At 70.1% G+C, this 44,037-nt stretch carries 42 protein-coding genes and 1 pseudogene; 25 read left to right on the top strand and 18 right to left on the bottom strand.

Going from position 1 to position 44,037, the window contains the following annotated elements; all coding sequences use genetic code 11:
• The first annotated feature begins 160 nt into the window (after positions 1–160).
• Together ACWDR4_RS42385 and ACWDR4_RS42380 are read left to right on the top strand one after the other, a co-directional pair.
• On the top strand, positions 161–1,432 hold the full coding sequence (locus ACWDR4_RS42385) for a GNAT family N-acetyltransferase (protein ID WP_450416550.1): 1,272 nt from the start codon (positions 161–163) through the stop codon (positions 1,430–1,432).
• 294 nt (positions 1,433–1,726) lie between these two features.
• A complete protein-coding gene (locus ACWDR4_RS42380) occupies positions 1,727–2,584 on the top strand; it encodes a winged helix-turn-helix domain-containing protein (RefSeq protein WP_450416549.1) in 858 nt (285 codons plus the stop codon).
• An 18-nt stretch (positions 2,585–2,602) separates the two neighbouring features.
• On the opposite strand, the gene ACWDR4_RS42375 is transcribed toward ACWDR4_RS42380, so the two are convergent.
• A complete protein-coding gene (locus ACWDR4_RS42375; RefSeq protein ID WP_450416547.1) occupies positions 2,603–2,791 on the bottom strand; it encodes a hypothetical protein in 189 nt (62 codons plus the stop codon).
• Between the two features lie 167 nt (positions 2,792–2,958).
• Here ACWDR4_RS42375 and ACWDR4_RS42370 point away from each other — a divergent pair, with 167 nt between their 5' ends.
• The 6 genes from ACWDR4_RS42370 to ACWDR4_RS42345 all read left to right on the top strand — a co-directional run bounded on the left by ACWDR4_RS42370 (position 2,959) and on the right by ACWDR4_RS42345 (position 10,900).
• Positions 2,959–3,843, top strand: coding sequence for a GntR family transcriptional regulator (locus ACWDR4_RS42370; RefSeq protein ID WP_450416545.1), 885 nt, complete (start codon positions 2,959–2,961; stop codon positions 3,841–3,843).
• Complete coding sequence (locus tag ACWDR4_RS42365) at positions 3,792–4,625, top strand: HAD family hydrolase (protein WP_450416543.1); 834 nt, start codon at positions 3,792–3,794, stop codon at positions 4,623–4,625. The genes ACWDR4_RS42370 and ACWDR4_RS42365 overlap by 52 nt, the downstream gene beginning before the upstream one ends.
• A gap of 110 nt (positions 4,626–4,735) precedes the next feature.
• The gene (locus ACWDR4_RS42360) at positions 4,736–5,626 is read left to right on the top strand and encodes a GntR family transcriptional regulator (RefSeq protein WP_450416542.1); all 891 of its coding nucleotides are present in this window, start codon (positions 4,736–4,738) and stop codon (positions 5,624–5,626) included.
• Between the two features lie 215 nt (positions 5,627–5,841).
• Positions 5,842–8,025, top strand: coding sequence for a phosphotransferase (locus tag ACWDR4_RS42355; protein ID WP_450416540.1), 2,184 nt, complete (start codon positions 5,842–5,844; stop codon positions 8,023–8,025).
• A 74-nt stretch (positions 8,026–8,099) separates the two neighbouring features.
• Positions 8,100–8,759, top strand: coding sequence for a TetR family transcriptional regulator (locus tag ACWDR4_RS42350; protein ID WP_450416538.1), 660 nt, complete (start codon positions 8,100–8,102; stop codon positions 8,757–8,759).
• A gap of 41 nt (positions 8,760–8,800) precedes the next feature.
• Positions 8,801–10,900 carry a HelD family protein gene (locus tag ACWDR4_RS42345; protein WP_450416536.1) on the top strand — a complete coding sequence of 700 codons (2,100 nt, stop codon included), beginning with the start codon at positions 8,801–8,803 and terminating at the stop codon, positions 10,898–10,900.
• Positions 10,901–10,973: 73 nt separating this feature from the next.
• On the opposite strand, the gene ACWDR4_RS42340 is transcribed toward ACWDR4_RS42345, so the two are convergent.
• A complete protein-coding gene (locus tag ACWDR4_RS42340; protein ID WP_450416535.1) occupies positions 10,974–11,813 on the bottom strand; it encodes a nitroreductase/quinone reductase family protein in 840 nt (279 codons plus the stop codon).
• Between the two features lie 164 nt (positions 11,814–11,977).
• On the opposite strand from ACWDR4_RS42340, the gene ACWDR4_RS42335 reads away from it, so the two are divergent.
• Positions 11,978–12,550: an HAD domain-containing protein gene (locus tag ACWDR4_RS42335; RefSeq protein ID WP_450416534.1), complete on the top strand. Its 573-nt coding sequence runs from the start codon at positions 11,978–11,980 to the stop codon at positions 12,548–12,550.
• Positions 12,551–12,768: 218 nt separating this feature from the next.
• Here ACWDR4_RS42335 and ACWDR4_RS42330 read toward each other — a convergent pair whose 3' ends face one another.
• The 3 genes from ACWDR4_RS42330 to ACWDR4_RS42320 form a co-directional block, all read right to left on the bottom strand.
• Positions 12,769–15,207, bottom strand: a complete 2,439-nt coding sequence (locus ACWDR4_RS42330) for an ATP-binding cassette domain-containing protein (RefSeq protein ID WP_450416533.1) — start codon at positions 15,205–15,207, stop codon at positions 12,769–12,771.
• A gap of 77 nt (positions 15,208–15,284) precedes the next feature.
• Complete coding sequence (locus ACWDR4_RS42325) at positions 15,285–15,695, bottom strand: VOC family protein (protein ID WP_450416531.1); 411 nt, start codon at positions 15,693–15,695, stop codon at positions 15,285–15,287.
• Positions 15,696–15,705: 10 nt separating this feature from the next.
• Positions 15,706–16,227, bottom strand: a complete 522-nt coding sequence (locus tag ACWDR4_RS42320) for a helix-turn-helix transcriptional regulator (RefSeq protein WP_450416530.1) — start codon at positions 16,225–16,227, stop codon at positions 15,706–15,708.
• A 138-nt stretch (positions 16,228–16,365) separates the two neighbouring features.
• Here ACWDR4_RS42320 and ACWDR4_RS42315 point away from each other — a divergent pair, with 138 nt between their 5' ends.
• The 6 genes and pseudogenes from ACWDR4_RS42315 to ACWDR4_RS42290 all read left to right on the top strand — a co-directional run.
• On the top strand, positions 16,366–17,322 hold the full coding sequence (locus ACWDR4_RS42315; protein WP_450416528.1) for a sigma-70 family RNA polymerase sigma factor: 957 nt from the start codon (positions 16,366–16,368) through the stop codon (positions 17,320–17,322).
• Between the two features lie 27 nt (positions 17,323–17,349).
• Positions 17,350–18,828 carry a rifampin monooxygenase gene (rox, locus tag ACWDR4_RS42310; protein ID WP_450416527.1) on the top strand — a complete coding sequence of 493 codons (1,479 nt, stop codon included), beginning with the start codon at positions 17,350–17,352 and terminating at the stop codon, positions 18,826–18,828.
• A gap of 20 nt (positions 18,829–18,848) precedes the next feature.
• A complete protein-coding gene (locus ACWDR4_RS42305; RefSeq protein WP_450416551.1) occupies positions 18,849–19,223 on the top strand; it encodes a VOC family protein in 375 nt (124 codons plus the stop codon).
• Between the two features lie 29 nt (positions 19,224–19,252).
• Positions 19,253–20,209 carry a GlxA family transcriptional regulator gene (locus ACWDR4_RS42300; protein ID WP_450416525.1) on the top strand — a complete coding sequence of 319 codons (957 nt, stop codon included), beginning with the start codon at positions 19,253–19,255 and terminating at the stop codon, positions 20,207–20,209.
• Positions 20,210–20,326: 117 nt separating this feature from the next.
• A complete protein-coding gene (gap, locus tag ACWDR4_RS42295; RefSeq protein ID WP_450416524.1) occupies positions 20,327–21,325 on the top strand; it encodes a type I glyceraldehyde-3-phosphate dehydrogenase in 999 nt (332 codons plus the stop codon).
• Positions 21,326–21,603: 278 nt separating this feature from the next.
• Positions 21,604–21,870: pseudogene (locus tag ACWDR4_RS42290) on the top strand (DsbA family oxidoreductase); the annotation flags it as partial.
• 23 nt (positions 21,871–21,893) lie between these two features.
• On the opposite strand, the gene ACWDR4_RS42285 reads toward ACWDR4_RS42290, so the two are convergent.
• The 4 genes from ACWDR4_RS42285 to ACWDR4_RS42270 form a co-directional block, all read right to left on the bottom strand.
• Positions 21,894–22,988 (bottom strand): Gfo/Idh/MocA family protein, encoded by a 1,095-nt coding sequence (locus ACWDR4_RS42285; RefSeq protein WP_450416523.1) that lies wholly within the window; start codon positions 22,986–22,988, stop codon positions 21,894–21,896.
• A gap of 564 nt (positions 22,989–23,552) precedes the next feature.
• Positions 23,553–24,383: an enoyl-CoA hydratase/isomerase family protein gene (locus ACWDR4_RS42280; protein WP_450416521.1), complete on the bottom strand. Its 831-nt coding sequence runs from the start codon at positions 24,381–24,383 to the stop codon at positions 23,553–23,555.
• A 466-nt stretch (positions 24,384–24,849) separates the two neighbouring features.
• A complete protein-coding gene (locus ACWDR4_RS42275) occupies positions 24,850–25,215 on the bottom strand; it encodes a MerR family transcriptional regulator (RefSeq protein WP_450416519.1) in 366 nt (121 codons plus the stop codon).
• Entirely contained in the window at positions 25,188–25,781 is a 594-nt protein-coding gene (locus ACWDR4_RS42270; protein ID WP_450416518.1) for a hypothetical protein, read from the bottom strand. Before ACWDR4_RS42270 ends, ACWDR4_RS42275 begins: the two co-directional genes overlap by 28 nt.
• Before the next feature lie 191 nt (positions 25,782–25,972).
• Between ACWDR4_RS42270 and ACWDR4_RS42265 the strand changes: the two genes are divergently transcribed.
• From ACWDR4_RS42265 to ACWDR4_RS42255, 3 genes are all read left to right on the top strand, one after another.
• Positions 25,973–26,506 (top strand): helix-turn-helix domain-containing protein, encoded by a 534-nt coding sequence (locus tag ACWDR4_RS42265; protein ID WP_450416516.1) that lies wholly within the window; start codon positions 25,973–25,975, stop codon positions 26,504–26,506.
• Between the two features lie 97 nt (positions 26,507–26,603).
• On the top strand, positions 26,604–27,293 hold the full coding sequence (locus tag ACWDR4_RS42260; RefSeq protein ID WP_450416514.1) for a hypothetical protein: 690 nt from the start codon (positions 26,604–26,606) through the stop codon (positions 27,291–27,293).
• Positions 27,294–27,461: 168 nt separating this feature from the next.
• Positions 27,462–27,800 carry a DUF2516 family protein gene (locus ACWDR4_RS42255; RefSeq protein WP_450416512.1) on the top strand — a complete coding sequence of 113 codons (339 nt, stop codon included), beginning with the start codon at positions 27,462–27,464 and terminating at the stop codon, positions 27,798–27,800.
• Positions 27,801–27,848: 48 nt separating this feature from the next.
• Here ACWDR4_RS42255 and ACWDR4_RS42250 read toward each other — a convergent pair whose 3' ends face one another.
• From ACWDR4_RS42250 to ACWDR4_RS42240, 3 genes are all read right to left on the bottom strand, one after another.
• Complete coding sequence (locus ACWDR4_RS42250; RefSeq protein ID WP_450416511.1) at positions 27,849–29,315, bottom strand: SpoIIE family protein phosphatase; 1,467 nt, start codon at positions 29,313–29,315, stop codon at positions 27,849–27,851.
• 342 nt (positions 29,316–29,657) lie between these two features.
• On the bottom strand, positions 29,658–30,734 hold the full coding sequence (locus ACWDR4_RS42245; RefSeq protein WP_450416509.1) for an NlpC/P60 family protein: 1,077 nt from the start codon (positions 30,732–30,734) through the stop codon (positions 29,658–29,660).
• Between the two features lie 222 nt (positions 30,735–30,956).
• On the bottom strand, positions 30,957–31,781 hold the full coding sequence (locus ACWDR4_RS42240) for a class I SAM-dependent methyltransferase (RefSeq protein WP_450416508.1): 825 nt from the start codon (positions 31,779–31,781) through the stop codon (positions 30,957–30,959).
• Positions 31,782–31,968: 187 nt separating this feature from the next.
• On the opposite strand from ACWDR4_RS42240, the gene mshA reads away from it, so the two are divergent.
• Together mshA and ACWDR4_RS42230 are read left to right on the top strand one after the other, a co-directional pair.
• A complete protein-coding gene (gene mshA, locus ACWDR4_RS42235; protein WP_450416506.1) occupies positions 31,969–33,273 on the top strand; it encodes a D-inositol-3-phosphate glycosyltransferase in 1,305 nt (434 codons plus the stop codon).
• Complete coding sequence (locus tag ACWDR4_RS42230) at positions 33,266–33,811, top strand: YbjN domain-containing protein (RefSeq protein ID WP_450416505.1); 546 nt, start codon at positions 33,266–33,268, stop codon at positions 33,809–33,811. The genes mshA and ACWDR4_RS42230 overlap by 8 nt, the downstream gene beginning before the upstream one ends.
• On the opposite strand, the gene ACWDR4_RS42225 is transcribed toward ACWDR4_RS42230, so the two are convergent.
• The gene (locus tag ACWDR4_RS42225) at positions 33,747–34,610 is read right to left on the bottom strand and encodes an AraC family transcriptional regulator (protein ID WP_450416504.1); all 864 of its coding nucleotides are present in this window, start codon (positions 34,608–34,610) and stop codon (positions 33,747–33,749) included. The two genes, ACWDR4_RS42230 and ACWDR4_RS42225, sit on opposite strands and share 65 nt — an antisense overlap.
• Between ACWDR4_RS42225 and ACWDR4_RS42220 the strand changes: the two genes are divergently transcribed.
• Positions 34,609–35,064, top strand: a complete 456-nt coding sequence (locus ACWDR4_RS42220; RefSeq protein ID WP_450416503.1) for a DUF2000 family protein — start codon at positions 34,609–34,611, stop codon at positions 35,062–35,064. The two genes, ACWDR4_RS42225 and ACWDR4_RS42220, sit on opposite strands and share 2 nt — an antisense overlap.
• On the opposite strand, the gene ACWDR4_RS42215 is transcribed toward ACWDR4_RS42220, so the two are convergent.
• On the bottom strand, positions 35,039–36,412 hold the full coding sequence (locus tag ACWDR4_RS42215) for an MDR family MFS transporter (protein WP_450416501.1): 1,374 nt from the start codon (positions 36,410–36,412) through the stop codon (positions 35,039–35,041). The two genes, ACWDR4_RS42220 and ACWDR4_RS42215, sit on opposite strands and share 26 nt — an antisense overlap.
• A gap of 161 nt (positions 36,413–36,573) precedes the next feature.
• On the opposite strand from ACWDR4_RS42215, the gene ACWDR4_RS42210 reads away from it, so the two are divergent.
• Positions 36,574–37,335, top strand: a complete 762-nt coding sequence (locus ACWDR4_RS42210; protein ID WP_450416499.1) for a phosphoglyceromutase — start codon at positions 36,574–36,576, stop codon at positions 37,333–37,335.
• 162 nt (positions 37,336–37,497) lie between these two features.
• Entirely contained in the window at positions 37,498–38,301 is an 804-nt protein-coding gene (locus ACWDR4_RS42205) for a hypothetical protein (protein WP_450416497.1), read from the top strand.
• Positions 38,302–38,921: 620 nt separating this feature from the next.
• On the opposite strand, the gene ACWDR4_RS42200 is transcribed toward ACWDR4_RS42205, so the two are convergent.
• The 4 genes from ACWDR4_RS42200 to phoU form a co-directional block, all read right to left on the bottom strand.
• The gene (locus ACWDR4_RS42200; RefSeq protein WP_450416495.1) at positions 38,922–39,170 is read right to left on the bottom strand and encodes an SCO4226 family nickel-binding protein; all 249 of its coding nucleotides are present in this window, start codon (positions 39,168–39,170) and stop codon (positions 38,922–38,924) included.
• Between the two features lie 127 nt (positions 39,171–39,297).
• Complete coding sequence (locus ACWDR4_RS42195) at positions 39,298–40,434, bottom strand: sugar ABC transporter substrate-binding protein (protein WP_450416493.1); 1,137 nt, start codon at positions 40,432–40,434, stop codon at positions 39,298–39,300.
• Between the two features lie 320 nt (positions 40,435–40,754).
• Positions 40,755–40,907 carry a hypothetical protein gene (locus tag ACWDR4_RS42190; protein WP_235477183.1) on the bottom strand — a complete coding sequence of 51 codons (153 nt, stop codon included), beginning with the start codon at positions 40,905–40,907 and terminating at the stop codon, positions 40,755–40,757.
• Positions 40,908–41,057: 150 nt separating this feature from the next.
• Entirely contained in the window at positions 41,058–41,747 is a 690-nt protein-coding gene (gene phoU, locus ACWDR4_RS42185) for a phosphate signaling complex protein PhoU (protein WP_450416491.1), read from the bottom strand.
• A 202-nt stretch (positions 41,748–41,949) separates the two neighbouring features.
• On the opposite strand from phoU, the gene ACWDR4_RS42180 reads away from it, so the two are divergent.
• Positions 41,950–43,275 carry a sensor histidine kinase gene (locus ACWDR4_RS42180; RefSeq protein WP_450416489.1) on the top strand — a complete coding sequence of 442 codons (1,326 nt, stop codon included), beginning with the start codon at positions 41,950–41,952 and terminating at the stop codon, positions 43,273–43,275.
• Entirely contained in the window at positions 43,272–43,952 is a 681-nt protein-coding gene (locus ACWDR4_RS42175) for a response regulator transcription factor (protein WP_105974768.1), read from the top strand. The genes ACWDR4_RS42180 and ACWDR4_RS42175 overlap by 4 nt, the downstream gene beginning before the upstream one ends.
• Positions 43,953–44,037 lie beyond the last annotated feature (85 nt).

Genomic DNA, 44,037 nt, shown 5'->3' with positions numbered 1-44,037 from the left:
GGGCTGAGATACCCAGGCCGTCCGGCGTTTGAGGACGAGGCCGTTCAGGCCGATAGCGGGGGTCTGGGGGCGCAGCCCCCAGAAGGATGGGACGGGTAGGGGCGGCGGGGGCGAGGAAAAAACGCGCGACACCCCGCCACGCTCCCCCTAGCCTGGCCCCATGACCCCCCGTGACGCCATCGACGTCCGCCCCGTCAGCGAAGACGGACTCCGGGAGTGGACCCGGGCCCTGAGTACCGGGTTTCTTCGGTCGCCCGAGGTCAGCGACGTGGAGCTGGAGGCCCGCCGCGGGGGCTTCCAGCAGGGGCGGACGCTCGGCGCCTTCGACGGCGGGCGATGTGTCGCGACCTTCCGTTCGTTTCCGCAGGAGCTGAGCGTCGGCGGCGGCGCCACCGTCCCCGCCGACGCGATCTCGAACGTCACCGTCTCCCCCACCCACCGCCGCCGAGGCATCCTCACCCGCATGATGGCCCAGGACCTCACCGCCGCGAAGGAACGCGGAGACGTCGTCGCGACCCTGATCGCCGCCGAGTACCCGATCTACGGACGGTACGGCTTCGGGCCCGCCACCTGGACCTCCGAGTGGATCATCGACGTACCGCGCACCGGCCTCGACCCCCGCTGGGCGGGCCCGACGGACGGCGGCCGTATCGACCTCGTGGACGGCGAGGACGTACGCAAGCTGGGACCCGAACTGCACGCGCGGCTCGCGCGGCAGCAGCCGGGTGCCGTCAACCGTGACGAGCGCTGGTGGCAGGTCAACACGGGCGTGGTGCGGTTCGGGGGCTCCTGGGACGAGCCCTTCTACGCCGTCTATCGTTCGGCGGAGGGTGAGGTCGAGGGGCTCGTCTCCTACGAGGCCGACGACAAGTGGGACGCCAAGCAGCCGCAGGACACCGCCGACGTGAACTGGCTGATCGCCGCGACCCCGGCCGCCGAGCGCGCCCTGTGGCAGTACCTCTGCTCGATCGACTGGATCACCAAGGTCAAGACCGGCTGGCGCGCCCCGGACGACCTGCTCCCCTTCTTCCTGCCGGACCCGCGCGCCGCCAAGCTCACCGCACACGCGGACTGGCTGTGGGTGCGGCTCCTGGATGTCGTACGGGCTCTGGAAGCTCGTCCCTACGACAGCGGTAGCAGTACAGGTGGTCGCGGTCTCGTCCTCGAAGTCGTCGACGCGGACGGGTTCGCCGGCGGGCGGTACCGGCTGGACGTGTCCGCCGAGGGGGTCGGGTCCTGTACGCCCGGAACGCGCGACGCCGCCGAACTCACCCTCGACGTGCGGGAGTTGGCGGCGCTCTGGCTCGGTGACGAGTCGGCGGTGCGGCTCGCGACGCTGGGGCGGGTGCGGGAAGAACGAGCGGGCGCCGCCCGAGTGGCCGACGCCCTGCTGCGTACGTCCAGGCGCCCTTGGTGCCCGGACATCTTCTGAGCTGATTGAACCGATTGATCCGATTGAGCTGGTTGAGCTGATTCTGATGCGGCCCCCTTTCCGGGTTTCCCGGTCGTGGTGGCTGCCGAGCTCCAGGCTCCCCTCCGGAGAAGAGTTCGGCAGCCAACCTGTGGAAGGTCTGGCCATGTTGCCGAAGTTGGTAGTCATTGGTAGCCAACTTCACAGTACTTATCTCCACTTGGAGGCGTCTCATAACCACCTTCACTTGAACTGCCCAAAGATGGCGGGAAGTTGTAGTGTTTGGTTGTGGAGCCCCAGAGGTCACACCGCGAGGTGGCAGACGCCCTGCGCACCCGGATCAGGACCGGTGCGCTGCGGCCCGGCCAGCGCATGCCCACCCAGGCGAGGCTGGCCGAGGAGTTCGGCGTCGAGCGGGGTGCCGTACGCGAGGCGTTGCGCATCCTGCATTCCGAGCGGCTGCTGACCGACGTCACCAAGGGCAGCCCGGCGAGGGTCGCCCCCGCTCCCGGACCGGCGCTGACCGGCCCCGCCGCCCCGCCGCTGCCCACCACCGTCGCTCTCGCGCCCCGTATCGAGGCGGCCTTCGCGGCGCCGCACGTCGCCGTCGACGCCCTGTGTCTGACGGCCGTGTCGCTCACCCTCGCCATCGGTGAGCCGCTGCGGCAGATCCACACCGGGCGACTGAATCCGGCCAGAATCGACGTCCGGGTGCTGCTGCCGAGCCGGGACATCGACCTCGCGTGGCCGGCGCCCGTGGCCCTGGCGGACGGCTCCCCGGCCGGGTCCGAGGCCACCGGCCTGCTACAGCGCCGCTGGCTGGCGCAGCGCAACGCCCAGGGGCAGGTGCTCCGGCACAATCTGCTGGCCCTGCGTGCCACGCACGGTATCGACGTGCGGGTCTCCTTCCGGGCCCTCCCGTTCACGCCACCGGTGAAGCTGTATCTGCTCAACGAGTCGGAGGCGCTCTTCGCGTACTACACGCTGAAGAGGCGCGCGACGGAGATCGACCACGAGCAGGTGGAGATGTACGACGCCGAGGGCGTCCGGTCGATGCTGTTCGCCTTCGAGCAGGGCGCCGGACTCCGGGACACGACGTTCGTGGAGCAGTCGCACCTGTGGTTCAACGCGCTGTGGGAGACGATCAGTTCGGAGCTGACGCTCACCGGCTGACCTTCGCCGACCGACGCGTCACAGGGTGGGGCCCGTGACCAACAGGGCGAGTATGACGGCTCCGATGGAGCTGATGGTCGCGTTCCGGGCCTTGATGCCTATGGTGAGCAGGAGCAGACCGACGACACCGGAGGTGCCGTACTGCCAGCTGACGAACTGCTGGAAGCCGCTGATGAAGACGGCGGCGAGGAGGGCGATGGCGGGCATGGTGGTTCCTCCTTCAGGGCGGTGTCGCGGGGATGGCAGGAAGGAGGCAAAACTTCCGCCAACTTGGGTAAGTTGGTGACCAACTCTGAGTATGTTGTCCCCACTTGGCCACTACTCATAAACAACTTTCAAACAACTCCCCATAGATGGATCGAAGTTGTAGCGTTTTGGTCGTGACCCAGGAGAACGTGGCAGTGAACGGCAGCAGAAGACAGTCGCCCCAGGAGATCGCCGCCGCCCTGCGTGACCGCATCCGCAGCGGCGACCTGCGGCCGGGCGACCGGCTGCCCACCCAGGCCGAGCTGGCCGAGGAGTTCGGCGTCGAGCGGGGTGCCGTACGCGAGGCGCTGCGCATCCTGCACTCCGAGCAGCTGCTCACCAACGTCAGCAAGGGCAGCCCGCCGCGCGTCGCCGAGATGACCCTGCCCCGGGAAGGGCCCCAGCCGACGATGGTGGGGCTCGCGCCCCGGCTGACGGAGGCGTTCTCGGCGCCGCACGTGCGCATCGACGCGGCCTGTCTCACCGCGGAGACCCTGATGCTGGCCGTCGGTGAACCGGTCCGGCTGATCCACGAGGGCCGCCTGCGCCCCGAGTCGATCGACGTACGCATCCTGCTGCCGTCCCGGGACATCACGCTGGCCTTCCCGGTCCCCGTCGAGGACACCGGCGACGCCGCCGAGGCCCCGGTCCACCAGCGCTGGCTGGCCCAGCGCAACGCCCAGGGACATGTGCTCCGGCACAACCTGCTGGCCCTGCGCTCCTCGCACGGCATCGACGTACGGGTGACGTTCCGGGCGCTGCCGTTCACCCCGCCGGTGAAGCTGTACCTGCTCAACGACGCCGAGGCGCTGATCGCGTACTACATGATCGCCCGCCGGGAGGAGGCGGTGGAGAGCGGGACGCTCGACATGTACGACACCCTGGGCACCGAGTCGCTGCTCTTCTCGTTCGGCAAGGGTGCCGGTGAACGGGACACGGCGTTCGTCGAGCAATCCCAGAAGTGGTTCGACGCCCTCTGGGAAACCATCACTTCGGACCTGACACTCTCCTAGTGACCTCTGATACGACACAGACCGAAGGGGCGACCTCCGCGCCCGCGTCCGAGCCCGTGACCGCGCCCATGCCCGAGGACCTGAGGAAGCTGATCGCCAGTGCGCGCGTCGTGCTCTGGGACTTCGACGGGCCGATCTGCCGGCTGTTCGCGGGGCATGCGGCGGACAAGGTGGCGGTCGAGCTGGTGCACTGGCTCGAAGGGCGGGGACTGCACGGCCTGTTGACGGATCGGGAACTGGAATCCCTGGACCCGCAGGTGCTGCTACGAGCCGTCGACCGCCGGCACCCGGGCAGCGATCTGGTGGCGGAGCTGGAGGAACGCCTCACCCAGGAGGAGCTTCGGGCGGTGGTCAAGGCAATGCCCACTCCCTACGCCGACATCCTGATACAGACCTGGCACGCGGTCGGCGCCCGCCTTGCCATCACCACGAACAACTCCCCCAGAACAGTGCGCACTTACGTCGAGGCTCGCAACCTGATGAGGTGCTTCACACCGCACATCTACGGCCGCACGCAGGACCTCCATCTCCTCAAGCCGCATCCGCACTGCCTCAACCGCGCCCTCAGCGCGGTGGGCGCGGCCCCGTCCGCGGCCCTGATGATCGGCGACAGCCCTGCGGACTACTACGCCGCACATGAGGCCGGGGTGCCGTTCCTGGGCTACGCGCGTAACGAGGAGAAGGAGAAGACGCTCAAGGAAGCCGGTGCAGAAATGGTTGTGGATTCGTTGGCGCCGGTACTGCGGGCGGTCCGCAGCCGGACCGGCGCGGGTCAGGCCTGAGTCATCATCAGCACGAACGCCACGGCCGCTCCGACGGCCAGGGCGGTACGGCGTGTTCGTACACCCGCGACGACCATGCCCAGGAGCAGCGCGCCCAGGACGCCGAGCCTGTGACCGGGGAGCGGACGGCTGACGGCCGGGGCAGGGAGTTCCGGCGCCTCGCGGGGGCGCTGCGCGCCCGCCTGGCCGACGGGACCTACCCGCTGGGGTCGCGGTTGCCGACACAGCGTGATCTCGCGACGGAGTTCCAGGTCTCCCGGGACACCGTGCAGCGGGTCCTCAGGGAGCTGAACAGCGAGGGCTGGATCGAATCCAGACAGGGCAGCGGCTCCAGGGTCGTCAAGGTGCCGGGAATCCAGCCGGCGACGAGATCCCGCCAGGGCGTGGGCGTGACGCTGGGGGCGCTGATCGGTGAGGCGTTCGAACGGCCTGAGGTCACTCTGGACGTCTATACGCTCACTTCGGAGTCGCTGGCGACGCACCTCCAGATACAGATGGAACGGATTCGCGCCGAGGCGATCGCTCCTCAGCGCATCTCGTTGCGTGTGATCCTCCCCGCCGAGGAGGTGGTCCTGCCCTATCTGCGCGCGGTGAACCCCGCGGACACCCCGCGGCTGCGGGAGCGTCTGCGCGCCATCACGAGACGGTTCACGGATTCGTCCCTGAGGATCGTGCGAGAAGTGCGCGCCGAGCAGTTGGTGCCGACGGTCGAGTTCGAGGTCCGGCATGTGGACATCGCTCCGACCTGGAAGCTGTACCTCGTCAACCGGGTCGAGGCACTGCACGGCCTGTACGTGCCGATAGAGCGGCCGGTCGTCCTGGACAACGGTGATGAAGTGCCGGCGATCGACGTCCTGGGACTCGGAGCCCCGCTGACGCACTTCGTCAAGGATGGTGACCCTGCGTCACAAGGGTCGCGCTTCGTCCGGGAGGCGCAGGACTGGTTCGACGCCATGTGGGAACGCCTGGCGGAGGAACGGGGACAGGACACAGCGCCGTAGCAACCGTGCTGTAGCATCTGCGCACCGCGTGAGTAAACCGCGTTCGTTGCCGCGTAAGAGAAGGCGAACAAGCCTGCCTCGGACGGACCTGAACCGGATGAGTGGCAGACCACTCGTTGTGGCTAACAAGCCTGGGCTCTGGTCGTGCAGGACGCATCTCGACCATAGCGTTTGCCTACCCTTCGTCACCTCGCGCGAGCCACCAGGAGCGGTCAGTGGGCACACCCCCTGTTCCCCGGCCCCCGCTCCGGGAACGACCAACCCGTGAGCGGCCCGACGTCGTGTCCGCGTTCGTGCGGCGGGCGCCGGAGGTGGGAGTGGCGAGCGGTGGCCACCACAACCGCAACCATGTGCTCCCGCTGCCGGAGAACGTGGCGCGAGTCGTGGCCGGCGAGGCAGGTGCGCCGGTGCTCGTACGGGTCCGGCGGCCCGACGTGCTGCCCGTGGTGATCCGGACCTGGGAGCGCGAGGCGGCGATTCTGCACGCGGTCCAGGAGGTCGTGCCCCGGGCGCCGAAGTGCCTTGTCTCGCGCCCCGGCTTCGCTGTCCACAGCTATGTGGACGGCGTACCGCTCTCCCGTGTGTGCGAGAACGGCAAGCCGGTCGGCGGTCCGGTGATCAAGGCGCTCGCGGAGCTGATGTCCCAGGTGTCGCAGGTGCGCAGGGAGTCGCTGCCGAGCAGTCTGCCGCGCAACGCGAAGGACGGCCAGAGTTTCCTGCGCATGCTGGCGCACCGCGCGGACCGTGACATCCGTCAGTCCAATTGGGCTGTTTACGGTGGGCTGTTCGTCGCTCTGGGGGTCCCGGAGGACGCGCTGATCCGGTGGGCCCAGCGGGTGCCGGTGATGGCCCGTCGTCCCTACAGCCTGCTCCACGGGGACCTGCACCGGGACAACGTGATCGTCACCTGCCACAACGACCCCTCCTCGCTGGCCTCCGTCGACTGGGAACTGGCCACCTACGGGGACCCTCTGCACGACCTCGCGATCCACCTCGTACGCATGAAGTACCCGGACTTCCAGTGGGGCGAGGTGGTGGACGCCTGGGCCGAGGCCATGCAGGTGACCAGGCCCGCCGCCGTCAACGGCCTGCACCGGGACCTGCCGCACTACGTCGCCTTCGAGCGGGCGCAGTCCGTGTTCCCGGACGTCATGCGGGCGGCGAGGTCGCTGGAGGAATCGTTCGACCAGGGGCGCCTGGACGGGGCGACGGCCGCCGTGAGCGAGGCGCTGGCGGGGGCGGCCGAGCCGCTGCGGCTGGCCGATGTGCCGAGCGACGCGGTGATCGAGCAGATCCTGTACCGCTGGCAGATGTCGTCGTCCCGCCGGGACGCGGCCTCCCGTACCCCGATCGGCTGGGAACCGGACCGACGGGTCCCGGAGCACGCCGATTTCCCGCACGCCGCCGTGCAGCGCGCCCTGCACGCCGAGGGCGCGGCGCCGGCCAACCGGGTGTTCAAGGGGACCGCGCACCTCAACTCGGTGGTCCGGGTCGAGGGCGTCGACTTTCCCGTGGTGGTCAGACGGCAGGTGCCGAGGGTCCACCGGCGTGAGCCCAGTTTCCTCAGCGAGCACGCCGTGCTCCGGGCCATCGAGCGGTCGGGCGTCGACGTGGCGGTGCCGCGGGTCCTCGCCCTGGGCACCAGCTACCGCAAGGAACGCTTCGCGATCCACACGTACGCCGGGCCGCGGGACCTCGACCGGGCCCCCGGCCATCCGGTGCACGGCCTGCTCCCGCACGAGGCGGACGCGCTCGTCGACCAGCTCCGCGCGCTGACGGGCGTGGACTACAAGGTGCTCGATCCGATGGCGGGCGGGGGGCGCTTCTACAGCTGGCTGAGCGAGCAACTCGTCTCCCTGGTGGAGGACTTGCCGCGCGAGTCCAGGCAACTGGCCGGGGCGCTCGGCCTGCCCCACGCCGCCCGGCTGCGGGAGATCCTGGGCCGGCACGAGGTGAGCGACCGAGAACCGGCCCTGCTGCACGGCGACTTGAACCCGTGGAACCTCGTACGCCGGGACGACCCGATGGCGTTGACCATCATCGACTGGGAGATGGCGCTGGTCGGCGACCCGCTCTACGACCTGGTCCGGCACATGCACCTCACGCCGACCCGCTCGGAGATCCGCGACCGCATGTTCCGCAGATGGGCGCGCGTACTGCCCGCCGAGTACACCGACAACTGGCAACGGGACTGGCGCGTCTACCGGGACATCGAGATCGTACGATCCGCCTACATCGACCTGGACCGCCTGGTCACCGGCGCCGCTCTGGACGCCCCGAACGTCCGCCGGGCGGTCGACTCGTACGCGATGACGCTGGCGTCGGCGACGGCCGCGCTGGGCCTGCCGGCCCGTTCCGCTTCCACGGAGAATCCGCTCCTGGCACGGGCGCGGGCCTAGGGTCGCTGCTCTGCGGCGGGAGGGCGTCCCGGGGGCTGGACGCGTGGGTCCCCGGAGTGCGTACTCTCCCTTCCATGGCAGAGATCGGGCTGCGTGAGCGCAAGAAGCGGCAGACGTACCAGAACGTGTCCGACATCGCGATCGGGCTCTTCCTCGCGAAGGGGTTCGACGCGGTGTCCGTCGCGGAGGTCGCCGCCGCGGCCGGGATCTCGAAACCGACGCTGTTCCGGTACTTCCCGGCCAAGGAGGACCTCGTCCTGCACCGCTTCGCGGACCACGAGGACGAGGCGGCGCGGGTGGTCCGGGCGGCCCGTGCGGGGGTGGGCGCGGGCACGGGCGTCTCGCCGGTCGACGCGCTGCGCCGGCAGTTCCTCGACGGGCTGAGCCGCGAGGACCCGGTCACCGGCCTCAACGGCGCCCCCGGGGTGCTCGCCTTCCACGGCCTGCTCTACGGCACCCCGTCACTGGTCGCCAGGGCGTACGAGTACCAGCAGCGGTCGGAGGCCGCACTCGCCGGCGCCCTGGGCGGCACCCTGGCGGCCCGGCTCGCCGCCGGGCAGATCATCGCCGTACAGCGGATCCTCGCGCAGGAGAACTGGCGGCGGATAGCGGCGGGGGAGACGGTGGACGCGGTGCGGGGGGACGCGGTCGTGGCGGCGGAGGAGGCGTTCGGGCAGCTGGAGGCGGGGCTGCCGTGGCTGCGGGACATGGGCCTGACCAAGCTGACTGAGTAAAATGTTTAACCCGGTTACGTTATTTCGGTAGGCTTGCTGGAATGACGTCACCCGACTCCCCGCTCCGCGACTCCCTGCGCCGCGAACGTGCCCATCACGACAGCTGTCGTGCCGCCCTCGCCGCGATGATCGACGGCGCCCGGGAGCATGTCGTCACCGGCGAGGACGTCTCCGCCTCCGGGGCGGACGCGGAAGTGCTCGGGTACCAACTGCGCAGCAAGGCGAAGGAGTTGGGTGAACTGCCCGAAGGGCCGTTGTTCTTCGGCCGGTTGGACTTCGGTGACGGGGACGGCGGGGGTGATCACCGTGGCGCGAGCTATCACATCGGGCGGCTGCGGATCTCCGAGCATCCGACCCGCCCGCCCCTCGTCGTGGACTGGCGGGCCCCCGTCTCCCGGGCCTTCTACCAGGCGAGCGCCCGCGATCCGCAGGGCGTGGCCGTGCGGCGGCGGTTCGGCTGGGCGCCCGGCAGTACGGGGGACTCCGCCGACCTGACCGGACTGGAGGACGAGCACCTCACGGACGCGGAAGTGGGGGACGGCCAAGGGGAGTTGGCGGGCGGCGCGGACGGTTTGGGTGGTGCGGATGGTGTGGGTGGTCTGGTCGCGCGGGAGATCGCTCGGCCCCGTGTCGGGCCCATGCGGGATATCGCCGCGACGATCCAGCCCGAGCAGGACGACCTCGTACGGGCCGGTCTCGGCGTCTCCGTGTGTGTGCAGGGTGCGCCCGGCACCGGCAAGACGGCCGTCGGGCTGCACCGGGCCGCGTACCTCCTCTACACCCACCCCCAACGCGTCCAGCGCGGCGGCCTGTTGATCCTCGGGCCCAACCGCACGTTCCTGTCGTACATCTCGGAGGTGCTGCCCGCCCTCGGCGAGACGGGCGTACGGCAGTCCACGGTCACGGACGAGATCGCGGGCCCGGGCCGGCCGGTGCGCGCGGAGGACGACGAGCGGGCGGCCGTCGTGAAGCACGACGCGCGGATGGCCGAGGTGCTGCGCCGGGCGCTGTACGCACGCGTGGCGACCGATGGGTACGCCAACTCCCTTGATCCCCTTGAGGTGCCGGACGATTCCTACCGCTGGCGGGTCCCGGCGGCGGAGCTGGCGCGGATCGTGGCGGGCGTACGGGCCGAGGAACCGCCGTACGGCGTGGGGCGCGAGCGGGTACGGACGCGGGTGGTGGCCCGTATCCAGCGGGAGGCGGAGCGGCGGGCGGGGGCGCAGTCGAACGGCTGGGTGCGGCGGATCGAGCGGGCGCGGCCGGTCGGGGCGTATGTGGAGGCGGTGTGGCCGAGGGTGCGTCCGGAGGAGGTGGTGGCCGAACTCCTGGGCGACGAGCGGGCGTTGGCGCGGGCCGCCGAGGGGCTGCTGGGGGCGGAGGAGCAGCGGGCGGTGCGGTGGGCGCGTCCGCCGAGGTCGTGGAAGTCGGCGCGCTGGTCGGCCGCCGATCTGGTCCTCCTCGACGAGGTCGCCGGTCTGATCGAACACCCCGAGGGGTACGGCCATGTCGTGATCGACGAGGCGCAGGACCTCTCCCCGATGGAGTGCCGGGTGATCGCGCGCCGCGCGCCCTACGGCTCCCTCACTGTCCTGGGCGACCTGGCCCAGGGCACCACACCGTGGGCCGCGCGGGACTGGGGGCCCTTGCTGGCCCACCTGGGCAAACCGGACGCCACGGTGATCCCGCTGACGACCGGGTTCCGGGTGCCGAGGACGGTGGTCGACTTCGCCAACCGGCTGCTGGAGAGGTTGGAGGTGGCGGTGCCGCCGGCCCGATCCCTGCGCGGGGACGGGGAGTTGAGGGTGGTGGAGGTGCCCGAGGCCGAGGTGCTCGGGGAGGTGGTGGCCGCGGTGGGGCGGGCGCTGGAGGGGGAGGGGTCGGTGGGGGTTGTGGCGGCGGAGGGCGAAGTGGCCGCCGTACGGGAGGTGTTGGGGGCGTTGGACGGGGGCGGCCGGGTCGCGGTGCTGGCGGCGACGGCCGTGAAGGGGCTGGAGTGGGACCACGTGGTCGTCGTGGAGCCCGCTGCGATCGTGGAGGGGGAGGGGGCGACCGGGCGGGGGCTGCATCGGCTGTACGTGGTGCTGACGCGGGCGGTGTCACGGCTGGAGGTGGTGCATGGGCGGGCGTTGCCGTTCTGAACGGGTGGCGAGGTGGCGGTGGGGTGCCTTGTCTGCGGCACCCCACCGCCGTTACTTCAGAACCTCAGAACTTTCAGAGCAGCGGGATCAACTGCTCCTCCTCGTAGGTGAGATGGGCTTCGAGTTCGAGGGTGAGGCGCTCGACTTCTGCCCGGACGACGGCGGGGTCGACATCCTCACTGGCGAGTGCCCTGCGCAACTGCTCGACGAGGTCGGCGATCTGCTCGTGCTCGGTGCGTAGGCGCTCCAGGGCGGGGGCCGACTGCGGGTGGCGGTCGGCGAGGAAGGGGAACAGGCCGAGGTCCTCGCCGGTGTGGTGATTGTGCAGCCCCGCGCAGAAGGTGAGGCAGTTCGCGCGCAACTGGGCGCCGAGGGGTGCGGTGTTGCCGCTGGCGGCGTGCATTTCGTGCCGTATGAGGGCGAGTTCACGCCGGAAGGCGTCGTGGACGACCTGGATGGCCTCGCCCATGCCGGACGCGTTGATGCGGGGCGGTCCGCCCTGCGCGATCTCGTACAGGGCGACCACGGGGATGATCCGGTCGGTCTTCTCCTGGTACGTGGCCCACCCCGGCTCGGCCTCGACGGCCCGCGCGAACACGCGGTCGCGCTCGTCGCGGTCGAGGACGACTGCGCGGGCCTCGTAGGTGAACACGCCTGTTTCGACGGTGACTTGGGGGTGGGTGAGGATGTTGCGGTACCAGTCGGGATGCCTGGGGGAGCCGCCGGCCGAGGCGATGACGAAGACTCGCTCGCCGTCGTCGGGGAGGTAGCCGACGGGGGTGGTGTGCGGGGTTCCGGTGCGGGCGCCGGTGGTGGTGAGGAGAAGGAGCCGGGCGCCTTCGAAGTAGCCGCCTACCTGGCCGTGGTTGGCCCGGAACTCTTCGATGACCTGCTGGTTGAAGTCGTTGGGCATGCTCTGCTTTCTCTGCGAGTGGTTTCTCTGTCGGTCACGGACCCAACACAGAAACCGGCGGGCCCCTGGCCCACCCCGACCTCACTCAGAGGCCGGGCACCCAACTCGCTCACGGCACAAGGCCGACCCGGCAGTCATGGGAATCACGGTATCAAGGGGGGACGATGACGAGCCTTTCCTTTTCCGCCGCCCTGCCCGGTCCCGTCCCCCTCCTCTTCCTGGATGTCGACGGACCGCTGATCCCGTTCGGCGGGACGCCGGAGCAGTATCCGGACGGCTATCCGACGTACAGGCCCGCCCGGCGACCCCGACTCCCGGCGGCCGAGGCGAATCCCCTGCTGCCCAGGATCGACCCCGCGCTCGGGCCCCGACTGGCGGCGCTGGGCTGCGAGTTGGTGTGGGCCACGACCTGGATGGAGGAGGCGAACGAGTGCGTTGCGCCTTGGCTGGGGCTGCCTGACCTCCCGGTGGTGACCTGGCCGGACCCTGCCTCCGATGCCCCGCACGGAGGGCTCGGAGGGTCCGGAGTTGGAGCGGCTGGCGTGCACTGGAAGACCCGCCCTCTTGTCGAGTGGGCGGCCGGACGTGACTTCGTCTGGCTCGATGACGAGATCGGCGGCGCCGACCGGAGCTGGGTGGCGGCACATCACCCGGGGCGGGCTCTGTTGCACCGGGTCGATCCTCGGCATGGGCTGGGGGACGCGGACTTCATGGTCGTGGAGGAGTGGTTGCGCTGAGCGCGCAGTTCCTCGCGCCCCTGAAAACCCCGTCCGTCCCGATTCGTTCGTCTGCGGGTCGGTGGGGGCTGGGCGCGCAGTTCCCCGCGCCCCTAAAAGCAGGCCCGCCTCGCTGCGGGCATGCGTGCCGCTAGGGGCGGCTCCCGTCCCGCCGAGAGCGGCCCCCTGTTGGCGCCGGGCTGCGCGACCCACCCCCGTTGTCCCGCCCGGCGCCGCCCTCACGCGCCCACGTACCCCGCCAAGTGCTCCCCCGTCAGCGTCGACCGTCCCGCCACCAGGTCCGCCGGGGTGCCCTCGAAGACGATTCGGCCGCCGTCGTGGCCCGCGCCCGGGCCGAGGTCGATGATCCAGTCGGCGTGGGCCATGACCGCCTGGTGGTGTTCGACGACGATGACCGACTTGCCCGCGTCGACGAGTCGGTCGAGGAGGCCGAGGAGGTGTTCGACGTCGGCGAGGTGGAGGCCGGTCGTCGGTTCGTCGAGGACGTACACGCCGCCCTTGTCGCCCATGTGCGTGGCCAGCTTCAGGCGCTGGCGTTCGCCGCCGGACAGGGTGGTGAGCGGCTGGCCGAGGCTGAGGTAGCCGAGGCCCACGTCGGCCAGGCGGTCCAGGACGCGGTGTGCGGCCGGCGTACGCGCGTCGCCCGCGCCGAAGAACTCCTCCGCCTCCGTCACCGACATCGCGAGCACCTCGCTGATGTCACGCCCACCGAGGTGGTACTCCAACACCGCCGGCTGGAAACGCTTGCCCTCGCAGTCCTCGCAGGTCGTCGCCACCCCGGCCATCATCGCCAGGTCCGTGTAGATGACACCGGCGCCGTTGCAGGTGGGGCACGCGCCCTCCGAGTTGGCGCTGAAGAGGGCCGGCTTCACCCCGTTGGCCTTGGCGAACGCCGTACGGATCGGGTCCAGGAGTCCCGTGTACGTCGCCGGGTTGCTGCGGCGGGAGCCGCGGATCGGGGTCTGGTCGACCGACACCACGCCCTCGCTGACGGCGCCCTTGGCGTCCACCAGTGAGCCGTGGATGAGGGAGCTTTTGCCGGACCCGGCTACGCCCGTCACCACACACAGCACCCCGAGCGGGATGTCCACGTCGACGCCCTGGAGGTTGTGCTTCGTCGCGCCCCGGATCGGCAGCGTGCCCGTGGGCTTCCGTACCGACTCCTTCAGCGCGGACCTGTCGTCGAAGTGGCGGCCGGTGACCGTGCCGCCGGTCCGCAGGCCCTCCACCGTGCCCTCGAAACAGACCGTGCCGCCCGCCGTACCCGCCCCCGGGCCGAGGTCGACGACATGGTCGGCGATCGCGATCACCTCGGGCTTGTGCTCCACGACGAGCACGGTGTTGCCCTTGTCGCGCAGCCGCAGCAGCAGGTCGTTCATGCGCTGGATGTCGTGCGGGTGCAGCCCGATCGTCGGCTCGTCGAACACGTACGTGATGTCGGTGAGGGAGGAGCCGAGATGGCGGATCATCTTGACGCGCTGCGCCTCACCGCCTGAGAGGGTGCCCGAGGCGCGGTCGAGCGAGAGATAGCCGAGGCCGATCTCCACGAACGAGTCGAGCGTGTGCTGGAGCGCGGTGAGCAGCGGGGCGACCGAGGCGTCCTTGAGGCCGCGTACCCATTCCGTCAGGTCCCGGATCTCCATCGCGCAGGCGTCGCCGATGCTGATTTTGCCGATCTTCGACGACCGGGCGCCCTCGCTCAGCCGGGTGCCCTCGCAGTCGGGGCAGGTGGTGAAGGTGACCGCCCGCTCCACGAACGCACGGATGTGCGGCTGCATCGCCTCCTTGTCCTTGGACAGGAACGACTTCTGGATCTTGGGGATCAGGCCCTCGTAGGTGAGGTTGACGCCGTTGACCTTGACCTTCGTCGGCTCGCGGTAGAGGAAGTCCTGCATCTCCTTCTTGGTGTAGCGGCGGATCGGCTTGTTCGGGTCGAGGAAGCCGGACTCGGCGTAGATACCGACGGTCCAGACGTTGTCCGACTTCCACCCCGGGATGGTGAACGCGCCCTCGGCGATCGACTTGGAGTCGTCGTACAGCTCGGTGAGGTCGATGTCGGAGACCGCGCCCCGGCCCTCGCAGCGCGTGCACATCCCGCCGGTGCGGTTGAAGGTCGCCTTCACGGTTTTCGTTTTGGCCGCGCCGCGGTCGACGGTGATCCCGCCGCTCGCCCGGACCGACGCCGTGTTGAAGGAGTACGCGCTCGGCGGGCCGATGTGCGGCTGCCCGAGCCGGCTGAAGAGGATGCGCAGCATCGCGTTGGCGTCGGTGGCCGTACCGACCGTGGAGCGCGGGTCGGAGCCCAGCCGCTGCTGGTCGACGATGATCGCCGTCGTCAGCCCTTCGAGCACGTCGACCTCGGGCCGCGCCAGCGTCGGCATGAACCCTTGCAGGAACGCGCTGTACGTCTCGTTGATCAGCCGCTGCGACTCCGCGGCGATCGTGTCGAACACCAGGGAACTCTTGCCGGAACCGGAGACACCGGTGAACACCGTCAGCCGACGCTTGGGCAGCTCGATGCTGACGTCCTTGAGGTTGTTCTCGCGCGCACCGAACACACGGATCAGGTCATGACTGTCGGCACTGTGCGGCGCGGCGGCCGACTGCTGGGCCGACTGCGGGGTCGGCTGCTGGGCCGACTTCGGGGGCCTGCTCATCGGGTCTCCGTATCGTCCGGTTTTCTTACATACTTACGGTCTCTTGCAGGTGTTTCCAGCTCTTCGGCTTCTGGCCTCTAGCCCTTCGGCTTCTGCGAGATCCGTACGAGATTGCCGGACGGGTCGCGGAACGCGCAGTCGCGCGGGCCCCACTGCTGGTCCATGGGCTCCTGGAGCACCTCGGCGCCGGACGCCCGTACCTTCTCGAACATGGCGTCGAGATCGTCGGTGCGGAAGACGAACATGGGCATGACGCCCTTGGTGAGCAGTTCCTGGAGGGCGTCGCCGTCGGCCGGGGAACGGCCCGCGTGCGGCTCGGAGAGGACCAGTTCGAGGTCCGGCTGTGCGGGGCTGCCCAGGGTGACCCAGCGGAAGCCGCCGGAGGCGACGTCGTTGCGGACCTCGAAGCCGAGCGCGTCGCGGTAGAAGGCGAGCGCCTCGTCGGGGTCGTTGACCGTGATGTGGCAGTACTGCAGTGCGATGTCCATGCCGACCACGCTAGGCGGCGGCCGTACGGCCCGCTTCTCGAATCCTGCTCGGCATGTTTTCGGCCACTGCTTCCGGGCTCGGAGCACTCGTACGAGGAGCGTCCGCGTCCGATACAGCATCCGCGCCCGGCACGGGGTTCCTGCTCGGCCGGGTGTACACCTTGGCCACGCACGCGGGCATCGCCGTCACCGCGTCGTGCGCCCGCCCGCGATACGCGCTCGGCGTCTCCCCCACGACCTCGGTGAACCGCGAGCTGAACGAACCGAGCGAGGTACAGCCGACGGTCATGCACGCGTCGGTCACGCTCATCCCGCCGCGCAGCAGCGTCATCGCCCGCTCGATCCGCCGGGTCATGAGATAGCTGTACGGAGTCTCGCCATAGGCCGCCCGGAACCGCCGCGAGAAGTGCGCCGGCGACATCAGCGCGTGCCTGGCCATCGTCGGCACGTCCAGCGGACGCGCGTACTCCCGGTCGATCAGATCCCGTGCCCGACGCAGATGCGCGAGGTTGGCGAGTTCCTGCGGGTCCATGCGGCGACCGTACCACCGGGGTACGGGGGCCGGTCCTGGTCTGCGAGGATCGAGCAGGCGGGCCGTAGTCGCCCCGGAACACGACTGGCTGCGGCCACGGCACGGCACCTGACCTGCGAAGGCGGAGGCATCGGCACCATGGACGACGAACGGCCGCTCACCGGCGACCAGCTGGAGCAGCCCGAGGAACTGGAGCAGCTGACGGGGCTGGACGCCGAGCTGGAGGCTGCCGCGGGCGTGTTCCAGGGGCTGCGGCCGAGGCTGTTCGGGATCGCCTATCGCGTCCTCGGCAGTGTGTCCGAGGCCGAGGACGTCGTGCAGGACGCGTGGGTGCGCTGGCAGGGTGCCGACCGGAGCGCGGTGCTGGATCCCGGGGCGTTCCTGGCGAAGACGACCACCCGGCTCGCGATCAACGTGGCCCAGTCGGCACGGGTCCGGCGGGAGGCGTACGTCGGGCCCTGGCTGCCCGAGTTCGTGGACACCCGGGTCGATCCACAGGTCGGCGCGGAGCGCGGCGAGGCGCTGGAGCTGGCCGTACTGCTGGTCCTGGAGAAGCTGAACCCCGTCGAGCGGGCGGCCTACGTCCTCCGGGAGGCGTTCGACTACCCGTACGACGAGATCGCGGGCATGCTCCAGCTGGGCCAGGCCAACACCCGGCAGATCGTCAGCCGGGCCCGCAAACGGCTGGCCGCCGAGCGCCGCGCCCCCGTCGACACGGCGGAGCACCGGCGCCTGCTCGAAGCCTTCGTCGCGGCGGCCCGGGACGGTGACGTCGCCGCGCTGGAGAACGTACTGTCGGCCGACGTCGTCGCCTACGCCGACGGCAACGGCATGCGCGGCGCGGCACGGCTGGCGGTCCTGGGCGCCGGACGCGTGGCCATGATCACCGCCTTCTCCAAGAAGTTCTTCCCCGGCGCCGACTACGGCATCGTCGAGGCCAACGGCGGCCCCGCCCTCCTGATCACCCAGGACGGGACCGCCGTCGCCCTGATGAGCGCCACCGTCGGACCGGACGGGATCGACGGGCTGTACTGGATCCTGACGCCCGAGAAACTGCGGGCGTACGAGCGGTCGGCGCACCGGATCGTCCAGTAGTCGTCACATGGGGATGTGGGGGTTTTCGTGATTGACGTTGATGTTGACGTGATCGTGGTCGGCGGCGGGCCCACCGGCCTCATGCTGGCCGCCGAACTGCGCCTGCACGATGTGCGCGTGGTCGTGCTGGAGCGGGACCTGGAGCCGACCCCGGTCGTCCGCTCGCTCGGTCTGCACGTACGCAGCATCGAGGTGATGGACCAGCGCGGCCTGCTCGAACGGTTCCTCGAACACGGCAAGCGGTACCCGGTCGGCGCCGGTTTCTTCGCCGGCATCACCAAGCCCGCACCCGCCCTCGACACCGCGCATCCCTACGTACTCGGCATCCCGCAGACCCTCACCGACCGCCTCCTGTACGAGCACGCCGTCGACGTCGGTGCCGAGATCCGGCGAGGCTGCGAGCTGGTTGGGCTGAGCCAGACCGAGGGGGACGACGGAGTCGACGGCGGGGCTGACGGAGGGGTCACGGCGGAACTCGCCGACGGTACGCGGCTGCGCTCGCGCTATCTCGTCGGCTGCGACGGCGGCCGGAGCACCGTGCGCAAACTGCTCGGCGTCGGCTTCCCCGGCGAGTCCGCCCGGGTGGAGACGCTGATCGGCGAGATGCAGGTGGATGTCGAGGCGGAGACAGTGGCTGCCGTGGTGGCCGAGGTGCGCGAGACCCACCGGGGATTCGGCCTCGGGCCCCTCGGGGACGGGGCGTACCGAGTCGTCGTACCGGCGGAGGGGGTGGCCGAGGACCGCACGGTGCCGCCGACCCTCGACGAGGTCAGGCAACAGCTGCGGACGTACGCCGGTACCGACTTCGGCGTGCACTCCCCGCGCTGGCTCTCCCGCTTCGGCGACGCCACCCGCCAGGCCGAGCGCTACCGCACCGGCCGGGTCCTGCTGGCCGGCGACGCGGCGCACATCCACCCGCCGGTCGGCGGGCAGGGCCTCAACCTCGGCATCCAGGACGCGTTCAACCTCGGCTGGAAACTGGCCGCCGAGGTGCGCGGCCGGGCCCCGGCCGACCTGCTGGACAGCTACCACGCCGAACGGCACCCGGTGGCCGCCGACGTACTGGACAACACCCGCGCACAGATGCTGCTCCTGTCCGCCGAGCCGGGCCCGCGCTCGGTGCGCCGGCTCCTGTCGGAACTGATGGACTTCGAGGACGTCAACCGCCACCTGATCGAGAAGATCACCGCGATCGGCGTCCACTACGACCTCGGCGAGGGCCACGAACTGCTCGGCCGCCGCCTGCGCGACGTACCACTGAAGCAGGGACGCCTGTACGAGCGGATGCGCACCGGCCGCGGCCTCCTCCTCGACCGGACGGGCGGCCTCTCGACGGCGGGCTGGGCGGACCGTGTCGACCACGTCGTCGACGACGGCCGGGAAGTGTCCCAACTGGCCGTGCCCGCCGTACTGTTGCGGCCGGACGGGTATGTGGCCTGGGCCGGTTCGGACCAGTGGGAACTGCTCGACCGGCTGGCGAAGTGGTTCGGCCCGGAGGTGCCATGACCCTGCAGACGAAGATGACGATGAAGATGAAGATGAAGTTGGCCGCGATCACGCTCGACTGCCCTGATCCGCTGGCCCTGGCTGCCTTCTACCAGCAGGCCACCGGCTTCCAACCCCACCCGAAGTCGGACGCCGAGTTCGCGGGCCTCACCCGCGAGGACGGACTCCTCCTCGGTTTCCAACGGGTCGACGGCTACCGGGCTCCGCAGTGGCCCGACCAGACCGTCCCCCAGCAGGCGCACATGTGCTTCGACGTACCGGACCTGGACGAGGCCGAGACCCGACTGCTGGAACTGGGCGCGGGCAGACCGGACCACCAGCCGCACGACCCCACCAGGGCACGGGTCCTCACCGACCCGGCCGGTCATCCCTTCTGCATCTGCCGCCGGGGCTAGCTGGGGAGGAGTGCACGTAACCTCTTCCCGTGCCCGCACCCCGCCCGCATCGCGTCGCCGTCCTTGTGCTCGAGGGTGCGAAGCCGCTCGATGTCGGAATTCCGGCGCAGGTCTTCACGACCCGCGCGAGCATGCCGTACGAGGTGCGGGTGTGCGGGGCGACGCCCGGTCTCGTGACCGGCGGCGACGGCCTCGCGTACTCAGTCACCCACGGCCTCGACGCGCTCGCGTGGGCCGACATCGTGTTCGTCCCCGGCTACCGGTTCCCGGACCGTGACGACCCGCCGCGAGCCGTCGTCGACGCGTTGATCGCCGCCCACGACCGGGGCGCGCGGCTCGCCGCCATCTCGACGGGCGCCTTCGCGCTCGCCGCCACGGGCCTGCTCGACGGCAGGCGCGCCACGACGCACTGGCACTACACGCGGGCACTCGCGGCCAGGCATCCGCTCGTCCGGGTCGACGAGAACGTGCTGTTCGTCGACGAGGGCAGCGTGCTCACCTCGGCCGGCGCCGCCTCCGGCATCGACCTGTGCCTGCACATCCTGCGCGGCGACCTCGGCGTGGCCGCGTCCAACCACGCGGCCCGGCGGCTGGTCGCGGCCCCCTACCGCAGCGGCGGCCAGGCCCAGTACGTACCGCGCAGCGTCCCCGAGCCGCTCGGGGAGCGGTTCGCCGCCACCCGCGAGTGGGCGCTGCACCGGCTCGGCGAGCCCCTCACCCTCGACATACTGGCGCGGCAGGCGGGGGTCTCGCCGCGTACGTTCTCCCGGCGCTTCGTCGAGGAGACCGGCTGCACGCCGATGCAGTGGGTGATGCGGGCCCGTATCGACCTGGCCCGCGAACTGCTGGAGCGCTCGGAGCGCGGCGTCGAACAGATCGCCGCCGACACCGGACTCGGCACCGGCGCGAACCTGCGTCTGCACTTCCAGCGCATCCTCGGCACGACTCCGAGCGAGTACCGGCGCACCTTCACCCGGGGCGAGTGACCGGCCCAGGTACGGCATGGCGGGCCTGGCGGGATCCTTTCGAACCGTGGCGATCCCGCCACTGTCAGGGGCGCGAGGCGCAGACGACCCTGGTGGGGAAGGGAAGGGACCTCACTCATGACTCGCATCGCCATCAACGGATTCGGCCGCATCGGACGCAATGTGCTGCGCGCCCTGCTGGAGCGCGACAGCGCCCTGGAGATCGTCGCCGTCAACGACCTCACCGAGCCCGCCACTCTCGCCCGGCTGCTCGCCTTCGACAGCACGGCCGGCCGCCTCGGGCGCCCGGTGACCGTCGACGGGGACACCCTCGTCGTCGACGGCCGCCGGATCAAGGTGCTGGCCGAGCGCGAGCCGGCACAGCTGCCGTGGGCCGAACTCGGCGTCGACATCGTCCTGGAGGCCACCGGCCGCTTCACCTCGGCCAAGGCCGCCCGCGCCCACCTTGACGCGGGCGCGCGCAAGGTGCTCGTCAGCGCGCCGTCGGACGGCGCCGACGTCACGCTCGCGTTCGGGGTCAACACGGACGCCTACGACCCGGCCGTGCACACGATCGTCTCGAACGCCTCCTGCACGACGAACGCGCTCGCGCCGCTGGCCAAGGTCCTCGACGACCTCGCCGGTATCGAGCACGCGTTCATGACGACGGTGCACGCCTACACGCAGGAGCAGAACCTCCAGGACGGTCCGCACCGCGACGCCCGTCGCGCCCGCGCCGCCGGCGTCAACATCGTGCCGACCACGACCGGCGCCGCCAAGGCGATCGGCCTGGTGCTGCCGAACCTCGACGGCAAGCTGTCGGGCGACTCGATCCGCGTACCCGTGCCGGTGGGCTCGATCGTCGAACTCAACACGACCGTCGCCCGCGACGTGACACGCGACGACGTGCTGGCGGCATACCGCACGGCGGCGGAGGGCCCGCTGGCCGGCGTCCTCGAATACTCGGAGGACCCCCTGGTCTCCTCCGACATCGTGGGCAACCCCGCCTCGTCGATCTTCGACTCGGCGCTCACCCGCGTAGAGGGCCGCCACATCAAGGTGGTCGCCTGGTACGACAACGAGTGGGGCTTCTCGAACCGAGTGATCGACACGCTCGAGCTCCTGGCCACCGGCTGACCGCAGGCGGGCTCTTGGCCCGGGCGGGGCCGGGGTTGTCCCGGGTGTCAGCCGATCATGTGGTCATGTGGTCATGACGTCATGTGGTGCGGAACCGCGAGGTCCGGGTGGGCGAACAGACCGGCCAGGGCGGCCGGATCCTCGCCGAGACACGCCTCGGCGACGGTGTCGACGAGCTGGTCGTAGTCGGGGCCGGTCCTGCCCTCGTAGGCCTCGGTCATCCGGCCCCACTCGTCCCAGGGCAGCATCTCCCGCTTGCAGAGGACCGCGAGATCACGGACGGCGTTGCCGCTGATCTCGGCGGCCCGGACGCCTACGCCGACGACGTGCGCGCCGACGAGCGCGCGGGGGCCGAACTGGGGGCGACCGGGGTGCCGTTCGTCGTGATCGACCGGACGTACGGCGTCTCCGGCGCCCAGCCCCCCGAGGTGTTCGGCCAGGCCCTCGCGCAGGCATGGGGGAACCGGTCGCCGCTGAAGGTCATCGGCAGCGAAGCCTCCGGCAGCGCCTGCGGGCCCGACGGATGTGCGGTCCCACAAGGCTGAGGCGCCGCGGATCAGCTTTCTCCCTACTCCGGGAACCTCTCCGACGACTGCTGGATCCGGTCGATCAGGTGGTGCTGTCGTACGGCGTCGGCGAACGTGGTGGCCTCGGTGGTGCCGTTGGCCCTGTCGCGGGCGAACGCGGCGTACAGGTGGGCCAGGTCCTGGACGCTCTCGTCGAGAGAGGTGTCCGGGAGGGACCGGTACTCCTCGGGGACGGGCAGCACCGTAAGGGCGGGCCCGTTGCCGCTGTCCGCGTTGACGCCGTGGACGGTGTTGTCCTCGGTGTTCTCAAAGGCGCGGTCGTTGGTGAGGCGCAGGACGCCCTCGGTGCCGGTGATGTCGATCCGCAGGCCCGTCGGGAACTTCTGGGCGCCCTCCAGCTGGACCGAGAACAGGCCGCCGTTCTCCAGGGTGCCGATGGCCATGACCTCGTCGGGCTTGGCCGAGGAAACAGTCCTGCCGGTCTCCTCGACGGTGAGCTCGGGGAACTGGGTCTCGACGAGTGCGGTGAGGTCCTTGGGGGGTCCGACGATCTGGAACAGCACGTCGAGGAAGTGGCCGCCGTAGATGGACAGCACGTGGGTGAAGGCGTCCACGTCGAAGGTCCAGGCGACCTTCTCCGGCATGACGGGCGGGAACGCGTCCACACCGACCGAGATCCGGGCGGCCCGCACGTCCCCCACGTACCCCCGCGCCACCAGGTCCCGTGCGTAGCGGGCGGCCGGCCCCTGACGGCGCTGGAGGCCGACAATGTGCCGTACGCCCTTCGCCTCGGCCAGCGAGAGCAGCTCCTCCGAGTCCGAGGTGCGGGTGGTGAGCGGCCACTCGCTGTAGACGTCCTTTCCGGCCTCGATGGCAGCCTTCACGAGCGGCACACGCTGCGAGGTCGGGGTCAGCACGGCCACGAGGTCGACGTCGGGGTCCTTGATCAGGTCGTGGGCGTCACCGTAGGCGTGCGGGATGCCGAACCTCTCGGCCGCCTGCTGCGCCGACTCCTTCCGGCGCGCCGACACGGCGACCACCTCGAACTCCGGAAGCGTCCGCAACGCCGGGATGTGCCCGTAGCCGGCCCAGCCGCCAGCCCCGATGATCCCGACCCGGATTACCTGCTCACCCATGCCCTGCTCCTTCACGTGTAGGGGCTTGGCTCTCAAGCCCTGTGCTACCTGATGGTCTGTGTGTTCCTGGGCGACGTTCCCGGCGTGGCCCGGCGGTGGCTCACCCGGCCGGCTCGCGGTCGCGGCGCCTGGAGCTGTTGGGAAAGCCGTGCCGGCGTGCGGCGACGGCCACGGCGAGGGCGATTCGGCGAGGACTGCCGGCCCCAGTGTCGCGAGGACGAACAAGAGGACGAACAAGAGGACGAACAAGGTGAAGCTGGTGAGGACGAGCGGGCGCAGGTGCCGGTCGATGAGGATGCCGGTGATCCAGATGCTGGCGAGAGAGGCTCATTCGGCATCCCGGCGGGGGTATCGGGGCCTCTCGGCAGCAGCAGACCAGCGAGATATTCACGGAGCCCACGGAGGTGAGCCGGCGTCGAGAAAGGGTCATCGAGCGTGGTCGTCACGGCGCCCGGGCAGTGGGCGAAGTACCCACTGTCCGGGGCTACTACCGCCCTGAGCCGCAGTCGACGAACGGTCGTCGGCAGGGCTGCCGCTCACCTTGCCCGGTCGCCCAGGCCCCGGTCATTCGGAGGGAAGACCGCCAAGACGCTCAGCCATGTTCAACTCGAAGTCCTTGTCCGTGCTGAAGCCGGCGGCGTTCAGCTTCGGCATCATCGCCTGCGCTTCGGGCCAGGCATCCACCCCGGCGAGCACATGGTTCGAGACCCAGAGATCCCCTTCCGAGGGGACGCCGGCGCGCGCGTTGACCAGCTTCTTGCCGACCTCCAGCGCGCGCTTCTCGAAGCGGCTCACGCGCTCGGCGAAGGCGTCGACGAAGGCATCGAGTTCACTGTCGGGAACGGATCGGTTGACCCAGCCGTAGCGTTCGGCGATGTCCGCGCCGAAGTCGTCCGCGCCGAGGACGACTTCGAGGGTTCGCGAGCGTCCGATCAGAGCGGCGAGCCATTCGACGCCGCCGCCGCCCGGAATGGAGGAGCCGGCGACCTCGATCAGTGAGAACACCGCCCGTTCCCTGGATGCGAAGCGGATGTCGCAGGCAAGGGCGAATTCGAACCCCTGCGCCCGGGCACGGCCGCGCACCTTTGCCACGCTGAGCACGGAAGACTGTGCGAGCCGGGTCACAAAGGTCGGCCAGTGGTCGAACGACGCGCCACCCGGCTGGTCCGCCGCCCCGTGACCGCGCGCAACATCGTGGTGGTTGACGAAGAAGTCCTCGTCTCCGCTCTCGAAAACAACGACCTTGAGATCGGTGTCGCGCTCGATCTCGTCCATCAGGACGTTCAGTTCCGCGAACATCTCCGGGTCGAAGAGGTTGAACGGGGGATTGTCGATGACGACGCGCCAGTAGGAAGGCGACTGCCGGATGACACTGAGTCGATTTGTGCCGGACATGAGGGGAGCTCCGTTCAGAGGACCATCGCGGACACGCCGCGAGGTCGTGTCGTACGTGCGTCACCCCAGGGTCAAACATTGACACCAGTGTCAAGGTCAAACGGGAGGCCGCGCATCCCGCAGAGAGGCAGGTCAGGTACTCCCCGGGGGAATGCCAGGGTCGACGCTGCAGGACTTCTTCACCGGCCGTCTTGATCCAGTAACCCGCCCCGCCCCGGCCCGGTCAATGGCACCGGCGCCGGTGAAAAGAAACGGGCAGATAGCCCGTACGCCGGTCCTGTGATGGCGCCGCACCAGCAGCTGCCGAGCAGCGGGGCGCTGAAGTCGATGGCAGTCCCAGCCGTGGAAGAGCCCTGAGCTCCGGATCCGACAGAGAACTCCTGCCGGATCCACGCAGGCATGAGCGAGACTTCCCGTGCCCGGGGCGTGTGGCGACTTGGATCTACGCGGCGCCGGTGGTGCTGCGTTACGTGGTCGCTTCGTCGACGGCATTCATGTAGCCGTCGATGGCGTCGCGGTTCTGGGTGAGGCAGTGGATGCGGGCCGTCATCCGGTCACGCTCGCGTGCGAGGACCACCAGCAGTTCCGGGTCGGCATCCTCGACAACGATCTCGCGGGGCTTGTCGAGGCACGGCAGGATCTGCTTGATGATCCGGGTGGGGATTCCGCTGTCGATCAGTCCGCGGATCTGAATCACCCGGTCGACCAGGTAGTCGTCGTAGTCGCGGTATCCGTTGGCCAGCCGCTGCGGAACGATCAGTCCCTGCGCCTCGTAGTACCGCAAAGACCGCGCCGGCGTGTCCGTCAGCTTCTCCAGCTCTCCGATGCGCATATGACCGTCCTCACTCCCGCTGTGCAGTCTCCGGGTTGACCTTGACACATATCTCGGATCGGTCCGGCGGGAAGTTCACAGGCGTTGTAGAGCCGTCCTTCGCTGCCAAGCAGCGTCTCGCTGAGTACGAGTTCGACGCAGGCCAGGGAGACCCGCTCCAGGAAGCGGACCCAACCATCCCGCGACCGGACGAACACCGGTGGATCGTCCTGACCGAGGTCCCGCAGTCGTACTCCCCAGAAAGCGCATCCCTGGTTCTCGCTGCGGAAGACGAGGACTCCACCGAACTCGTCGTGCACGAACAGCTCAGAGGGGTGCAGCAGCGGGTCCTGGTTGCCGGTGAGGTCGTGACGCGTCCCGAGAAGTGAGTACGCCTCGCGCAACGCGGTCGGTAGCGGGAGCCCCAGCGCCTCGTCGGCTCGCTCCAACTCCTCCGCCCGCGTACCAGCGCCATCGGCGAGCGGCTCCGCCCACACTGCGGCAAAGTCGCGAACGAAGGCCCATGCTCGCGCCCTGTCGGGTATCCCGCCGCGCAGAGCTTGAGCCACATCGAACTCGTCAACCATGCGGTGGACCGTACAAGCCGGCCGGCTTCGCCGGGACTCCGCCAGGTCGTTCGCCAGAACCACTGGGACTCGCCACATCTGCTGAGAACGGACAATGACCGGGGATCGTAGATCGCCCAGCCACAGTGGCGTAGCGCACTTTTGCAAGCGCCTGCTTGCAATAGTTAGCGCGGGTGCGGCAAGCTAGACGCATGGCATCGCTCAACGTCGGCAATCTTGGTGAGTATCTGCGTGAACAGCGGCGCACCGCGCAGCTGTCTCTCAGGCAGCTCGCTGATGCCGCCGGGGTGTCCAATCCGTATCTGAGTCAGATCGAGCGCGGGCTGCGCAAGCCGAGCGCGGAGGTGTTGCAGCAGGTCGCCAAGGCGCTGCGGATCTCCGCCGAGACGTTGTACGTGCGGGCCGGCATCCTTGACGCCGAGCGTGACCGGGTCGACGTGGAGACGCGTGCCGTCATCCTCGCCGATCCCACGCTCAACGAACGGCAGAAGCAGGTGCTGCTGCAGATCTACGAGTCCTTCCGCAAGGAGAACGGGTTCGAGATCGCCGATCCGGACAGCGCGCCGGCCTCGACGGACGTCCTTGTGCCGGACGTTCCGGGTGTCGACGCGGATACGGACGCGGGTACGGAGACGGGCGCGGGTACTGGTGCCGACGCAGATGCAGATGCAGGCGAACACATAGGCACCGGCAGCGATGCCGACCCGCAACAGACGGCCAGTTGATGCAGTTGACGCAGACGTAGTCGACGCACGCTGGACCGGCCCACGTTCGCCGCAGTCCAAAACCCTCAGCCCCAAGCAACCCGGGAGGACCATCACCATGGCCATCACCGACGACCTGCGCAAGACCTTCAGCGACCCCACCCCGTTCTACTTCGCCGCCGGCACCGCCGACCTCGCCCTTCAGCAGGCCAAGAAGGTGCCCGGACTGGTCGAGCAGCTGCGTGCCGAGGCGCCGGCCCGGATCGAGGCCGTACGCGGCACCGACCCGAAGGCGGTTCAGGAGAAGGCCGCCGCTCGCGCCAAGGAGGCGCAGGAGAAGGCCGCCCTCCGTGCCAAGGAGGCGCAGGAGAGCATCCAGTCCAAGGTCGGCGAGTTCATCGGCACGCTGGACGGCGATCTGAAGAAGCTCGGCTCGACCATCGACGCCGACCTGAAGAAGCTCGGCGAGAGCGCCTCGGACCTCGCCCTGCGCGGTGTCGGCGTCGCCGCCGAGTACGCCGTGAAGGCGCGCGAGACGTACGAGAAGGTCGCCGAGCACGGCGAGCAGGCCGTGAAGACCTGGCGTGGCGACGCCGCCGAGGAGATCGAGGAACTGGCCATCGCCGTCGAGCCGAAGGCCGAGTCGGTCGAGGTCAAGGTGGCGACCGAGGAGACGACGCCCGCCCCGGCCGCCGCCCCCGCTCCCGCCGAGGCCAAGACCACGCCCGCCCCGGCGAAGAAGCCCGCCGCGAAGAAGGCCCCGGCCCGCAAGCCGGCCGCCAAGAAGACGACTCCGCCCGCCAAGTAGGCAGAGCCCAAGTGGGCAGAGCCGAACGGGTGAAACCGTGTGTACGGGGACGGGTCGGGCACTCCATGCGTGCCCGGCCCGTTCTTCGGGTAGCGGGTTTGCGGAGACGGGTACGGTGACCGCAAATACGATAAGAACTGACCGAGCTTGGTGGTGGACGTTGTGCTGATGCAGGGGTTCGCAGGGTTCATGTGGCTGTTGAGCGTGGCCCTGATCGTTTTCAGCGGCTTCGCGCTGATCGACGCAGCCGTGCGCCGCGAGGACGCCTACCGGGCGGCGGACAAGAAGACCAAGCCCTTCTGGCTGATCATCCTCGCGCTCGCCTTCGTGGTGAACCTGATCTTCAACATCCTGTCGTTCCTGCCGATCATCGGCCTGGTCGCGACGATCGTGTACATGGTCGACGTACGACCGGCCCTGCGCGGTCTCCCGGGCGGTGGCCGCAGCCGCAAGGGCGGCGGCTCCAGCAGCGACGGTCCGTACGGGCCCTACAACGGCGGTCGCTGACCCCCCCCACCAGCACCCCCACCGGCCCGCTCACCCGCGTGACATGACCTACGCCACGCGGTCCAGCAGCAGTACCGCCAGGTCGTCCGTCAGCTCCCCGCCGTTCAGTCTGCGCACCTCGCTCACGGCCGCCCGCAGGAGCTTCTCGCCGCGTAGGCCCTGGGCCAGCTGGCGGCGGATCATCGCCACCATGCCGTCCTGGCCGAGCCGTTCCCGGCCCTCGCCGACATGGCCCTCGATCAGGCCGTCCGTGTAGAGCATCAGCGTCCACTCGGCCCCCAACCGCACCTGCGTACGGGGCCAGCGCGCCCCCGGCAGCAGCCCCAGCGCCGGGCCGTTGTTGTCGTACGGCAGCAGTTCCGCCACAGCGGATTCCGAAGGCCCCGAAGACCCCGAAGACCCCGAAGGTACGGGCGCCGGGCGTACCAGCAGCGGGGCCGGGTGGCCGGCCAGGCACAGGCCCGCGCTGCGGCCGTCCGGCGCGATGTCGACCGTGCACAGCGTCGCGAAGATCTCGTCGTTCTCGCGTTCGTGCTCCAGGACCTGCTGGAGCGTGCCCAGCAGCGCGTCCCCGCACAGGCCCGCCAACGTCAGCGCCCGCCACGCGATGCGCAGTTCCACGCCGAGCGCCGCCTCGTCCGGACCGTGCCCGCACACGTCGCCGATCATCACGTGGACCGTGCCGTCGGGCGTACGGACCGTGTCGTAGAAGTCGCCGCCGAGCAGCGCGCGGGAGCGGCCGGGGCGGTAGCGGGCGGCGAAGCGCAGCGAGGAGCCGTCGAGGAGCGGGGTGGGGAGCAGACCGCGTTCGAGGCGGGCGTTCTCCTGGGCCCGCAGCCGGGACTCGGTGAGCCGGCGCTCGGCCCTGTCGGAACGTTTCCTCTCCACCGCGTAGCGGATCGCGCGGCTCAGCAGCCGGCCGTCCAGCTCATCGCGGAAGAGATAGTCCTGGGCGCCGACGCGCACCGCCTCCGCGCCGCGCTCGGCGTCGCCGGAGGCGGTGAGCGCGAGGACGGCGTGCCGGGGCGCGAGCCGCAGGACGTGCTTGAGCACCGCCAGCTCGTCGTCGTTGCCGTCGTCAGTGTTCGGGGGAGTCGGGGGCGCGGGCAGCGCGAGGTCCAGCAGGATGCAGTGGACGTCGTCGGTGAGCAGCCGCTCGGCCTCGGTGAGGTTGCGGGCCGTACGGATCCGGATCGGCTTGCCCGAGGCGTCGAGCAGCTCGGGCACGACGGGCGAGCCGCCCGGGTCGTCCTGGATCAGCAGCAGGGTCAGATGCGTGCCGGGGGCGGTCCCGGCCGCGGTCCCGGTGCTGATCCCGGTGGCGCCTGCGGCGTCCGGGCCGGGCGTCGGCTGCTTGCGCGGGGTCGCTTCGCTGCCGGAAGGGACACCGGGGCCGGGAGTGCCGACGGCACCGGGGGCGCCTGCGGAGGGCGTACCTCCGGGCACGGCCGGAGCCTGCCCCTGACCGTTCTCCACGGCCGGGACAGCTCTCTGCCGCGGTACGGGTACGGGCATCGTCGTGGGTTCCTTCCCTCCCCCCGAGGGCACGATGGGCGAGGGGTCTCGATCCACCGACCGGGACCATAGCGGTTGACGGGGCCGGAACGGAATGGTGTGGCGGCGCGTCGGCGAGGTGGCGCCGGTGTCATATGCCGTGTTCCGTAACGCACTTGGGCACGGGGTTGCCCGTCTGGGGATGACGAATGTCACGTCCACCGGAGGGGTTGAGGGTGCCGACGGGTGCGGTGGGTCACGTGGGGCGGGTCACGCGCCGTACGGAATGTGACGTACGGCGGGAAAAGTGCCGTACGTGAGGGTTCGCGGGCTCAGTTGGGTCGCCCCCCGAGTTTCGCCGGCTCAGTTGGGCCGGACCACCCCGAGTATCGGCATGGACCCCGCCCCCGCGATCGTCACCGTCCGTCCAGGGCGCGGGGCGTGCACCATCGCGCCGTCGCCCACGTACATCGCGATGTGGCTCGCGTCGTCGAAGTAGACGATCAGGTCGCCGGGCCGCATGTCCTCGATGTCGACACGGGGAAGCTGCGCCCACTGCTGCTGCGAGGTGCGCGGGATGCTGATCCCGGCCGCCGCCCAGGCCGCCTGGGTCATGCCCGAGCAGTCGAACGAGTCCGGGCCCTCGGCGCCCCACACGTACGGCTTGCCTATCTGGGCCGTCGCGAACTCCACCGCCTTCTTGCCCTGCGCCGTCGCCGTGCCGTCGATGTCGTCGAGGATGCCGGAGCTGAGCCAGGACGTCTGCGCCTTGTAGGCGGCCTCGCGCTCCAGCTCCGCGAGGCGTTCCTTCTCCTCCTTCTCCAGCTCGGACTCCAGCTTCTCGGCCGCCGCGATCTGCTGCTTGACCGTCTTCTGGGCGGCGGCCTTGGCCTTCCGGCTCGCCTCCAGCTTCGTCCACTGGGCCGAGGCGTCCTGCGCGTACTGCTCCAGGTCCTGCTGGGTGCGGGTCATTTCGGCGAGCAGGCCCGTGGTCGCCTTCTGGCCCTGGCGGACCCGGCTGACACCCTCCAGCCAGGCCTGCGGATCGTCGCTGAGCCACAGCCGCGCCTCCGGCGGCAGGCCTCCGGAGCGGTATTGGGAGCGGGCCGCGGCACCCGCGCGGTCCTTCAGCTCGGCCAGCCGCTCCTGCCCCTTGACGATCTCCCGGGCCAGCTCGACGATCTCGGTGGACTGGCGCTCGGTCTCCTCCTCCGCCGCGTTGTACGCGTCCGTGGCGACCGCGGCGTCGTGGTAGAGCTTCTCCAGCCGCTTGCGTACGGCTTCCAGGTCCTTGTTCGGCGGCAGCGTCACACTCGGGGTCGGTGTGGGCGTCGGGGTCGGTGCCGGAGCCGCGAACGCGCTTCCCGCTCCGCCCAGGACGGTGACCGCGCAGACCAGTCCCACGGCTGCCGCGACCCAAATCCGCTTGCCGGCTCCCATTCCCCGTACCCCCGAACCTTTCGCCCACCTGATTAACCGTCAGTAACTTACGGACGCCCGGGGGATGGTGCCATGTCCCCGCGGAAAGAGACAGGCATCCTGCAAGGTGCCTGCCCTTCCCATGTCCCCCGCATGTGTGACGAACGAGGTGCGGAGATCGTTGCCCGTGATTCGTGAGCAATGTGAGGCGCCAGGAAAGTCAGAAAATCTGCCGAACCCTCTCTAAATAGGCCCCTGGAGCGGCGCCAACGCCCCCCACTCCACAGTCACTTCCCCCTGCCGCCACCGCGCCGGCCCGTCCGTCACCGGCCAGTCCGCCGTCAGGTCGCGCACCGCCCGGATCCAGCGCTGGCGTGCCCCGTACGAGGCGTAGGGCGCCGCGGCGGCCCAGGCGCGGTCGAAGTCGCGCAGGAAGGCGTGCACCGGTTCGCCGGGGACGTTGCGGTGGATGAGGGCCTTCGGGAGGCGCTCGGCGAGGTCGGAGGGGCGGTCCAGGGAGCCGAGCCGGGCCGCGAAGGTGACCGTGCGCGGCCCCTCGGGGCCGAGGGCGACCCACACATGCCGCCGCCCGATCTCGTCGCACGTCCCCTCGACGAGCAGCCCGCCCGGGAAGTCCTCCGTCACCGGCGCGAGCCGGGCGCACAGCCGCGTCCACACCCCGGCGACCTCGCCCTCTTCGTACTGCCGCAGCACGTTCGCCGCGCGGATCAGCGCCGGCCGCTCCGGGACCGGGATCTCGAAGCCGCCGTGCCGGAAGACGAGCCCCTCGCGCTCGTACGGTTTCGCCGCCGCGACCCGGGCAGGCTCGATCTCGACGCCCACCACGCGCGCGCGTGGCGCCACGGTACGCAGCCGGGCGAGCAGCTCCACGGCCGTCCAGGGCGCGGCGCCGTACCCGAGGTCGACCGCGACGGGGGAGGGGGCGCGGCGCAGCGCGGCGCCGTGCGTGGCCGCGATCCAGCGGTCCATCCGGCGCAGGCGGTTGGGGTTGGTCGTCCCGCGCGTGACTGTTCCCACGGGTCGGGTCGTCGATGCGCGGGCAGCCATGCGTACGAGGGTAAGGGGCGCTCCGGTGTCGAACGGTTGAGCGGTAAATGGCAATGATTCGGTAAAGAGGAAATGGGTTGCGTTCTCATGGCGTTGACCCTTCGGACCTCTTGCGACCTCTGCGAAGAGCGATCGAAGAGTGATCCACGAAGGACGGCAGGAAACGAGGCTGGAGGAGGAACGCCACGTGAGCCAGTACATCGGCCGGCTGGGGCGCCGTCGCAGGCCCCGGCGCGTAGCCATGCTCTCCGTGCACACCTCCCCCCTCCATCAGCCCGGTACGGGCGACGCCGGCGGTATGAACGTCTACATCGTCGAGCTGGCGCAGCGCCTCGCCGCGATCAACATCGAGGTCGAGATCTTCACCCGGGCCACCACGGGCGCCCTCCCCCCGGCCGTCGAGCTGGCCCCCGGCGTCCTCGTCCGGCACATCGACGCGGGCCCCTACGAGGGCCTCGCCAAGGAGGACCTCCCGGCCCAGCTGTGCGCCTTCACCCACGGCGTCATGCAGGCCTGGGCCGGCAACCGCCCCGGCTACTACGACCTGGTCCACTCGCACTACTGGCTCTCCGGCCACGTCGGCTGGCTCGCCGCCCAGCGCTGGGGCACCCCCCTGGTGCACGCCATGCACACCATGGCCAAGGTCAAGAACGCCGCCCTGGCCGACGGCGACAACCCCGAGCCCGCCGCCCGCGTCATCGGCGAGATGCAGGTCGTGGCCGCCGCCGACCGGCTCGTCGCCAACACCGCCGAAGAGGCCGACGAACTCGTACGCCACTACGACGCCGACCCCCGCAAGGTCGCCGTCGTCCACCCCGGCGTCAACCTCGACCGCTTCTCCCCGGCCGACGGCCGCGCCGCCGCCCGCGCCCGCCTCGGCCTCCCGCAGGACGCCCTGATCCCCCTCTTCGCGGGCCGCATACAGCCCCTCAAGGCCCCCGACGTGCTGCTCCGCGCGGTCGCCGTCCTCCTGGACGAGCGCCCCGAGCTGCGCTCCCGGATGGTCGTCCCCGTCGTGGGCGGCCCGAGCGGCAGCGGTCTGGCCAAACCGGAGGGCCTGCAGAAACTCGCCGCCCGGCTGGGCATCGCGGACGTCGTGCGCTTCCGCCCGCCGGTCGGCCAGGAGCAGCTCGCGGACTGGTTCCGGGCGGCCTCCGTCCTTGTCATGCCCTCCTACAGTGAATCGTTTGGCCTGGTCGCCATAGAGGCACAGGCGGCGGGCACCCCGGTCCTCGCGGCAGCGGTCGGCGGCCTCCCGGTGGCGGTCGCGGAAGGACGTACGGGATTCCTCGTACAAGGCCACGACCCCGCCGCCTACGCGCGCGTGCTGCGCGATTTCGCCGACGACGAGACCCTGTCCGCCCGGATGGGCGCGACGGCGGCCCGGCACGCGCAGCGCTTCGGCTGGGACGCCTCGGCGGCGGCCACAGCGGACGTCTACACGGCCGCGATGCAGGCCCACAGGCGTCGCGTACGCTCGCTGCATGGCTGATGCGGCGTCGATCATCGAGCAGGTCCTCACCGAGGCGGACCTGGACTGGGAGAGCCCGAAGCCAGGCAACTACGTAGTAAAACTCCCGGGCACCCGCAAACTCTCGACGACGGTGTCACTCCTGGTCGGCAAGCACTCGCTCTCCCTGAACGCGTTCGTGATCCGCCACCCCGACGAGAACGAACCGGGCGTCCACCGCTGGCTCCTGGAACGCAACCTCAAGCTGTACGGCGTGAGTTACGCGGTGGACCGCCTCGGCGACGTCTACGTCACCTCCAAGCTCCCTCTCTCCGCGATCACCCCGGAGGAGATCGACCGCCTCCTCGGCTCGGTCCTGGAGGCGGCCGACGGCGGCTTCAACACCCTGCTGGAGCTGGGTTTCGCGTCGGCGATCCGCAAGGAGTACGCCTGGCGGGTGTCCCGGGGCGAGTCGACCCGCAACCTGGACGCGTTCGCCCACCTGACCCAGCGCCCTACGGCCGACCGACCCCGGAACGGAGCCGATAACGCCCGGGCGGCACACCCACCAACCTCCTGAAGTGCCGCGTGAGATGCGCCTGGTCGTAGAACCCGGTGGCGGCGGCGACCTCGCCGGGAGCCTGCCCGCCGAGCAGCAGCCGCCGGGCGCGCTCGACCCGCCGGGCGGTCAGATACTGATGCGGCGGCATCCCGAAAGCGGCACTGAACGCCCGTACGAGATGCGCGGGATGCGCGTGCACGAGCCGCGCCGCCTCGTCGAGCGAGATCCCGTCGACGAGCCGCTCGTCGAGCAGCTCGCGCAACCGCCGGGCGAGCGGCGGATCGGCGGGCGGAGGCCGAAGGGATACGTCGGTCTCCCGCAACCGCGCCCGCAGCCGCTCGGAGACGAGCGCCAGCCGGCTCGCAGCCTCGAACTCCTCCCCGGCCCGTACAAGCGCGCCGTGCAACTGCCCGACGCGCAGCCGCAGCAGGGGATCGCGCAGATCGGGCCGGTCGACGGCGGCCCCGATGAACTCGTCGCCGAGGTGGGTGGAGTCGAGGTACAGCACCCGCTTGCGGAACCCGTCCGGAGTCGCGGCCGACCCGTTGTGCGGCACATGCGGCGGCAACAGGGTCACGGTGTCGTGCGGGGTCCCGTGCTCATGCCGGTCGAGGTCGTACCGTACGGCGCCGTCGTCGACGATGAGCAGCGTCCAGGTGTCGTGTACGTGCATGGGGTACGCGTGCTCGGTGAAGTGGGCGTGGAAGACCTCGACGACGCCCGACACGGCAGGGCGCCAGGCGGAGACTTCCTGCCGGGTGGCCACGCAAAGAACGTACAAGACGGGGTCGTACGACGGTCGGCAGTCTCGAAGCATGAGCACAGAGACCCCGACGGGCACGGCCCCCGCCCCCGCCCCCATCCGCTTCGACACGAAGATCGCCGTCCTGCTGCGCGAGGACCTGGAGCCCTGGCAGCGCCTGAACGTGACGTCGTTCCTGGTCAGCGGCCTGGGGGCGACGGTCCCCGAGGTGATCGGCGAGCCGTACGAGGACGGAGACGGCGTGCGCTACCTCCCGATGTTCCGCCAGCCGGTCCTGGTCTTCGAGGCGACGAAGGAGACGCTGACGGCCGCCCACGCGCGCGTGCTGTCCCGGTCCCTCCCGCGCGCGGTGTTCACCGGCGACCTCTTCACCACCGGCAACGACCGCGACAACCGGGCGGCGGTACGGGCCGTGCGGACGGGGGAGCTGGATCTGGTGGGGCTCGCGGTGTACGGGGCGAGGAACGCCGTGGACAAGGTGGTCAAGGGGTCGCGGATGCACCCGTGACGGGTTCGGCGGCGGGGACCGGGCCGACGGGCATGACGGTTTCGGCGGCGACGACGGGGGCGGCAGCGGCGGTGGTGGCGGGGACCGGGCCGGCGGGCGCGGGCTCCTCGCCCGCGTCTTCCACGACGTCCTCGACCAGTTCCTCCTCCGGAACCCGCGCCATGAGCACCCAGTACCCCAACCCCGCCACCGTCCCGACGGCCGCGCACAGCCCCCACAGCCACTCCGCGCCGAGGTGGTCGATGACGAAGCCGGACATCAGCGGGGCGACGAGGCCGGCGACCGACCAGGACATCGTGTACATGCCCTGGTAGCGACCGCGTCCGTGCAGCGGGGACAGCCGGACGACCAGTCCGGTCTGGGTGGGCGCGTTGACGATCTCGGCCAGGGTCCAGACGCACACCGTGAGGATGAAGACGCCGACCGACCCGGCGAAGGCGGTGAGCCCGAACCCGTACCCGGCGAGGAGGGACGAGGCCAGCAGCAGCCGACGGGCGTCCCGGTGTTCGATGAACCGGGTGACGGGGATCTGCAGCACGACGACCAGTACGCCGTTGACGGCGACGACCATCCCGAAGTCCGCCGGGGTGAACCCGGCCTCGCCCATCGCGATCGGCAGCCCGACCAGGCCCTGCTGGAAGATGAGCGCGACGAGGAATGCCAGCCCGACGACGCTCATGAAGCGCCCGTCGCGCAGCACGGTCCCGAGCCCGACGGAGTCCTCCTCCGCCTGCTCGGCCTTCGTGGTCCGCGTCGGCCGTGACTCGGGCAGCTTGAGGAAGATGACGACCGCGCAGGCCAGCGTCATACCGGCCTCGACGAGGAACCCGGCGACGTAACTGACCTCCACGATGAAGCCGGCGCCGGCGGAGGAGACGGCGAACCCGAGGTTGATGGCCCAGTAGTTCAGGGAAAAGGCGCGGACACGGTCCTCGGGCCGCACGATGTCGGCCATCATCGCCTGGACGGCGGGCCGCGAGGCGTTGCTGGCCATGCCCACCAGGAAGGCCACGGCCGCGATGGCGACCGGGTCGTGCACGAAGCCGAGCAGCGCGACGGAGAAGGCGGTGGACGACTGCGCGATGAGGAGAGTGGGGCGCCGCCCGAGCCGGTCGGTCATGACACCGCCCCCGATCGACGACACCACCCCACCGAGCCCGTGCAGGGCGACGACGAGACCGGCGTACGAGGCGGAGTACCCGCCGTCGAGGGTCAGGTAGATCGCCATGAACGTGGAGACGAAGGCCCCGAGCCGGTTGACGAGGGTGCTGGTCCACAGCCACCAGAACTCGCGGGGCAGCCCGGAGACGGACTCGCGGGCGGCACGTTTCAGGGCGGCGAGTGACACAGGGATCCCCCACGGACGTAAGCAGCACAGATAGTGATGACAACTTACGAGGGGGCCTCTCGGGGGAGCCACTCAATTAACAGATCCCGTCAACCGTCCGTGAATCGTCCGGTAGCCGGGCGGCCGAGCAGGGGATCAGGACGTTCTATTACGCTCGGGGCATGGCCGACGCACCGTACAAGCTGATCCTCCTCCGCCACGGCGAGAGCGAATGGAACGCGAAGAACCTGTTCACCGGTTGGGTGGACGTCAACCTCACCGACAAGGGCGAGAAGGAGGCGGTCCGCGGCGGTGAGCTGCTCAAGGACGCCGGCCTGCTCCCCGACGTGCTCCACACCTCCCTCCAGAGGCGCGCGATCCGCACGGCCCAGCTGGCCCTGGAGTCCGCGGACCGCCACTGGATCCCCGTACACCGCAGCTGGCGCCTGAACGAGCGCCACTACGGCGCCCTCCAGGGCAAGGACAAGGCCCAGACGCTCGCCGAGTTCGGCGAGGAGCAGTTCATGCTCTGGCGCCGCTCGTACGACACCCCGCCCCCGCCCATCGAGGACGGCACGGAGTTCTCCCAGTCCGCCGACCCGCGCTACGCGACGATCCCGCCGGAGCTGCGCCCGCGCACGGAGTGCCTGAAGGACGTCGTCGTCCGCATGCTCCCGTACTGGTACGACGGCATCGTCCCGGACCTCCTCTCCGGCCGTACGGTCCTGGTGGCGGCCCACGGCAACAGCCTCCGCGGCCTGGTGAAGCACCTGGACGGAATCTCCGACGAGGCGATCTCCGGCCTGAACATCCCGACGGGCATCCCGCTCGCGTACGAACTGGACGCGGACTTCAAGCCGGTGAAGCCGGGCGGTACTTACCTCGACCCGGACGCGGCTGCGGCGGCGATCGAGGCGGTAAAGAACCAGGGCAAGAAGAAGTAGGAATAGCGATCATGCCCCCGACCTGCGCACACGGCGCGGATCGGGGGCATTTTCGTGACCGGGGTCCGGTCGGTCGGCAAGAGTGCACAACCTCCCAGACGCCCCGTCAGTCTCACGCAGGTGAAGGCACCACCCAGGTCACCAAACAGGGGAACCCACGCCATGCGCATACGCGCCACTGTCGCCGCAGCTACCGCCGCTGCCCTCAGCGCCGCTCTGGCCGTCACCGCTCTCGCCGTCCCGGCAGCTGGGGCCGACCAGGACGACTCGGCCTCGAAGTTCTCGAACATCGACGTCAACCACGACTGGCAGGACTACACCGTCGGCGTCGAGGCCGCGAAGAGGAGACTGATCCCGATCTCCGCGACGGTCACCGACCCGTCCGGCATCAAGAGCGTGTCGTTCGAGCTGAGGCACGGAGACGACCCGGAGACGGCCGACGGGATCATCACCGCGCCCGCCACCTGCCACGCGATCAACGAGATCACCTCCTGGTGCGAGGCCCTCCTGTCCGCCGACCCGAAGGTCAACCTCCGCAGCAACGCCCTCGCCGGTCTCTGGCTCCTGTCCCCCACCGCCGTCGACGGAGACGGCAACGTCACCCGCTCGGACGGCCTCGACACCGCATCCTTCGCCCGCATCAAGCGCACGACCTACATGACCCAGACCGACGCCACCCCGGAGCCGGTGACGAAGGGCAAGAACCTCACGGTCAAGGCCCAGATGACCGTCGCGAGCTGGGAGAAGAACAAGAACGTGCCCCTCATCGGGCACCAGGTGCTGCTCCAGTACCGCAAGGGCACGAGCGGCGCCTTCGTCACCCTGAAGAAGCTCAAGACCGACCGCAACGGCTGGGCCAAGGCCACCGTGAAGGCGACGGCGGACGGCGCGTACCGCTACACCTTCGCGGGCACGAACCTCACCCTGCCCGCGGCCGGCTGGACCGACTACGTCGATGTGAAGTGAGGCCCGGACGGACCGGTGAGGTGACCGTCCGGAAGAAGTAGCACGGTGAAGGGCTCCGGCATGCGCGCCGGAGCCCTTCACCGTCGTACGGGATTCGCGTCAGCGCCCGGGGAGCCCCGGTCCGCTCCTGCCCGGCGACTCCGGCGGGTCGATCCGGGGCAGGGGCGGGGGCAGTTGCGGGGGGTCGGGGAAGAATCCCGGTGGGCTCGGGCAGTACCCGATCACGGGCACGTGGGACTCCACGGTGTCGCTCGGCTTGGGAGCTAGGGCATGACGAACTCGTAAGCCATGGACGGCGGTTGGACAGATCCTTCAGGGTCCTTCGACCGCGGCACGTCGCGGTGGCCACTGGACTCCGGTGCGGGCGGCGTGACGATCGGCACGAGAGGCAGCCCGCTCCTGCGACGCGACTGCGGCGGGCGCGGGTACGTCACCGACTGCCGGGGCCCATCGACGCCCGGTGCGGGTGAGGTGGGTGGCTGCACATGGTTCCCTGTGTCGGCCACGACAGCAAGGAAGCGCCGACGGCGCTGTGTGGACGGCGAGCGCGTCACCGACTGCCGGAGCGGACCGCGAGCCGAGCATCCGGTGCGCGGTCCGCCCGCGGAGTCACCGGGTTCTCATATCGTCAGCGGGACCGGATGGATCTCGTCGGCGAGGTGACCGGAGCGTTCGTGGATGCGCTGGACCGCTTCCGCGGAGGGGGCCTCCGAGAGGCAGTAGACCGTGCCGGAGGCGGGGTCCGCCCAGGCCTTCTCGAAGTGGACCGCCTCGTCCTTCTCGATGGCGAGGTCGGCGTTGTGGGCCTCACGCAACTGGTCGGCCGTGATGCCCTTCATGTTGTGGTGGACGTCCATGAACCGGGGCATGGCGTCGCACCTCCAATCCCTGATCGGATCTGCGATCTTCTGGCGTACGGGGTACCGCCTGCCTTCCATCCTCTGCCCGTACGCCCACCCTGGCGACCCCATCTGGTCCCTCGGGGAGACCCGCCCCCTACGTGAGGCCGATCTCCTCGCAGGCCGCCGCGTAGTCCGGGGTGCAGATGTCCTGGACGGTGTAGATGCCGTCCTGGATCACCGTGTCCTTGATGTTGTCCTTCGTGAGGGCCACCACCGGGACCAGCTGCGACGGGATCTGCTTCTGCGTCGGGCTGTCGACGAGGTCGCGGGTCAGCGCGTCGAACTCGATCGAGCGGCCCTGGACCTTGGCCACCGCCATGGACGCGGCGTTGTTGGCCTCCAGGATGAACGACTTGTAGACGCTCATGTACTGCTCGCCCGAGACGATCCGCTGCACCGCCTCCAGGCTCGCGTCCTGCCCGGTCACCGGCGGGATCGTGCTGGCGCCGGCCTCCTTCATCGCGTCGATGGCCGCGCCGGCCATGTCGTCGTTCGCCGAGTAGACCGCCTTGATGTTGCTCAGCCCGACGGCCCTGATCGCGGCCTCCATGTTGGCCTTGGCGACCTCGGGCAGCCAGTCCTTGGTCATGTACGACTCCGCGATCTGGACCTTGCCCTGCAGCTCGTTCATCGCGCCGGTCTGGAACCGTGCCGTGTTCGGGTCCGTGAGCGAGCCGTTGATCATGATGATCTTGCTGGTCGCGGCCTTGTCGCCGAGGGCCTCCACGATCGAGCGGCCCTGCACCTCGCCGACGAGCTCGTTGTCGTGGGAGACGTACGCGTCGATCGGGCCCTCCGCGAGCCGGTCGTACGCGATGACCGGTATGTCCGCGTCCTTGGCCTTCTCGATGGCCGGCGCGATGGTGTGGGCGTCGATCGCGTCCACCACGAGGACGTCGACCTTCTCGGCGATCATCTCTTCGAGCTGCTGGTTCTGCTTGGTCTTGTCCGCCTCGGCGTTGGCGTAGAGGACCTTGCCCTTGCCGTTGGTGAGGGCGGTGACCTGCTTCTTGAAGAGCGGGTAGTCGAACTTCTCGAAACGCGTCGTCTTCTTGTCGGGCAGAAGGAGCCCCACAGTGATGTCGTCGCCCTTCTTGGGCGCCGCGGAGCCACTGCTTCCACTGGCGCTGTCGATGACGCCGCACGCGGCGAGCGAGAGGGCCGAGGCGGCGGCCGTCACCGCGATCGCGGTACGGCGTGCGGCGATCCGACGGGGGGTACGAGCGTTCACGGGAGGTGCCTTCCAGGCGGGGAAGCATGACGAACCCAGATACAGATACGGAAGCCAACGCCGGGACAGCACGTAACGTCAAGAAGTACTGGTTAACGAGATGGCAACAGGGTGCCTGTTGTGCAAGTACAGAGCCAGAGCGTCAACTGCTGTGAAGTGTATGCCTGTTCGAGGGCGACCCGAGCCGCCTTCCTCCTCTCCCGAACAGGGCGAACGGCACCAGCACACACAAAAGAACCCCGCTCTCTCCACATTGGGGAGGGAGCGGGGTCCCTGCGACTCACGTCGAGGTGGCTGACGTCGAGGTGACTGACGCCGCGTCAACCGCACTGACAGGGAGCGCCCGACTGGCATCCGCACCCGCAGCCGGAGCCGCAGCCGCAGGCGCCGAACAGGGGCAGGTGCTTGATCTCGGCGGGATGCTGCGTCTCGCGCTCCTGCGTCGGGTCGGGCGTGCTGGGGGTCTCGGCCATGGGGCCCTCCTGGAGGGTGGTCCTGGAGATCCGGATCGCTGGATCCCGGGGATCTGGTGCCTTCTCCTCATTGCATGCCCGTTCCGCCGGGCGCATCAACGGCGCACAGGGGCTCGGCGGGTCAGGCCCGGAGGGGCAGGGCCCGGCGGGTCAGGTCCCCTCGACGCCCGTGGGCGGCTGCACGTCCTGCTGCAGCTCGTCCGCGTGCTCGCCCGTCACCAGGAACACCACACGCTTGGCGACCGACACCGCGTGGTCCGCGAAACGCTCGTAGTAACGGCCCAGCAGCGTCACGTCGACCGCCGTCTCGATGCCGTGCTTCCAGCGGTCGTCGATCAGGTGCTGGAAGAGGTGGCGGTGCAGCAGGTCCATCTCGTCGTCGTCGTTCTCCAGCTGCATCGCCAGATCGACGTCCTTGGTGATGATGACCTCGGCCGCCTTCGCCATCAGGCGCTGCGCGAGCTGGCCCATCTCCAGGATCGTGGCGTGCAGGTCGTGCGGGACCGCGCGCTCGGGGAAGCGCAGCCGGGCCAGCTTGGCGACGTGCTGGGCGAGGTCGCCCGAACGCTCCAGGTCGGCGCTCATCCGCAGCGACGTGACGACGATCCGCAGGTCGGTGGCGACCGGCTGCTGGCGGGCCAGCAGGGCTATGGCGCGGCCCTCCAGGTCGTGCTGCAGCTCGTCGACCCTGGCGTCGGCCTCGATGACACTCTCGGCCAGCTTCAGGTCGGCGTCGAGGATCGCCGTCGTGGCGCGCCCGATCGCCGACCCGACGAGCCGGGCCATCTCGACCAGACTGTCGCCGATCGAGTCAAGTTCCTCGTGGTACGCGTCACGCATCAGGTGTCCCTCTCTTGGCGTCCGTTCGGGGGCGGCACCGGGCCCCGTGACCCCCACGCTCCCACGTTCGGGCAGGCACGCGTCGTTTTCGGCCCCGACAAATGAACCAATACTGGCTCCAAGGTGAACTCTGGGCGACGAGTGTTCGAGGTCGCACACTGTTGGCTGTGGCCATGTCGTACCCCATGCCTAACCTGGACGCATGGACGTGAACGCGGCAGTCGCCGCAGCGGCAGCGATCGCCGGGGTGCTCACCGGCGTCATCGCCATGCTGGCGTTCCGCTGGAGCGAGCGCGACCAGAAACGCCCCACCCGCACCTCCCTGCACACGGACCCCGTGCTGCCGCCCGGTGTCGACACGGTGCTGTCCGTGCTCCGCTCCTCCGCCGTCGTACTCGACGAGGCGGACGCGGTCGTCAAGGCCAGCTCGGCGGCGTACGCCCTCGGACTGGTCCGTGGCGGAAAACTGTCGGTCGAACCGATGCTCCAGATGGCCCGGGACACCCGCCGCGACGGCGAGATACGCCAGGTCGAGCTGGACCTCCCCCGGCGGGGCACCGGCCGCGGCGAGGCCCTCGCGGTCTCCGCCCGCGTCGCACCCCTGGGCTCCCGGCTCATCCTCCTCCTCGTCGAGGACCTCACCGAGGCCCGGCGCATCGAGGCCGTACGACGCGACTTCGTCGCCAACGTCAGCCACGAGCTGAAGACCCCCACCGGCGCGCTCTCCCTCCTCTCCGAGGCCGTCATGGGCGCCTCGGACGACCCGGAGGCCGTCGAGCGCTTCGCCGGCCGGATGCAGATCGAGGCCACCCGCCTCACCAGCCTCGTCCAGGAACTCATCGACCTCTCCCGGGTGCAGAACGACGACCCGCTGGAGGACGCCGAACCGGTCCGCGTCGACGAACTCGTCGCCGAGGCCGTCGACCGCTGCCGCCACCAGGCCGGCACCAAACAGATCACCATGGCCGCCGGAGGCACCGCCGACCTGCGCGTCTGGGGCAACCGCGGCCAGCTCGCCGCCGCCCTCGGCAACCTCGTCGAGAACGCCGTCAACTACTCACCCTCCGCCACCCGCGTCGGCATAGCGGCCCGCCGGGTGAACGTGCCGGGCGGAGACCTGATCGAGGTCGCCGTCACCGACCAGGGCATAGGCATCTCCGACAAGGACAAGGAGCGCATCTTCGAGCGCTTCTACCGCGTCGACCCGGCCCGCTCCCGCGCCACCGGCGGTACGGGTCTCGGGCTGGCGATCGTCAAGCACGTGGCCGCCTCGCACGGCGGAGAGGTCACGGTCTGGAGCTCCGAAGGACAGGGCTCCACCTTCACCCTGCGCCTCCCGGAGGCGGGCGCCGCCCGCCGCGCCCGCGCGAACCGGGCACATCTGTACGACCATGGCTCGCACCCCGAGTCACTCCCAGACTCCGACCCCGAAGCCGGGGACGGACCGTCCGACCCCGGCGAAGAGGCCGACCGGACCACCGGCACATCCCCTTACGATCCGCTTCACGCCCCGGAGGTCCTTCCGTGACCCGAGTGCTCGTCGTCGAGGACGAGGAATCCTTCTCCGACGCCCTTTCGTACATGCTCCGCAAAGAGGGCTTCGAGGTCGCCATCGCGGCCACCGGGCCCGACGGACTCGACGAGTTCGAGCGCAACGGCGCCGACCTCGTCCTGCTCGACCTGATGCTGCCCGGCCTGCCCGGCACCGAGGTCTGCCGCCAGCTGCGCGTCAAGTCCAACGTCCCGGTGATCATGGTCACCGCCAAGGACAGCGAGATCGACAAGGTCGTCGGCCTGGAAATAGGAGCCGACGACTACGTCACCAAGCCCTTCTCGTCGCGCGAGCTGGTCGCCCGCATCCGCGCCGTGCTCCGCCGCCGCGGGGAGCCCGAGGAGGTCACCCCGGCCGCCCTCGAAGCCGGCCCGGTCCGCATGGACGTGGACCGCCACGTGGTCACCGTCTCCGGCGCCAAGGTCGACCTCCCGCTCAAGGAGTTCGACCTGCTGGAGATGCTCCTGCGCAACGCCGGCCGCGTACTGACCCGGATGCAGCTCATCGACCGCGTCTGGGGCGCCGACTACGTGGGCGACACCAAGACCCTCGACGTCCACGTCAAGCGCCTCCGCGCCAAGATCGAACCGGACCCGGGCGCGCCCAGGTACCTGGTCACTGTCCGCGGCCTCGGCTACAAGTTCGAGCCGTAAACCGGCCCGTACAGCGTCTTACGGCCTGGTACGCGCACAGCGCTCTCCGGTACGTCGAAGGGCGGGACCTCCCTGAGGAGGTCCC

It is taken from the genome of Streptomyces sp. NPDC000878 (assembly GCF_053599695.1).
The sequence above is the reverse complement of the archived record's forward strand: the minus strand, read 5'-3'. Positions and strand labels throughout refer to the sequence as shown.

What these genes read in the sequence shown, in the direction of transcription:
- ACWDR4_RS42385 (WP_450416550.1), top strand. Translation starts at nt 161, where the DNA reads ATGACCCCCCGTGACGCCATCGACGTCCGCCCCGTCAGCGAAGACGGA.
- ACWDR4_RS42375 (WP_450416547.1), bottom strand. Translation starts at nt 2,791, where the DNA reads ATGCCCGCCATCGCCCTCCTCGCCGCCGTCTTCATCAGCGGCTTCCAG.
- ACWDR4_RS42350 (WP_450416538.1), top strand. Translation starts at nt 8,100, where the DNA reads ATGGCAGAGATCGGGCTGCGTGAGCGCAAGAAGCGGCAGACGTACCAG.
- ACWDR4_RS42345 (WP_450416536.1), top strand. Translation starts at nt 8,801, where the DNA reads ATGACGTCACCCGACTCCCCGCTCCGCGACTCCCTGCGCCGCGAACGT.
- ACWDR4_RS42340 (WP_450416535.1), bottom strand. Translation starts at nt 11,813, where the DNA reads ATGCCCAACGACTTCAACCAGCAGGTCATCGAAGAGTTCCGGGCCAAC.
- ACWDR4_RS42335 (WP_450416534.1), top strand. Translation starts at nt 11,978, where the DNA reads ATGACGAGCCTTTCCTTTTCCGCCGCCCTGCCCGGTCCCGTCCCCCTC.
- ACWDR4_RS42330 (WP_450416533.1), bottom strand. Translation starts at nt 15,207, where the DNA reads ATGAGCAGGCCCCCGAAGTCGGCCCAGCAGCCGACCCCGCAGTCGGCC.
- ACWDR4_RS42325 (WP_450416531.1), bottom strand. Translation starts at nt 15,695, where the DNA reads ATGGACATCGCACTGCAGTACTGCCACATCACGGTCAACGACCCCGAC.
- ACWDR4_RS42320 (WP_450416530.1), bottom strand. Translation starts at nt 16,227, where the DNA reads ATGGACCCGCAGGAACTCGCCAACCTCGCGCATCTGCGTCGGGCACGG.
- ACWDR4_RS42315 (WP_450416528.1), top strand. Translation starts at nt 16,366, where the DNA reads ATGGACGACGAACGGCCGCTCACCGGCGACCAGCTGGAGCAGCCCGAG.
- ACWDR4_RS42305 (WP_450416551.1), top strand. Translation starts at nt 18,849, where the DNA reads ATGAAGATGAAGATGAAGTTGGCCGCGATCACGCTCGACTGCCCTGAT.
- gap (WP_450416524.1), top strand. Translation starts at nt 20,327, where the DNA reads ATGACTCGCATCGCCATCAACGGATTCGGCCGCATCGGACGCAATGTG.
- ACWDR4_RS42285 (WP_450416523.1), bottom strand. Translation starts at nt 22,988, where the DNA reads ATGGGTGAGCAGGTAATCCGGGTCGGGATCATCGGGGCTGGCGGCTGG.
- ACWDR4_RS42280 (WP_450416521.1), bottom strand. Translation starts at nt 24,383, where the DNA reads ATGTCCGGCACAAATCGACTCAGTGTCATCCGGCAGTCGCCTTCCTAC.
- ACWDR4_RS42275 (WP_450416519.1), bottom strand. Translation starts at nt 25,215, where the DNA reads ATGCGCATCGGAGAGCTGGAGAAGCTGACGGACACGCCGGCGCGGTCT.
- ACWDR4_RS42270 (WP_450416518.1), bottom strand. Translation starts at nt 25,781, where the DNA reads ATGGTTGACGAGTTCGATGTGGCTCAAGCTCTGCGCGGCGGGATACCC.
- ACWDR4_RS42265 (WP_450416516.1), top strand. Translation starts at nt 25,973, where the DNA reads ATGGCATCGCTCAACGTCGGCAATCTTGGTGAGTATCTGCGTGAACAG.
- ACWDR4_RS42260 (WP_450416514.1), top strand. Translation starts at nt 26,604, where the DNA reads ATGGCCATCACCGACGACCTGCGCAAGACCTTCAGCGACCCCACCCCG.
- ACWDR4_RS42255 (WP_450416512.1), top strand. Translation starts at nt 27,462, where the DNA reads ATGCAGGGGTTCGCAGGGTTCATGTGGCTGTTGAGCGTGGCCCTGATC.
- ACWDR4_RS42250 (WP_450416511.1), bottom strand. Translation starts at nt 29,315, where the DNA reads ATGCCCGTACCCGTACCGCGGCAGAGAGCTGTCCCGGCCGTGGAGAAC.
- ACWDR4_RS42245 (WP_450416509.1), bottom strand. Translation starts at nt 30,734, where the DNA reads ATGGGAGCCGGCAAGCGGATTTGGGTCGCGGCAGCCGTGGGACTGGTC.
- ACWDR4_RS42240 (WP_450416508.1), bottom strand. Translation starts at nt 31,781, where the DNA reads ATGGCTGCCCGCGCATCGACGACCCGACCCGTGGGAACAGTCACGCGC.
- ACWDR4_RS42230 (WP_450416505.1), top strand. Translation starts at nt 33,266, where the DNA reads ATGGCTGATGCGGCGTCGATCATCGAGCAGGTCCTCACCGAGGCGGAC.
- ACWDR4_RS42220 (WP_450416503.1), top strand. Translation starts at nt 34,609, where the DNA reads ATGAGCACAGAGACCCCGACGGGCACGGCCCCCGCCCCCGCCCCCATC.
- ACWDR4_RS42225 (WP_450416504.1), bottom strand. Translation starts at nt 34,610, where the DNA reads ATGCTTCGAGACTGCCGACCGTCGTACGACCCCGTCTTGTACGTTCTT.
- ACWDR4_RS42210 (WP_450416499.1), top strand. Translation starts at nt 36,574, where the DNA reads ATGGCCGACGCACCGTACAAGCTGATCCTCCTCCGCCACGGCGAGAGC.
- ACWDR4_RS42205 (WP_450416497.1), top strand. Translation starts at nt 37,498, where the DNA reads ATGCGCATACGCGCCACTGTCGCCGCAGCTACCGCCGCTGCCCTCAGC.
- ACWDR4_RS42200 (WP_450416495.1), bottom strand. Translation starts at nt 39,170, where the DNA reads ATGCCCCGGTTCATGGACGTCCACCACAACATGAAGGGCATCACGGCC.
- ACWDR4_RS42190 (WP_235477183.1), bottom strand. Translation starts at nt 40,907, where the DNA reads ATGGCCGAGACCCCCAGCACGCCCGACCCGACGCAGGAGCGCGAGACG.
- phoU (WP_450416491.1), bottom strand. Translation starts at nt 41,747, where the DNA reads ATGCGTGACGCGTACCACGAGGAACTTGACTCGATCGGCGACAGTCTG.
- ACWDR4_RS42180 (WP_450416489.1), top strand. Translation starts at nt 41,950, where the DNA reads ATGGACGTGAACGCGGCAGTCGCCGCAGCGGCAGCGATCGCCGGGGTG.